This is a genomic window from Comamonas sp. Y33R10-2 (assembly GCF_019355935.1).
Classification (GTDB): domain Bacteria; phylum Pseudomonadota; class Gammaproteobacteria; order Burkholderiales; family Burkholderiaceae_C; genus Comamonas.
In genome coordinates this window covers 3,730,192-3,787,637 of sequence record NZ_CP079925.1, presented here as the reverse complement: position 1 = coordinate 3,787,637, position 57,446 = coordinate 3,730,192, and the positions used below count along the sequence as shown (strand labels likewise).

The window sequence follows — 57,446 nt, the reverse complement described above, 5'->3', positions numbered from 1 at the left end:
CCTGCCAGAAGTAGCGATGCCCGCCGCCGCCTACCTGCCCTATGTGCAAAGCGGCAGCATGGTCTTCCTCAGCGGTCACATCGCCAAGCAAAACGGCCAGCCTTGGGTGGGCAAGCTCGGTGAGAACATCACCACCGAAGAAGGCAAGCTGGCCGCCCGCGCCGTGGCGATTGATTTGATGGGCACGCTGCAACACGCTTGCGGCGGCGATCTCAGCCGCGTCAAGCGCATCGTCAAGGTGATGAGCTTGGTCAACTCCTCGCCCGCCTATACCGAGCAGCACCTGGTCACCAACGGCTGCAGCGAGCTGCTGGTGCAAGTCTTTGGCGACGCAGGCAAGCACGCCCGCAGCGCTTTCGGCGTGGCGCAAATCCCCATGGGCTGCTGCGTTGAAATTGAACTGATCGCCGAACTCGCCGATTAATCAACAAACCAGCTCGCACCCTTCGCAACTGACCCCTGACCGACATGACTACGCCCCCTCTGGTTCTGAGCATTCAATCCCACGTCGCCTACGGCCATGTGGGCAATGACGCGGCCATGCTGCCGCTGCAGCTGCTGGGCATAGAGCCCGTAGCGGTGCACACCGTGCAGTTCTCCAACCACACGGGTTATGGCGAGTTCAAAGGTCAGGTCTTCACCCCCGCCCATGTGCAAGATGTGCTCGACGGCCTGCGCGCACGCGGCGTGCTGGCGCGCTGCGCGGCCGTGCTATCGGGCTATCTCGGTGATGCGGGGGTGGGCGAAGCGATTTTGGCCGCTGTGCAGGAAGTGCGGGCCTCGCAGCCCAAAGCCCACTACCTGTGCGACCCGGTCATGGGCGATGTAGGGCGCGGCATATTTGTACGCCCCGGCATTCCGGACTTTCTGCGCAAACGTGCGCTGTCGCAAGCCAGCGTCATCACGCCCAATCATTACGAATTTGAATTACTCAGCGGCGGCCCGCTGACCACCGTACAGGCCGCCGTGCAAGCCGCGCGCACCATGCTCAGGCAAATGCATGACAGCCAGTCCGCGCTCATCGTCATCACCAGCCTGCGCACCGACGACCTGCCCACCAACCAACTGGCCACCCTGGCCGTGACCGCTGATAAAGCATGGCTGGTGCAAACGCCTTATGTCGACCTGCACCCTCTGCCCAACGGCATGGGCGATGTATTTACCGCTGTGCTGCTAGGCCACCTGATTCAGGAGCGAGCCATTCCCGATGCGGTATCGCGCGCCGTCAGCACCTTGTACGCCATGGTCTCGCGCACTCAAGCCGGGCAGCGGGACTTACCTCTGGTCGCCAGCCGCGACCAGATCACAGCGCCTGCGCACACTTTTGCGGCTGTGCCAGTGGCAGCACCGTAACCCTGAGCAACGAAACCACTGACACCTCATAGCCACGCGTCAAATGATGTTGCAGACTCAAGACCCAGAGCATCCACATCCGCCCACTTTCTTAAGGAACAAGCTATGAGGACTGTAGCGCTCTGCTCCAACGCGTTCAAAAGCGCTGCAACAACCCTGGCCTTCTGCACGCTGCTAGCACCAACCCATACCCTGGCGCTTGACCAAAGTGCCGTTCCCAATACCTCTCAGACCCAGACACCAGAACTTGAAAACCAGCTGCCTCTGAACCGAGAAACATTGAGCCACGCCATGCAAACCCTTCTGCAGGCGAGCATCACTCGCGACCTGGAAACCACCTTGAAATATGTAGCGCCAAAGAAGATTCAGGGTATCTCAGCATCCATGGGGAAGTCGCATCAGGACACCATTACAGAGTTGATTCGAATCGGCCAAGCCGCCGACCAGCGCAACAAGGTCAAGGTAATCACCGGCCATTACGGCCTCGACGCTGCACAATACGGCAGCACCTCAACCGGTCGCAGCTATGCACTGCAGCCCTATAGCCGAACCTTTGAAAAAGACAGCAGCACTTTCGAGCTCACCTATCTCACGCTGGCCAGCGTGGACCAGGGGCAAATTTTCATTACCCCACTCAGTGATGAAACGCTGCTCCCTGAGCTGATTTCGCTCTATCCAGACCTTGCAGAGATCCACGTTTCAGCAGGACGCCTCGGCCAGTAGCTACACACAGAAGCAGATGTTCTATGTGCTGAATGCATTCGTCTTTGTTTGCTACTTTTCAAAGCAGTGAACGAACGCATCGATCGGTTGAATCAACCGCCGAATGCTGCTGCTTCCTCCATCAAAAAGCCGCCCCAGCAAAACTGGCGCGGCTTTTTTATTTAGGTGCGCGAATCGCTTATTCCACGCGCGTCACCGCCTGCGGCTTAAAGCCCAGATCAGCTGCCTTGCCCTTGCGGCCCCGGTTGCCACGGGCGTTGTTGAGGCTGCGAATCTCCAGCGTCTCGCTCTTGACCTTGCCGCCACGGCCCACGCCATCCAGACGAATGCTGCGCGTGTAGGCGGCGGCTCCTGCCAGTGTGTCCTTGTCTTCCAAACTGATGAGCATGAGGCCGCGCCCGCCCTTGGGCATGGCTTTGAGTTCGCCGATCTCGAACGTCAAAATACGGCCACCCACCGATGCACAAATCACATGTGTAGCAGCCTTGAGCAGACCCGCGCCCTGCTCGCCGCCCTCCACCGTTTCAGCTCGCGCATTCACGGGAACGCCTTGTACGACGGATGGAGCGCACAAAGTCTCGCCTTCGCCTAGCGTGACAAAGGCTTTGCCGGCCTTCTGGCGCGAGAGCATGTCGCCCACTGCTGCCATAAAGCCGTAAGAGCCCGAGCCTGACAGCAGCAGTTGCGTGCTTTCTGCACCGGCAAAGTAGTACAGCAGCTGCGTACCTGCTTCTAGCTCGATCAGCGTGGTGACAGGCTGGCCATCACCGCGCCCGCCGGGCAAGGCCGACACGGGCACGGAGTAAATACGGCCATTGCTGCCAAAGGCCAGTAGCTGATCGACGGTGCGGCATTCAAACGTGCCGTACAGGCTATCGCCCGCCTTGAAGCTGAGGGTGGCCGCATCCACGCCATGGCCTTGGCGCGTGCGCACCCAGCCCTTGTCGGAGATGATGACGGTGGTGGGCTCGTCCACCACTTTGACCTCGGCCACAACCTTCTTTTCCTCGTGGATCAGCGTGCGGCGTGCGTCGCCAAAGGTTTTGGAATCAGCTTCGATTTCTTTGCAGATCAGGCGGCGCATGGTCGCTTCGCTGCCCAGAATATCGTCGAGCTTGCCCTGTTCGGTGCGCAGCTCTTTGAGTTCCTGCTCGATCTTGATGGCTTCAAGCCGCGCCAGTTGGCGCAGGCGAATTTCAAGAATGTCCTCGGCCTGACGCTCGGAGAGTTTGAACTCTTCAATCAGTGCCTGCTTGGGCTCATCGCTGGCGCGAATGATGGCAATGACCTGATCGATATTGAGCAAAACGGCCTGACGGCCTTCCAGAATATGGATGCGGTCCAGCACCTTGGCCAAGCGGTGTTGGCTGCGGCGCGTGACGGTCTGAAAGCGAAAGGCAATCCACTCTTCGAGCATCAGGCGCAGCGACTTCTGCACAGGGCGGCCATCCAGACCAATGCTGGTCAGGTTGATGGAGCTAGACGACTCCAGGCTGGTATGGGCTAACAGCGCTGTAATCAGCTCAGACTGCGGCGTTTTTCCGGTCTTGGGCTCAAGCACAATGCGCACCGGTGCATCTTTGCCAGACTCATCGCGCACGCAGTCGAGCACGGCCAAGATGCTGGCTTTGAGCTGAGTTTGCTCTTGCGTCAACGTCTTTTTGCCGGTCTTGACCTTGGGGTTGGTGATGTCCTCGATCTCTTCAAGCACCTTCTGGGTAGAAACGCCGGGGGGCAGCTCGGTCACCACCAACTGCCACTGGCCACGCGCCAGCTCTTCAATCTTCCAGCGCGCACGCACCTTGAGGCTGCCGCGACCAGTGCGGTAGGCATCGGCAATATCGCTACTGGAAGAGATGATCTGGCCGCCGCCCGGATAGTCTGGGCCGGGAATCATCGCCAGCAACTCTTCTTCGGTCAGGTTGGGCTTTTTGATCAAGCTCACGCAAGCCGTGGCCACTTCCACCAAGTTGTGGCTTGGGATTTCAGTGGCCAAACCCACGGCAATGCCGCTTGCGCCGTTGAGCAGCGAAAACGGCAGGCGAGCCGGCAACTGCCTTGGCTCTTGCGTGCTGCCGTCGTAGTTGGGCACAAAGTCCACCGTGCCCATGTCGATTTCATCGAGAAGCAAGCTGGTGATTTTGGACAAGCGCGCTTCGGTGTAACGCATGGCGGCTGCGCCGTCACCGTCGCGGCTGCCGAAGTTGCCTTGGCCATCAACCAGCGGGTAGCGCTGGTTAAAGTCTTGCGCCATGCGCACCAGTGCGTCGTAGGCAGACTGGTCACCGTGTGGGTGAAAACGGCCCAGCACATCACCCACCACGCGGGCGCTTTTGACGGGCTTGGCCGCCGTGTTGCCGTTGTTCCCGCTGTAGCTCAGGCCCATGCGGTCCATCGCATAGAGAATGCGACGCTGCACGGGCTTTAAGCCGTCGCAGACATCGGGCAGAGCGCGGCCTTTGACGACCGAAAGTGCATATTCGAGATAGGCGCGCTGCGCGTATTGACCCAAGTCCAGTACATCGCCAGCGGCTTGTAGAGACAAATCCGGTGTGGTTTGATCGCTCATGAATTCTTAGTAATTTTCCAAATATCGCCTCAGCGGCGAATCAAGGTAGCTGAACGTCGGGGCTAGCCAAGGTCATGCGAACGCGAGAGCCGCTCTTGCCTGCTGCAGTGGCTGCAGCACTGGAGCGGCCGCTCAGCGGCTTGGCCGCTTGCAGTTGCTCATAAATGCCTGTGACTGCTTTGACGTAATTCATCGTTTCTTTGTAGGGCGGAATGGCCTTGCCAAACTTTTGCACCGCGCCTTCGCCTGCGTTGTAAGCCGCCAGCACCAAGTCAAGCCGCCCGGGGAACAAGCCCATCAGGTAGCTGAGGTAGCGCGCACCGGCAGGAATATTCACCGCCGGGTCTGCCAGTTGCTCTTGCATGCTGCGCTTTTTGCTAGCCGCCACGCCAAAGCGCTCAGCGGTAGCGGGCATTAACTGCATCAAGCCGACGGCGCCCTTGGGCGAGACTGCAGCGGAATCAAAACCAGACTCCACCGCAATCACGGCTTTGAGCAAGTCGTACTCCACACCCGTGCGCTCAGCCGCTTTTTGCAGATGAGGCCTTACGCTTTTATAGCGCGGAGAAACTTCAAAAAAGTTTTGCGTGCGCGTGCGGGCCGTTAAACCTTGAGCGGCAGCATCAGGGCGCAGACCGGGTTGATTGCTGTCATAGCGCTCACCTTTAAAAAACAGCTTGTAGCGTTCATCGAGCGCCTCCGCCGCAAAGTGGGTGACGCCAAATTCATCCACATAAGCCCACAGATCAGCATGTGCGGCTGGTGCAAACGCCAGCCAACCAGCGCCAGCCAGCAGCAGCTGCGCCCCCGCCAGACGAACACGGGTACGCAAAGACATAGGCGCCACCCCGCCGCTTTGCAGCGAGGGCTGTTGCTGAGAGCTAAACAGTGCATTTGACATGGCGTACTCCTGTGAACACAGCGGCGGCTGCAAGCAGGCAGAGCGTGAAATTTGCCCTGCTTCAATCGCCCTAGGTATCGGTTCGATATAGGTTAAATATCGCTTAGATATCAACCTCCACGGCGTCGCCGTGTAACTCCATCAGCTCTCGGCGGGCTGCGGCTTCGCCCTTGCCCATGAGCTTGGTGACAACGGCAGCTGACTCGGCAAAGTCCAAGTTCATGAACTGCACTGCGGGCATGCGGCGTGTGTCGGGGTTGAGCGTGGTTTCCCACAGCTGCTCGGCATTCATCTCGCCCAAGCCCTTGAAGCGGCTGACCTGACATTTCTCACGCGGCACGCCATCTTTGGCGCACTTTTCGATGATGGCTTCCAGCTCGCCCTGATCCAGCGCATAGACCTTGATGGCCGGCTTTTTGCCACGCGCAGGCACATCCACACGGAACAGCGGGGGCAGCGCCACATGAATGTGACCGGCCTCGATGAGCTTGGGGAAATGCTTAAAGAACAGGGTAAGCAGCAGCACCTGAATATGGGAGCCGTCCACGTCCGCATCACTCAGAATACATATCTTGCCGTAGCGCAGGCCAGACAAATCCGGTTCGTCATTGGGGCCATGCGGGTCCACACCAATCGCCACCGAAATATCGTGAATTTCGTTGTTGGCAAACAGGCGATCGCGGTCCACTTCCCAAGTGTTGAGCACCTTGCCGCGCAGCGGCAAGATGGCCTGCGTTTCCTTGTCGCGGCCCATCTTGGCGCTGCCGCCCGCAGAGTCACCTTCTACCAAAAACACTTCGTTAACGCTGAGATCTTTGCTTTCGCAATCGGTCAGCTTGCCGGGCAATACGGCTACGCCGCTGCCCTTGCGTTTTTCAACCTTTTGGCCGGCCTTCTGGCGGGTCTGAGCTGCCTTGATGGCAATCTCAGCGAGTTTTTTGCCCCACTCCACATGCTCGTTGAGCCACAGCTCAAGCACCGGGCGCACAAAGCCCGAGACCAAACGCACGGCATCGCGAGAGTTCAGGCGCTCTTTGATCTGGCCTTGGAACTGCGGATCCAGCACCTTGGTGTTGAGCACATAGCTGGCGCGGGCGAATACATCGTCCGGCATGAGCTTGACGCCCTTGGGCAGCAGCGAGTGCATGTCAATAAAGGCTTTGACGGCCTGAAACAGGCCATCGCGCAGGCCGCTTTCATGCGTGCCGCCAGCGGTAGTGGGGATCAGGTTGACATAGCTTTCGCGCAGCGGCGAGCCGTCTTCGGTAAAGGCCACGCACCATGCAGCACCTTCGCCTTCGGCAAAGCTGTCGTTGTTTTTGTCGGCAAAGCCCTCGCCCTCAAACAAGGGGATGACAGGCTCACCGTGCAGGCTTTGCGCCAGATAGTCGCGCAGGCCGCCCTTGAATTGCCAAGTTTGCGTGTCGCGAGACTTTTCATTGATCAGCGAGACCGACACGCCGGGCATGAGCACGGCCTTGCTGCGCAGCAAATGCACCAGCTCGCCCATGGGCAGGGCTGAGGATTCAAAGTATTTGGCATCAGGCCAAGCGCGCACGGTGGTGCCTTGCTTGCGCTCGCCGGGCTGCAAATCACGAATGGTGAGCGGCTCAATCACATCGCCCGCAGAAAACACCAGTCTTGCGACCTTGCCGTCGCGGTGCACCTGCACTTCAAGGCGTGTGGCCAGAGCATTGGTGACCGAGACGCCCACGCCGTGCAGACCGCCGGAGAAGCTGTACGCGCCGCCATTGCCCTTGTCGAACTTGCCGCCTGCGTGCAGACGCGTGAAGACCAACTCCACCACGGGTGCATTTTCTTCAGGGTGCATACCAAAGGGGATGCCACGGCCATCGTCGTCCACGCTGTACGAGCCATCGCCGTGCATGGTGAACTTGATTTTTTTGCCATGACCGGCGAGTGCCTCATCGGCGGCGTTGTCGAGCACCTCCTGCAAGATATGCAGGGGGTTGTCGGTACGCGTGTACATGCCGGGACGCTGTTTAACAGGCTCCAGACCCTTGAGAACGCGGATCGAGCCTTCGGAATATTCGGTGGACGGTTTAGCTGCCATGGGGGCGAATTGTAGTGGCCTCTCCAGATTAATGCTGGATAAATTCACAGTTGTTTACTCCCAATACTCTTGCACAAAGCCAGAACTTCTGTCTTTGGCATGTGTTTTTGATCGCGTCAGAAGCACTATAAACGCCATAAAAACAATAGCTTGTAGTCTTTTATTTGATAGGTCTTCAGGGCTTTTCATGGTCGAAATCCATGTATTTCCACCATGGGTCGCTCACTTTTTATTTAAATCTCAACGACTTGTATGAGCGCCTGCCGCGCAGGTGACGCCCAAGGCATGTGCAAAGTACACACCAATGCACTTGTTTCGTTAAAGTCGAGTGCTGACAAGATTGACAACAATTTTCCGCACGCACGGCATGACAACTAAGACAACAACACCAGCGCCGCTGTCCATGGCACAGATTCTTCTGTGCGGTGGCGCCATCGTCACCATCTCCATGGGCATACGCCATGGCTTTGGTCTGTGGCTGCTACCCATCACCCAAGATATGGGCTGGACGCGCGAGAACTTCTCGATGGCAATTGCCGTGCAAAACCTGTCATGGGGCATTTTGGGCATTTTTGTCGGCATTCTGGCCGACCGCATTGGCGCTTTCAAGGTGCTGATTGGCGGCTCTATTTTGTATGCCTTGGGCTTGGCCGGCATGGCGCTATCGCCCACCAGTACGTGGTTTTTGCTCACCGCCGGGGTGCTGATTGGGGCTGCGCAGGCCGGCACCACCTACGCCGTGATCTTTGGCGTGCTGGGGCGTCAAATTTCTGCGGCCAAGCGCAGCTGGGCCATGGGCGTGACGGCCGCAGCAGGCTCGTTTGGCCAGTTTTTCATGGTGCCCGTCGAAGGCAACCTGATTGCGCAGTTCGGCTGGTCCAACGCTTTGCTGGTGCTGGCCGTACTCGCCTTGCTGATTGTGGCTCTGGCCTTTGGCCTGCGTGAGCCGGGCTTTGGCAACGGAGCGCCCATCAAGCGCGAACAAACCGTGGGGCAAGCCCTGAAAGAAGCTTGGACCTACCCCAGCTTTTTGCTGTTGACGGGCGGCTACTTCGTCTGCGGCTTTCAGGTCATGTTTATTGGCGTACACATGCCCAGCTACCTCAAAGACTTTGGTATGGCGCCGCATGTTGCGAGCTATTCGCTGGCGCTGATCGGTTTGTTCAATATCTTTGGCACATATCTGGCGGGCAATCTGGGCCAGAAGATGCCCAAACGCTACCTGCTGTCGGGCATCTATGGCCTGCGCTCAGTCGTGACTGTCGGCTTTTTGCTGGCTCCGCTGTCGCCTTGGTCGGTTTATGTCTTTTGCGCAGCCATGGGCTTTTTGTGGCTTTCTACCGTGCCGCTGACCAATGCCACCATTGCCCAGATTTTTGGCGTGCAGCACCTGTCCATGCTGGGCGGCTTTGTGTTTTGCAGCCACCAAATTGGCAGCTTTTTGGGTGTGTGGCTGGGCGGCTATCTGTACGACATGAACGGCAACTACGACATGGTCTGGTACATCTCCATTGCTCTGGGCATCTTAGCCGCACTCATTAACCTGCCCGTACGTGAAGCGGCCATTACCCGCCACAGCACAGCCAGTGCGGCCTAAGCTTTAATGAGCACCATGCAGATCAAACTCTGGCAACGTATCCTCATCTGGGCCGCCGTTGTGGCGGTTCTGCTGGCCGTGTTTGCCCTGTATATGCAACCGCAATTCATGCTCACACTGGCTGACCAAGTCTGGGCCTGCTTCTGAGCTTTGGGTGCCACCCGGCCCCGCAGTCAGGCCGGGAGAGAACATGCACCGTATCGTGATTACAGGGGCGTCTGACGGCATTGGCGCTGAAATGGCCCACCAACTGGCGCAAACCCATCAAAGCCAGCTGCAACTGACACTGGCCGCGCGCAATGCAGACAATCTGCAAGCCGTAGCCCGCCAATGCGAGGCGCATGGCGCGCAGGTGCTGATTCAGCCCACCGATGTCTCCGTCGAAGCCCAGTGCCGCACGCTGATTGCCCAAGCCGTGCACCGGTTTGGCGGCATTGATGTGCTCATCAACAACGCCGGAGTTTCTGCCCACGCGCTGCTGGAAGATGTCAGCGCCCAAGACCTGAGCTGGTACGAGCAGCTAATGCGCATCAACTTTTGGGGCAGTGTGTGGTGTACCCATGCTGCACTGCCGCATCTCAAGGCCAGCAAAGGCTCAATAGTCGCCGTGTCATCGCTGGCCGGACTCATCGGCGTGCCGGGCCGCACGGCCTACAGCGCCAGCAAATTTGCCATGACTGGCTTTTTTGAAGCGCTGCGCGCCGAACTCAAACCTGCAGGTGTGAGCGTCACAACAGCCTACCCCGGCGTAGTGGCCACGCAGATTCGCAACCGCGGCTACAACGCCAAAGGCGTGGCCGCGGGCGTCAGCGGCCTCAAAGAAGACAAAGCCATGACGGTGGAGGAATGCGCCCGCCTCATCATCGATGGCATGAACCGGCGCCAGCGCGAGGTGGTGATGGACAAGGGCAAGCTGGGCCGCTTCCTCAAGCTGATTGCGCCCGGCATGGTTGAAAACATGGCGCTGGCGGCGCTCAAAGATGATGTGAAGCCGCATTGAGATTCCAGCATTGAGCTGACAGAGCGGGGGCAAGGCAAGGGAGCAGGCACTGCTATAGTTTTTGGCAAGATGACCAGCTCCACCCCTCCTACCTCTCCCCGCCCTCACCCTCTTCCGGCCAGCCACGGTGCGCAAGCGCCGTCCGCATGGATTACCCGCTTCGCCCATCTGGTAGCGCCGCAAGGCACGGTGCTCGATCTGGCCTGCGGCATGGGCCGACATACACACTACTTTCATGCATCAAATCATGCAGTAGTCAGCGTGGATAAATCACCTGAAGCTACACAATCAATAGCAAACATCGCAGAGACGATGACTGCTGATATCGAAAATGGGCCATGGCCGCTGACGGGGCGTAGTTTTGATGGTGTGGTCATCACCAACTATCTCTGGCGCCCTCTGTGGCCGCAGATTCTGGCCAGCGTCAAACCCGGCGGCGTGTTGCTGAATGAAACCTTTGGCCAAGGCAATGAAGCCTACGGCAAGCCCTCGCGCCCAGACTTTTTGCTGGCGCCCGGCGAGCTGCTGCAGGTCTGCGCTGGTTGGACCATCGTCGCCTATGAACATGGTGTGCTGCGCCAGCCTGACCGTGTGGTGCAGCGCATTGCCGCCATCAAGCCTGCTGACTCTGCTGCCAACACTACCTTCCCTCTGCAAAGCTGACCACCATGCCTAACTACGCGCTGCTGCTTGCCCACGACGAACACCCCGGCTCTACTACCGAATGGCCGGCCCAGCCCGGTGGCCTCTGTGAAGGCTGGGCCGAGTGGTACAGCAGCACGCCGCTGCTGTTTAGCGTGCTGCTGGGCGATGCCAGCCACCTGCCAGAGCGCGTGCCCTGCAGCGCCTATCAAGACAAAGAAAGCCTGATTTCGCTAGCCGCGCCCATTAATGAGGTCAAGGCACGCTGGCAATGGCTCAAGTCCGTGATGGAGCCGCTGCCCGCCAATTGGCCCGACTCGCTCAAAAAACAGTGGCAGGAGATTGATTCACTCATCACCCATAGCCAGCGCAACTGGCTGCTGCTGGACTGCGCCACGCTGTGCGAATACGACACGGATACGCCAGACTACGAGACCTTCATCAACACCCTGCGCGACCAGTGCCTGCAGTGGGAATGCACGGGCAGCGACCTGCCCGAATCGCTACAGTCTTTGAAGCAAGATGCACAAGCTCAGTGGGGCTGGTGGAGCGATTGCGTCATCATGCGCACCGAAGTGGTTGAGCGCGACAACGACGATGACTGGCCTGCCTGGCTCAAAGACCATTACGTGGAGCGCTATCACAGCGCCTGGGATGAAGACACGGACGCTTATTACGTCATGCCCAGAAAGCACCCGCGCACGGGCGACAAGCTGCCCGGAGAAAACAAACGCGAGCACTGGCCAGTCGGGCTGGTCACTCCCTATGGCCGCTGGCTGGTCAAGCCCATTGAAGGCGCCTCGGGCGCCTATAGCTCGGGCGGCTATATCAATGTGCGCTACCCAGAAGTGCAGGAAGGCGAAGGCGAAAAGTCCGGCCTCAAGGACTTGAATGGCACCTGGGTAGTGCCGCCATCGGCCGGCTACCGCAACGCCTATGCCATCACACCGCAGGTCATGGCATGCAAGTCTGCCCACTACCCAAACTGTGAAGACCTGCGCAGCCTGCCGGGGCTGGAGCTGCTGCAAGAAGGCCTGTCCAGCATCTACTACAACGAAGAAGAAGACCGGTTCATTCGCGCCGACAAGGGCCCGTATGGCGACTCGCACAAGCTGCTGCTCAAGGCCGACGGCCAACCGCTGTTTGACGCCAGCCGCTATGAACACATCAACGACTTCAACGCCAAGACCGGCTTGGCCGTAGCTACCATCCGCGAGCCGTATGTGGATGAAAAAGGCGAAGAACGCAGCCATACCTGGGAAGGCGTGATTCACATCACAGGCCAGGAAATCATTCCCTGCGAATTCAAGACCATTGAGCGCGGTTTCAGCAGCTCACCCCCCAAGATCTTCCCCGGCGGCAAGCTGCTGGCCATTGACGACAAAGGCCACCCCCGCGTCTACAGCACCAAGGGCAAGCTGCTGTCTGCCCCCGATATTTGGTGCCCGCCACTGAACATGAGCCCGAAAAAAAATGAGCTGCTCACGTTCATGGGAGAAGGGCCAGAGGCCCAAATGGGCATGTATTCCATCAAAGACTTCAGCTTTAGCCCCAGCGGCGAAACCTGGGACGACTACCGCAGCGCCATGCGCGGCATGTTCAAGGGGCTTGGCGGCGAGACGCCTGAAGTCACCACCATTGACACCACGATTACCCGCGTGGAGCTGATCGAGGCCGAGGACCCCATCTGGATGGAGGGCATGGCCCGCATTCTGTGTCTGGGCGAAGAGAGCGAGACTGCAGAACTGATGGCCCAATGGCGAGCCTGCGTGGCCGATCCTGATCCGGACGATATGGGATGGGACGACGATGACGAAATCGACCCCGATGTGATGCAGATCACGGGCGACGAAAATGCGCTGACGCTGTACTGGGTACACCTGATCGCCATTGCCACCCAGTTCGCCCGCTTTGACTGGAAAGATGCCGATGGCATTGCCAACACCCACTGGCTACCCGGCACCGATGACTGGCACTGGGACAGCCCTGCAGACGGCGTGGAGTCAGGCCTTGAGCATTTGGCGGAACACCTCAAAAAACGCGACTACGCCCTCATCAAGCTGGCCACCGATGACGACAGCATTCGCATCACCGTGGTGCGCGCCGAGGACGCAGAAGATTTACTGGAGCGACTGGCACAGGCCGCAGTCAGCGCATCGAACTACAGCGCCTGAAGTTTTCAAGCAGTTACCCCACAAGGACCTAGATGCCCAGCGACGACCTGCCCGACTGGTTGGCCAAAGACTATGCCCCGCAGCATTTCAGCGCATGGGATGAAGAGCTGCAGGCCTATACCGTTCTGCCAAAGATCCATCCCCAGACTGGCCAGCCCCTGCCCGGCGAAGACGAGCGTGAGGACTGGCCTTTGGGCATCGTCACCGCCGATGGGCACTGGCTGCTGCTCCCGCAAAAAGGTGCAGTGCTAGCCTATGTCAGCGGCGGCCATATCTACGTACAGTTCCCCGAACTTGAAAGCGGCGCGGGTCGGCCGTCAGGATTGATGGACCTCAACGGCCTCTGGGTGATCGCGCCTTCAGCGGGCTACAAGGATTTGCTGGCCCTAACCCCCTTCGTGGTGCAGGTCAGATCACCCCATGCGGGCGAGCGCAATGAGTTGCGCAGCCTGCCCGCCATGGAGTTGCTGCAAGCCAACATCATTGACGCAAGCTGGCAGCCCAATGACAACACTTTGCGCGCTGACCGTGGCGCAGACATGCGCGAGCAAACTTTAGTCATGGACGAGCATGGCAAAGCGCTGTTTGTCAGCCCTTATGAGCAGGTCACCGAGTTCGACCCCAAGACTGGTTTCGCTGTTGCCGCCATTCGAGTGCCTTTTACTGAAAGCGATGGCAACCAAAGCTCTCGCGCATCAGAAGGCGTCATTCATATCAGCGGCACGCAGATCATCCCGTGTGAATATGAGCTGATTGACCGCAGCTTTCTCAGCTCGCCCCCCAAAGTCCACCCCGGCGGCAAGCTGCTAGCCTTTAGTTATGAGCGCCAGCCCCGCGTTTACAGCACCGCAGGGGAACTACTGTCTGCCCCTGATGTTTATTGCACCCCACATCACCGAAAAGTGAAAAAAGGTGAGCTGCTTGCCCTGATAGGGAAAGGGGCAGAGGCTGAAATAGTCATGTTTTCCATGAAAGATTTCAGCCTTACCCACACTGGCCAGACCTGGCGCGACTACCTTAACGCATGACGCAAACTGCGCATGCAGCCCAGCGACCTCAGCAATTCTGCATGCTGTCTAAAACTGCGCCACTTCAAACAACCAATATGACGCACTAAAATTAAATATTTCGTCATATCGTCATTTATCAACAACAATTCAACTAAAACAGGGTATTGCTCGACACTGTTTACCTAAAACCACTCCGGCTACCCTATACCTGTTTGTAGAATTCATTTTTCCCGTTTCTGATTGCGGATATGACATCACCCTCCGTCGCCCTCACTGGCAGCATTGTTGCCCTCATTACCCCCATGCTCGAAGACGGTAGCGTCGACTACCCGTCGCTGCGCAAACTCATCGACTGGCATGTGGCCGAAGGCACCAACTGCATCGGTGTGGTTGGCACGACGGGTGAATCGCCCACCGTCAATGTCGAAGAGCACCGCGAAATCATTCGCGTGTCTGTCGAACAAGCCGCTGGCCGCGTCTCCATCATGGCTGGCTGCGGCGCTAACAGCACGCATGAAGCCATTGAACTGGCCCAATACGCCAAGTCCGTTGGCGCAGATAGCCAGCTGCAAGTGGTGCCCTACTACAACAAGCCCACGCAAGAAGGCCAGTTCCAGCACTTCAAGGCCATTGCCGAAGCGACGGGTGACCTGCCAATCATTCTCTACAACGTGCCCGGCCGCTCGGTCGCAGACATGCAGCACGACACCGTGCTGCGTCTGACTCAGGTGCCCGGCATCATCGGTATCAAGGAAGCGACTGGCAACATCGAGCGCGCCCAGTGGCTGATCCGCGATGTGCCCGCAGGCTTTGGCGTGTACTCCGGTGACGACCCCACCGCTGTGGCTCTGATGCTGTGCGGCGGTCACGGCAATATCAGCGTGACGGCCAACGTGGCGCCGCGCCTGATGAGCGAGCTGTGCAAGGCCGCTATGGCTGGCGACGTGAAGCGCGCTATGGAAATACAGTTCCAGCTGATGCCTTTGCACAAGAATTTGTTTGTGGAAGCCAATCCCATTCCCGTGAAGTGGGCTGCAGCCCGCATGGGCTTGTGTGGCCCCACGATGCGCCTGCCCATGACCCCTTTGAGCACGCAATATGAAGCGCTTGTTGAGGATGCTCTGACTAAAGCTGGCATTCTCTGACTGAGTTGCGCTAAGCTAGCAGTTTTTCGCACATAGCTTGAACCGCTACCCGAGGACAATCCGCGTGAAACAACAAACAGCACGTTTGGGCTTGCTCAGCATCGCACTGGGTCTATCTGCCTGCTCGACAACGTTCCAAGAGACCAAGGTTGACTACAAGAGCGCGGGCAAAAGCCAAGCTCCTTCTCTTGAAGTTCCTCCTGATCTCACACAGCTGTCGCAAGACTCGCGCTACAACGTCCCTGGTGGCGTTGTGTCTGCAGCGGCCATTCAGGCCAACGCTAAGACTGCAAAGCCTGCCGACAACAACACTGCAGCCAACAAAATTGGCGACGTCCGCATTGAGCGCGACGGCGCCGAGCATTGGCTAGTCGTTGATCGCGCTGCCGACAAGCTCTGGGAACCTACCCGCGACTTCTGGCTGGAAAACGGCTTCATCTACTCGATGGAAGACCGCCAGCTGGGCATTCTGGAAACAGACTGGGCGGAAAACCGCGCCAAGCTGCCTCAGGACATCATTCGCAAGAGCCTGGGCAAGGTGTTTGACTCGCTCTACTCCACCAGCGAGCGCGACAAGTTCCGCACCCGCCTGGAGCGTGAACCCGATGGCAAGACCCGCATTTTCGTCACGCACCGCGGTATGCAAGAGGTTTACACCAACGAGCGCAAGGACAACACCATCTGGCAGCCCCGCGCTCGCGATCCTGAGCTGGAAACAGAATTCCTGCGCCGCATCATGATCAAGCTGGGCGTGAGCGAAGAGCAAGCCTCCGCTGTTGCCAAGGCCGACAAGACTGCTGCCGTGACCTCCTCTGGTGCGCGCATGGACTCCGTCAACGGCGTGCCTACTTTGCAACTGCAAGAAGGCTTTGATCGCGCATGGCGTCGTGTGGGCGTGGCGCTGGATCGCACTGGCTTCACCGTGGAAGACCGCGACCGCAGCCGCGGCATCTACTTCGTGCGCTATGTGGATCCGAATGCCAAGCCAGAAGCCAAGGGCTTCTTCAGCAAAATCTTCAGCCGAGGCAAGGAAGCTGCAGCCCCCGTCAAGTACCAGATTCTGGTCAAGGCCGATGGCAACAAGTCGCAGGTCAGCGTTCTGAACGAACAAGGCCAGCCTGACAGCAGTGCCAACGGCCAGCGCATTGTTCGTATCCTCACGGATGAGATGAAGTAAATTCAGCTCCCCCCAAAAAAGCCACCATGACCAACGTCTGGTGGCTTTTTTCATTGCTTGAGCAAGCACTGAAAAAGCCTTCGTGAAACAATCCGCTAAGGCAGCATGAGAAGTAGCAAAAGAAGCTGCAAGAGCAACGCTAAAGTTCAGACGTAAAAAAACCGCACCTAAGTGCGGTTGTTTTTGTTTAAGGCCTAAACCTCAAACTTGGCTGTAGCAGCTTACTTGGCTGTAGCAGCGCCAGTGGCGGCATCAGCTTCAGTCTTAGCGGCTTCAGCAGCAGGAGCGTCCACAGCAGGAGCGGCTTCAGCAGCAGGTGCAGCAGGAGCGACTTCAACGGCAGGAGCAGCAGGAGCGACTTCAACAGCAGGAGCAGCAGGAGCTTCAACAGCAGGAGCAGCAGGTGCAGCAACAGGAGCTTCAACCTTCTTGTCGCCACAAGCAGCCAGAGCAGCAGCAGCAATAACAGTAGCCAGGATCAAAGAATTCTTCATGACAGTTTCCTAATTGGAGGTTCAGCAGACAGTATGCGGATTGCCATTACGGGCAGCTTTTGCAGCTAATGATCGCTTTGGCAGATCGGGTCAAACGATAAATTCGACACAGTTCTTATTATAGGTAGCTTTGCTCATTGCTGACAAATACTGACAGCAACTAAACAATTCTGCACAAATCAGCTTTTGTCTTATTTACCGGACAAGCTTTCGCTTGCCATGACCCACACTGTGAACCACAAATTCTTTGCTGTCAATTCCCTGACAAAGCTTTCACAGGTATTTACACCCACCACACAAAACCTTGGCAGCCCAGCAAGCACGCGATCAAGGGCAACTCTGGCACCGAGCGTGACACCGGTGACAAGTCCGCCCTTACTTACTTAATTAATCAATTACTCAATTAATCGCCAGAACGAACCCAGCCCGCGTCAAACCAAGATGACAGCAGCTCCAGCGCATCATCACTGGCACCAGCCAAGTCTTTACGCGACAGCATCTTGGTGTCTGCCAGCTTGCGCATCAGCGTAGCATCGCGCCCGCCGGCCAGATAGCTTTCACCGTTGATGAAGATGTGCTTGGCGTCATACATCATGCGGGTGCGGCGGTCGAGCACCACGCTTTCGAACATGCCATTCTCATCGCCATGTTCGAACCAGACATTGGGCTTGGGGTCCGACAGGTACTCACCCAGAGCGCGCTCCAGCGCCAGCGGCTCGGCCAGCGCTTTTTGCAGAGCTTCACGGGCAAAGTCATACATGCCTGCCGGAATTTCCGCCGGGTTGCTGACCGCTTCTTGCTTGGGATCTTTATAGATAACGGGGTTTTCTGGCTCATCGGGCTCGTCCGACATGCGCAGCAGCAGCTCGCGGCCCATTTCGCTGCGATCTGGCGAGCGAAAGCCGATGGAGTACGTCATGCACTCGCCTTCGGCCACACCGTCATGCGCCCACTTAGGCGGCAGGTACAGCATGTCGCCGGGCTCCAGCACAAACTCTTCTTCAGGCTCAAAGTTCGCCAAAATCTTCAAAGGCTTATCTTCTTGCAGCGAAAAATCTTTTTGGCGGCCAATGCGCCAGCGGCGCTTGCCATGGGCTTGCAGCAAGAACACGTCATAGCTGTCGAAATGCGGCCCTACGCCGCCTTGATCCGTCGCAAAGCTGATCATCAGATCATCCAGACGCGCCTCGGGCACAAAGCGGAACTGCTGCAGCAGCTCATGCGCCTTGGCGTCATGCATGTCCACGCCTTGCACCAGCACGGACCAACCCGGCTTGGTGAGCGCAGGCAGGCTGCGGCGCGACAAGGGGCCGTGGCTGAGCTTCCAGTTGTCACCATCCAACTGCTGAATCAGGCGCGACTCAACGCCCTCTTCACCAGCCATGGCCAGCAGGCGCGCACGCGGGATAGGTGCTTTGAAGCCGGGAATGGCCTGACGCACCAGCAAGGGCTTTTTATGCCAGTGCTTGCGCATGAATTGAGAAGCGGTGAGGCCACCGAGCAAGGTGAGCGGCGTATTGATGTCCATGGAAATACAGTCCTGCTGTCTAAGCTGCTCTCTAAGAGCGATGGCCTGCATTGTCCTATAGCCCTTGATAACGCTGATCAACCCAGATCAATGCCCGTGCGCGCAGGGCCTGAGACTGTTTTTTATGAATTTAATAGCAGTAAGTCATTGATATACAAGGACTACAAGCCAATATCATCGTTAATTCAGAAAACGGCTGCTCGCAAGCTCGGCCCTGAACTGCACCGGTGTCAGCCCTGTTTGCTGCTTGAACAAACGACTCAGGTGCGCCCCGCTGGCAAAGCCGCAGCCCAGCGCCAGCTCGGTCAGTGTGCAATGCTGGTTGAGGGGTTTGCGCACATCTTGCTGAAACAAAGCCACGCGCTCAGCCCAGATGAACTGGCTGATGCTCAGCTCATCATCAGCAAACGCGTTGTAGAGGTGGCGCTTGCTACAGTTGAGCGCCGCCGCAATGCCTTCGGCAGACAAGCCCGGGTCACGCAGGTGCTGGCGCACATAAGAGCGGATGCGGCTATTGAGCAATGCGCTGGCGCTGAGCGTGGCGTCACGCCCACTGGCATCAAGCAGCGACAGCTGGACAAGCTGCACCAGCGCATCCGTCACATGCTGGGTCACGCCTGCGCCCATCACCGTGCATTCGGCAAACATGCCGTGCATCATGTCAAGCGCAATGCGCGAGACGCCTTCGGTTCCGCCCACATAGCTGCCCATCAACGCATCCACCGCGCGGCCATGCTCGGCAAAGCGGCTTTTGGGCAGGGTAATGATCAGGTGCTCGCACCACTCAGGGTTGAGCACTTCGTACTCTTGCGTGGTGTCGTAAATCAGCCATTGACCGCTGCGCGCATGGGCCTGCCGGCCTTTTTGGCAGACGCTGGCAACGCCCCGTGAAGGGGCCACGATTTTGAGAAAGTCTGTGCTGTGATTGGCCATGCTGGCCGAGGTGCGGCGCACGCGGTGGCGGCTGGCTTCAATCTTGGTCATGCCTAAAAAACCCAGCTCAAAGGTGTTCAGACGGGCTGAGAACTGTTGGTCGTCATACACATCGCTCTCCAGCCCATAAAGCGATGACATCCAGTGCTGCCACGCACCAATGGCCTGCTTGCCTTGCATCTCGGTCGTCTGATAAGCGGCGGGGGATTGGGGCATGCGGGCTCCTCGGTCTTAAACACACTCACTCTCCTGCGCGTAACAGGACGCAACAGGATGCTTCATTATCCATAGCAGCCTGTCTTGCCTCTTTCTCGCGCCCAGCGCCGCAAAGGGAAATTAGTGTTTACCCAGTGCTGCCTGCACATCCAGACAAGAGTTTGTGCACTTCCAGACAAACCCCTGATGCGCTCTTTTCCTACGATGGGTAAAACAGGTCAGAGAACCACAACCATCTACACAGGAGACATGCATGAATTTGAGCAACAAGCGTTTTATTCTCAAGACTCTGGTCGCCGCAACGGCGCTGGCAGGCTTTGGCGGCGCAGCCCTCGCCCAAGAGGCTCCCAAGTCCATCCGCATTGGCTGGGCCATCGCTAAGACGGGCATCAACGCGGGCGGCACCTCGGTGACCACTGCTCCTAATTACAAGCTGTGGGTCAAAGAGATCAATGATGCGGGCGGCATCATGCTCAAGGCCTATAACAAGCGCGTGCCGCTTGAAGTGATCGAGTACGACGACCGCTCCAGCACCGAAGAAGCCGTGCGTGCCACTGAGCGCCTGATTACGCAAGACAAGGTGGACTTTGTGCTGCCGCCGTGGAGCACAGGCTCGAACCTGGCCGTTGGCCCCACTTACGAAAAGCACAAATACCCACTGCTGGCCGCCACTTCGGTGACCGACAAGGCACCGGATCTGGTCAAGCGCTGGAAGCACGCTTTCTTCTTCTTGGGCACCGGCGGTGAATACGCTGAAGATCTGGTCGCCATGCTGGAAAAGGCTAAGAAGGAAGGCAAGATCAACAACAAGATCGCCATGATCAACATCGCCGACGGTTTTGGTGTGGAGCTGGCCAACGCCACCCGCAAGGCCGCCAAGCTGCACGGCTTTGAGCTGGTGTATGACAAGAGCTACCCCATTGGCACGCAGGACATGACCCCCGTCATCAATGAAGCCAAGGGCAAGGGTGCGGACACCTTTGTCGCCTATTCTTACCCGCCAGACACCATGCTCATCAACGAGCAAGCCAAGACGCTGGGCCTGACGCCCAAGGTGTTCTTCACCGGCGTGGGCACGCAGTTCCCCATGTTCAAGGGCAAGTTTGGCGCAGCAGCTGAAGGCGTGATGGCCCCCGGCGGTATTGATGCCAGCAACCCGCAAATGCAGGCCTACCTCAAGCGCTTCAAGGAAGTGACAGGTCAAGAGTCGGATCGCTTTGCCAGCCCCATCGTCTACACCTCGCTGCAGATGCTGCAGCAGTCGATTGAGCGCGTTGGCAAGATCGACCGCGCTGCGGTGACGCAAGAGCTCAAGACCGGCACTTTTGAAACCGTGCTGGGCACCATCAAGCTGGAAAACCAACAGCTGACCAAGCTGTGGCATGTGGGCCAGTGGCAAAACGGCGAGTTCAATGCGATTGCACCCACCACCCGTGCGGGTGCCAAGGCTGCAGTGATTCCTAGAGTCACCCCCTGAGGCGCTGCGCGCCTTCCCCCTCTCTCTACGCGCTTCGCACTATGGGAGGGGGACGATGCCTTCGCCACGAGGCGGCTCTTGCTCGGCATCTTTGATCTCCGCTAGTCACCCGCTCGCACAGCTTTAAGAAGCTATAAAAACAATAGCTGCTATTCCCAGCTATTGCTTTACTTGGCTAATATTTCATAACAAGAACAACGAATATCCAGCGGTACACGCTATGAACTTTATAGACATTCTTCTCGCAGGCGCCATGCTCGGCGGCCTCTATGGCTTGGTTGCCATGGGGCTGACGCTGCAATACGGCGTGGCGCGCATCATGAACCTCTCGTATGGGGAGTTTTTGATTGCACCGGCCTTTCTGGCCTTTTTCGCAGTCTCCGGCTGGGGCATCTCGCCGCTGCTGTTGATGCTGTTGGTTATCCCTCTGGGCTTTGCCGTGCAGTGGCTCATCTACCAGTTGCTGCTGACCCCATTGGTGCGCCGCGCCAAGGGCGGGCCGTCGCTGGAGGTGGACTCCATTTTGGCCACCTTTGGCATGCTGTTTGTGGTGCAGGGCATCATGCTGGTGAGCTTTGGTGGCGACTATCACAGCTACACCTATCTGTCGGACACGCTTGAAATTCTGGGCAGCAAGGTTGCCGCCAACCGCATGCTGGTGCTGGTCGTTGCACTGGTGCTGGGCGGTGGTCTATACCTGCTACTGACACGTACCCGCGCCGGTGCGGTGGTGCGCGCTGTGGCAGTGGCTCCCCAGTTTGCACATCTGGTGGGCATCAATGTGCGCAGCACGGCGGCGCTGGCCTATGGGCTAGGCGGCGCGCTGATTGCGGTGTGTGGCGTGATGGTCAGCATGTTTTTGCCGTTTTCGGCCAGCATGGGCACCATGTTTGCGATGAAAGCGCTGATCGTCGTCATCATGGGCGGCGTGGGCAACTTGATGGGCTGCTTGGTGGCCGGCATGCTGCTGGGCTTTTCCGAGACACTGGTCGCATCCTTCATCGACCCCGGCCTGACGCTGGCCGTGAACTACGCTGTTTTCTTGCTGGTGCTGCTGTTCAAGCCCACAGGTTTGTTCGGGAGGGCTGCACGATGAGCCGCAAAGAAGTTCTGATCTGGGCCCTCTGCGCCATCGCTACTGCGGGTCTGGCCCTGCTGCCGCGCTGGTTGACGGACGAGTACTACTTGTCCCTGCTCATCAGCATCCTTATGTACTGCGTGCTGGCCACGTCTTGGGCGCTGTTTTCTGGCCCTACGCGCTATATCTCGCTGGCGACGGTGGCCTTCTTCGGCCTTGGCGCTTATGTCACCGCCGTGTTTGGTGAGTCGCTGCCGTGGATTGCCGTGTTGGGTATTGCCGCCGGCGTGGGTCTGGTCACCGCACTACTGGTGGGCTTGTCCACCTTGCGTTTATCCGGCGTGTATTTTGTGATCTTTAGCTTTGGCTTGGCTGAACTGGTCAAGCAACTGGTGACGTGGTGGGAAGTGAACATCACCAAAGATCTGGGCCGCTACGTGTTTGTAGAGATCACCACGCTGGACATTTACTGGCAGCTGCTGGCCATGCTGGCCTTGGTGCTGGCGCTGCGTGCCCTTATCAACCGCTCGCGTCTGGGCTTGGCTCTGCGCGTGATTGGTGAAGATGAGACCGTGGCTACCCACGTGGGCATCAACACCACCCGCGCCAAGGTGCTGCTGTTTACCGTGAGCGCTGTGTTCATCACCATTACCGGCGCCATCATGGCCCCGCGCTGGACGTATATCGACCCCAGCATTGCCTTTGCACCCGCTATCTCGTTTCAGACGCTGATCATGGCGCTACTGGGTGGCGCAGGTGCGCTGTTTGGCCCCATTTTGGGTGCCGTGCCGCTGGTGCTGTTGTTTGAATATCTGGGTGCCAACTTCCCCAACCATTTCTCGATTTTGCTGGGTCTGGTGTTTATCGTGATCGTGTATTTCATCCCGCAAGGCCTGTCGGGCGTCATTGCAAAAATCTTTGCCAAGAAAGGGGGCAAGGCATGACTGCACTGCTATCCCTGCGCGGCGCCACCAAGCGCTTTGGCGGTCTGGTGGCCGTCAACGAACTGAGCTTTGATGTGCAAGCCGGTGAAGTGGTGGGCCTGCTTGGCCCCAACGGATCGGGCAAGACCACGGCCATGAACTTAATCTCAGGCGCCCTGCCCAGCAACGGCGGCGAGATTTTGTTCAAGGGCCAGAAGATTAACCATCTCAAAAGCCACCAGATCGCACGCCTTGGCATTGCGCGCACCTTTCAGCTGGTGAAGGTGCTTGGCTCCATGAGCTGCATCGACAACGTCATTGCAGGCATGGCCTTCAAGCCCCGCCCGCTGTTTGGCAAAAGTGCCACTGCCCGCGCACTGACGCTGCTCGCGCAAGTGGGCCTATCCGAGTTTGCGCACAGCCCTGCAGGAGACCTTACCTACATCAACCAAAAGCGTTTAGAGCTTGCCCGTGCGCTGGCCCTTGAGCCGCAAATTTTGCTGCTAGACGAATGGCTGGCAGGTCTGAACCCCACGGAGCTACAGCAAGGCATTGCGCTGATTCAACAGCTGCAAGCCACAGGTCTGACCATCCTCATGGTTGAGCATGTGATGGATGCTGTGCACGCCCTGTGCAACCGCTGCGTGGTGATGAATGCCGGAGCAAAAATTGCCGATGGCCCGACAGCCAAAGTACTCAAGGAGCCGGAAGTGGTGCGCGCCTATCTTGGTGAAGATGCGGGTGGCGATGATGAAGAAAAAGCCACGGAGGCCGCCAATGCTTGATGTACGCAATATCTCGGTGAGCTACGGCAAGCACGAAGCCCTGCACCAAGTCAGCCTGAATGTGCAGCCCGGCGAGCTGGTCGTCATGCTAGGTGCCAATGGCGCGGGCAAGTCCAGCCTGCTCAAAGCCTTGGGCGGCATGGTCACACCACTGGCGGGAGCGAGTGCGCAGTTGGGCGGCAAAGAACTGATGCAATTGCCCGCCCACGCCATCGTTCAGTCCGGCTTGGCACTGGTGCCCGAAGGGCGCGGCGTGTTTGGTGATTTGAGCGTGAAAGAGAACCTGCTGCTAGGTGCGCACCCCCAGCGCGCTCGCGCTAATGAGACCAAAAATCTCGAGCAGGTTTTCACCCTCTTCCCCAAGCTGCGCGACCGCTTGCCGCAAGCCGTTCGCACCATGAGCGGCGGCGAGCAGCAAATGGTGGCCGTGGGCCGCGCACTGATGAGCCAGCCCGATATTTTGCTGCTCGATGAGCCGTCACTTGGCCTGTCACCCTTGATGTGCAAAGAGCTGTTCTCCGCTCTGGCGCGCATCAAAACAATGGGCATGGGCGTGCTACTAGTGGAGCAAAACGCCCGCCAGAGCCTAGCGATTGCGGACCGCGGATATCTGCTGGAGACGGGCCGAATCGTGGGCGAAGGCAGCGCCAAAGAGCTGGCCAACAGCCCCGCTGTGCGCCGCGCCTACTTAGGCGGTGACCACTAAACAACGACAAGGAGATAAAGAAATGATCGAACAAAAAATGCTGATCGCCGGCCAAGAATGCGTCGCCAGCAATGGCGCGACTTTTGAGCGCAAAAACCCGCTGGATGGCTCCGTCGCCACCCGCGCCCCAGCCGCAACGACAGAAGATGCCATTCGCGCCTGCGAAGCTGCGGCGGCCGCGTTCCCTGCTTGGTCACAGCTCGGCCCCAATGCGCGCCGCGCCATGCTGATGAAGGCATCGCACGCCCTTGAAGCCAAAGGTGAAGCCATTGCCGCAGCTATGGCTGCTGAAACCGGCGCTTCGGGCATCTGGGCAGGCTTTAACGTGCATCTGGCCGCCAGCATGCTGCTGGAAGCCGCATCGCTGACCACGCAAATCAACGGGGAAATCATCCCATCGGACGTGCCCGGCAGCGTGGCCATGGCCGTACGCCAGCCTGCTGGCGTGGTGCTGGGCATTGCGCCGTGGAATGCGCCAGTGATTTTGGCCGTGCGTAGCATCTCCACCGCTTTGGCCTGCGGAAATACCGTCATTCTCAAGGGCTCAGAACTGTGCCCCGCCACGCACGGCCTCATCATCGAAGCCTTCCAAGACGCAGGTCTCCCCGCAGGCGTGGTGAACTTTGTGACCAATGCCCCCGCAGACGCTGGCAGCGTGGTTGAAGCCATCGTCGCCCACCCCGCCGTGCGCCGCGTGAGTTTTACCGGATCGACAAAGGTGGGCCGCATCATTGGTCAAACCTGCGCCAAGTACCTCAAGCCCGCGCTGCTCGAACTCGGTGGCAAGGCCCCGTTTCTGGTGCTTGACGATGCCGACATTGATGCCGCCGTGAACGCCGCCACCTTTGGCGCGTTTGCCAACTCAGGCCAAATTTGCATGTCTACCGAGCGCTTTGTGGTGGACAACAAAGTCGCTGATGAATTCATCGCCAAGTTCGCTGCCAAGGCCCAAAGCCTGCCGCTGGGCGACCCGCGCAAAGGCCCCGTCGTGCTGGGCTCGGTGGTCGATCTGGCCACGGTGGAGCGCTGCAATGCCATGATTGACGATGCTGTGGCCAAGGGCGCAAAAATCATCTGCGGCGGCAAGGCCGACAACACGCTGATGCCTGCCACGCTGATCGATCATGTGACGCCCGACATGCGCATCTTCCACGAAGAGACTTTTGGCCCCGTCAAGGGCATCGTGCGCGTCAACGGCGAAGAAGAAGCCATTGCTACGGCCAACGACAACGAGTTCGGTCTGTCATCTGCCGTATTCACCAAAGACACCGCCCGCGGCTGGCGCGTGGCGGCGCGCATTGAAGCGGGCATTTGCCACATCAACGGCCCCACCGTGCACGACGAAGCGCAGATGCCGTTTGGCGGCGTCAAAGCTTCGGGCTATGGCCACTTTGGCGGCCAGCAAGGCATTAACGCGTTTACCGAAACGCGCTGGGTGACCATGCAGACAGCAGAGCGCCACTACCCGTTTTAAACCGCCACTCAAGCACCCATGAAAAAGCCGCCCGCGCATTGCTGCCGGGCGGCTTTTCTTTTTTGATAGCAGCTAGCGCTTTATGAACCAAAGCTAGAGCGCCAAAACGCTCAAATTCCTGAATCAAGCAAAGTCATCGTCAAAAAAGCCACCGCCATCATCCCAGCTGCCGCTGGCTGCACTGTCGATGCTGCCAAGGCCGGCATCATCAGCCAGACTGGATGTGCCGCCGCCTTCATGCAGGCTCTGCGCACTGCTGCCCTCCGCCAACGGTTTGCTTTCGCTGCTGGCCAAGGGATTCGCAGAGCTGGCGTGCTGGCTGCCCATCAAATTGCCCAGCCCGTTGAACAAAAACATGCCGCCCGCCACACCAGCGGCTGCCGCTACGGCGCTGCCCAGAAAGCTACCACCTGCAGGGGCTGCGGGCTGAACAGCATTGGGGGATGCGCTGGATGCAGCACTGCCTGAAAACCGATCGCGCCAGCTAGATGCTTGCACGGCTGGCTGAAACTGATTGGGGCTTTGATAAGGCTGCTGCGCGCTAGCGGCATTCACAGAGGGCTCTGGCGCACGACCAAAGTGCGTACTCAACCCGCCCGACAAAAAGCTAGACCCAGCCTGACTGTGGTTTTGCTGGGCCTGCTGCACTTGCTGCTGCAGCTCGGTGATCTGCTTTTGCGCCTGCTGCAGGGACTGCTCCAGCAGCAAGGTGCGCTGAGCCAGCCAATAAACAGCATCGGGCGCTGCGGTCAGGCCGCTGCGCAGTTCAGCATCGGCCTGCGGGTCTTTGGGCTGGCCCTGCGTCAGCGTCAGCCTGGCGCACAGATCTTGCAGCAATTGTTGTTCTTGAGAGGTCATGATGCGTTCCTTATGGAACCAAAGATAGGGCCAGTATGCATGCCTGCAAGAGCGCCAATGTAAAGGCCATGCAAGCGCTTTTTGCAGGGTGTAACAAAACGCCCCTGATGCAGTGACAAGCTACGCATGGGACAATGAACGCCGTTGCGCCACAGCCGTGGTTGCGTTTTATTTTTTGCTGCGGGACTGGCCTGCAGCTCACCCAACTGCATACACACCATGGAAGTTACTCAACAATGCGTGGTCGCCCTGACCTGGATTCTTAAAGACACTCTGGGCGAAGAGCTGGACGTGCTGGACGAACCGGTGGACTTTCTCGTCGGCGGTGACGACCTGCTCAAGCGCATCGAAGAAGCGCTGCAAGGCCATGTAGCTGGCGACAAGCTGGATCTGCACCTTGAGCCCGAAGAAGCCTTTGGCGACTACGACGAAAATCTGATCTTCTTGGAAAAGCGCGAGCTGTTCCCCGCCGAGATCGAAGAAGGCATGACCTTCGAGAGCAGCGCCATGCCCCAAGGCACCAACCCCGTGCTGCCCGGTCTGCTCTACACCGTGACGGAAATCTACCCCGAACACGTGGTGCTGGATGGCAACCACCCGCTGGCCGGTATTGCGCTGCGCATTCATGTGCAAATCGCCGCCGTGCGCGATGCGACCGAAGAAGAAGTGGGCCGCGGCACCGCAGGCACCGGCTTCTTCCGCATTGAGCCCCAAGCTCCGGGCAATGAGACTTTGCATTAACACCCCTGAGCGGCTGCGCCGCTTCCCCCTCTCTGCTTGCGGAGGGGGGCGACGCCATTGTCGCGAGGCGGCTCTTGCTTGGCGTCTCTCTGGCGGAGTTGCTACGGTTTTGAACAGCTTCACGCCCTTAGCGTGACGAATTAAAAAAGGGACTCTTCGAGTCCCTTTTTGCTGAGCTGAATGGCTTAGCGACGGTAAATCTGGTTGCCTTCCACACGCACATATTCGCCAACGCTGAGCTGCGGCGCGTACTGGTAGTCAACAGCGCGCATGCTGCCGTCTTGCAGCTGCACAGTCAGACGGTAAATGTCGCGCACGCTGCCACCGCCCATGCTGTTTTGCACTGCGCTACCGGCCAGAGCGCCACCCACTACACCAGCAATCGTGGCCAGTGTGCGGCCAGAGCCTCCACCGACTTGATTACCCAGCACGCCACCGAGCACGCCGCCAGCGATGGCACCACCGGCACCCACACCGCTGCCGTCTTGCACGCGCACGGTTTCAATATTCATCACACGTCCCTGCTGAACGTATTGGGGCTGTTGCTGCTGTTGTTGTTGTGAATAGCAATTGGGATTGTTGTAGGCACAGTTATTGGCAGGGTAGGCTTGCGCTGGTGCACTGCCCACAGGGTAGGTCTGAATGGTGGCAGGAAAGCCCGAGCCAGAGTAGCCCCCTTGCTGATAGCCGCCCTGTGCGGGGTAGCCACTTTGATAGCTGTCCTGAGGATAGGCAACGCATGCCGACAGAACTGCGGCAATTGCGCCAACCATGGCCACGCGGCCCCAGCGTTGAATGACTTGCATTGAAATCTCCTGATTGGCACATGCACGGTGCATGCGTACCAATATCTGTTGTACATGTTTATGCAAACCCTATTAGGCCTGCTCTTTATCTACAACGCAGCACACCGCCCTGAGGAGGACCTGATTGACATTTGCTCACAATAGTTTGAGCTTTGGAATCAGCAGACTGTTCCTAAAGTCATAGCTTGCAGCACGTAACTTGCTTCATTTCTTGCAAGAAACCCTCAGAATTTAAGACAGGTAAAGCAATAAACGCTATCAAATCATTCAAAAAATCAGTGTCCGCGCAATGCGCGCAGCACTTGCACCAGCGTATCAGCCTGCGAAAACAAACTATCCGCCAGAGCGCCCAGTGCCACAGCAGTGACAAGGGCACCGAGCACGGGCTTCCAGCTCATGCGCAAAGCGGCCAGCAGCCAGCCTTCGCGCTCCACCACATAAAGAGTTCTGGCCATCAATAGCGCAAACGCAACCTCCACGGATACGGTCAAAAACAGGTCTGCGCCAAAGACCAGCCAAAGCAGCGAGCCCGTGCCTGTGAGCACAACCAGCAGTGCCGCAAAGATCAGCAGCACCGGCACAACGACGATAGCGCCCTCGTCCAAGCCATCCAAGCCCGGCAAATCAATGCCCGCCGATGCGGCCTCTGAAATAGCACCACCTTCATCCCAACTGCCCTGCGCCCCGCCACCGCCATAGCTGCCGCCCTGCCCGCTTTCCAGACCAACAGGCTCTATGGTTCTGGAGCCTCCGCCAGAACTGCCGGGGACATCAGCGGGCACATCAGCTCCATCCCAATCCCGGCGCAGCATGCAGCCCACCCACAAACGCACGAGCAGCAAATACAGCAGATAGCCGCACAGCAAAGAGACGCCATAGCGCAGCGCCATGCTGTGCATGCCCGCATGCAACAGACCCAGACTCAGCAAAGACATGCCTGCTAGGCTGAGCCCGCCCGTCAATGCCGCATGCAGGCGCAGCCAGTGACGCTTTTGCAAACGATGGCGCAGCCGGTCTTCCTCGGTGAACATCACCTTTGTCCATGACGTAAATCGGTGCGATCGATTGGAGGGCTTGCGATTCATGCTCTGGCAGGCAGGTGGTTCAGCAGGGTTAACTTGCGCTTATTGCTTGCCTGTAGAGCCGTAGCCACCTTCACCGCGCTCGCTGGCGTCGGCAAATTCATCGACCAAATTGAACTGGGCTTGCACCACGGGCACGATCATCAGCTGAGCCAGACGGTCCATAGGCTGCAGCGTGAAAGCGGTTTGCGAGCGATTCCAGGCGCTGACCATGAGTTGGCCTTGGTAATCGGAGTCGATCAGGCCCACGAGATTGCCCAGCACGATGCCGTGTTTGTGACCCATGCCCGAGCGCGGCAGGATGAGCGCTGCGTAGTTGGGGTCTTTGAGGTGCATGGCCATGCCGGTGGGAATCAGCTGCCACTGGCCGGGCTCCAGCGTCACAGGCGCATCAATGCAGGCGCGCAGGTCCAGTCCGGCGCTGCCGGGCGTGGCGTAAGCGGGCATGTTTTCGCGCAGGCGCGCATCGAGAATCTTGACATCTACGTTCATAAAAACCTTGGCAAAAAGCCCGGAAACCGGGCTTTTAAGTGATCCAGAGCGCAACGCTGCTGCGTCTGGTTATTGAATAAAGGGCGCCATTGTCGCCCGTTTGCAGCTGGTGAAAATGCCTGACGCTGTGCTTTGCCTACTTACCCTTTAGGCGGTTAAGCACGCCGCCCACCAGAGTCATCAAACCCATGATGGAGAGCATCATGCCAAAGCCCTGCACAAACTGCCCAATGATGGCGCCGCCCACGATCATCGCTAAAGAGACTGGCGAAATCCAGGGCTTCTTTTGAGTCGCGGCCTGCGACTTCTGGCTCTCAATCTCCCGCTCAATCGCCTTAAAGCGCTGCTGGGCTTCTTCCTTGCTCCCACGCACCGGCTGAGCCGCAGCGGTGCGGCTGGCAACGGTCTGCGTGATCATGGTCTTGCGCTCCACCTGCTGCTCGGCCATGTCTTTGGCTTTTTGCAGGGTTTCACGCAGCTGGGCCATGGGTGAGCTGGACTGCCCGCCGGGCGTAATCACCGCCGAATACATCGCTCCAGCAAGGCTGCGTTGTGTACGGCGGTACTCAGGGCTGGTGCGCAGCAGCTCGTCCACATAGGCCACATAGTCGCCATTGCTCGGGCCTTCATAGCTGGAAGGGATCATGTTCAGGCTCCTAAGGGCTCAGTGTTGGGGCAGGAATGTCGTGTCAGGGCTGTCGTATTACGGCTTCACAGCCGACAAGCGCAGCGCAATTTCATCCACCAGCTGACGCGCCAACTTGTCTTTGCTGGCGTGGGGCAGCTCTTTCGTGCCCTTGTCATCAATCAGCAGCAGGGCATTGTCGTCCTTGCCAAAAGTGGCCGGGCCAATATTACCCACCAGCAGTGGCACGCCTTTGCGCAGGCGCTTGGCAGTGGCGTGTTTGAGCAGGTCATGGCTTTCCGCCGCAAAACCCACGCAGTACAGCTTGCCAGACTTGGCCTGCTCGGACTGGGCGACACCCGCCAGAATATCGGGGTTCTCCACAAAGCTCATAGCGGGCACATCGCCAGAGCCGTCTTTCTTGATTTTTTGGTCGGAAAATTCGGCAGGGCGCCAATCAGCAACTGCAGCAGTAGCTATAAAAATAGAAGCACAACTCACCTGCGACTGAACGGCTTGCTGCATCTGACGGGCCGACTGCACGTTGATGCGCGTCACGCCGCGCGGCGTGGGTAGGTGCACAGGGCCAGCCACCAGCGTAACCTGAGCCCCTGCTTCGCGTGCGGCACGGGCAATGGCAAAGCCCATCTTTCCACTCGACAAATTGGTGATTCCGCGCACCGGGTCAATCGCCTCAAACGTGGGGCCGGCGGTGACCAGTAAATGCTGGCCTTGCAATCGCTTGGCCGTGAAGTGTGCGGCGAGCTCTTCCATGATTTCTTCGGGCTCCAGCATGCGGCCATCGCCCGTCTCACCACAGGCCTGACTGCCGTTGCCCACGCCCAGCACAGCAGCGCCATCGGCTTGCACCTGCGCCAAATTGCGCTGGGTGGCAGGGTGGGCCCACATTTCGCGGTTCATGGCCGGGGCCAGCAGCAGGGGCACTGTGCCTGTGGGTCGGGCCAAGCACATCAGGCTTAGCAGCTCATCCGCACGGCCTTGCACCAAGCGCGCAATAAAGTCTGCGCTGCACGGGGCGATGAGGATGGCATCAGCCTCGCGACTGAGGTTGATGTGGGGCATGTTGTTGGGCTCACGCGCATCCCACTGAGAGGTGTAGACTGCGCGCCCAGAAAGCGCCTGCATGGTGACGGCAGTCATAAACTGCTCAGCCGCCTCCGTCATGACCACTTGGACCGTAGCGCCGGCTTGAACCAGCAAGCGGCACAAAATGGCCGATTTGTAACAAGCTACGCCCCCAGAGAGGCCCAGCACCAGATGTTTGCCTGCGAACACGTCATTCATGACGCGCAATTTAGCAGACCTGAGCCACTTTTATACGGTTTGAGCATCCCTGTACGCCACGCCGAAATTCGTAGCGCACCTATAATCCTGTTTTACCACCACCAATAAAAGACATGACCAAGTTCGTCTTCGTCACCGGCGGTGTGGTGTCTTCCCTCGGTAAGGGAATCGCCTCAGCCTCCCTTGCAGCGATCCTCGAATCGCGCGGTCTCAAAGTCACCCTCATCAAGCTCGACCCCTACATCAACGTGGACCCGGGCACGATGTCGCCCTTCCAACACGGTGAAGTGTTTGTGACGGATGACGGAGCTGAGACCGATCTGGACTTGGGCCACTACGAGCGTTTCATTGAAACGCGCATGCGTCAGACCAACAATTTCACCACGGGCCGTATCTATCAGTCCGTGCTGGAAAAAGAACGCCGTGGTGACTATCTGGGCAAGACCGTGCAGGTCATCCCCCACGTCACCAACGAAATTCAGGAATACATCAAGCGCGGCGCAGGCCTCGGTACTGATCACGAAGTAGATGTCGCCATCTGCGAAGTGGGCGGCACCGTGGGCGATATTGAGTCCCTGCCCTTCTTGGAAGCTGCTCGCCAGCTGGCCCTGAAGCTGGGCCCCAACAACTCCGCCTTTGTGCACCTGACTTACCTGCCTTTCATTGAAACGGCCGGCGAGCTCAAGACCAAGCCCACACAGCACACCGTGCAAAAGCTGCGCGAAATCGGTATTCAGCCTGACGCTTTGCTGTGCCGCGCCAAGTACGAAGTGCCTGCTGAAGAGAAGGAAAAGATCTCCCTCTTCACCAACGTGCCTGAGTGGGGTGTGATCTCCATGTGGGACGTGGACACCATCTACAAGGTGCCCCGCATGCTGCACGAGCAAGGTCTGGACGGCCTGATCTGCGACAAGCTGCGCCTGAACACACCGCCTACCAACCTCAAGCGTTGGGATGAGCTGGTGCATGAGACGGAAAATCCCCAAGGCGAAGTCAAGATCGCCATGGTGGGCAAGTACGTGGAGCTGTCCGATGCCTACAAGTCGGTCAACGAAGCGCTCAAGCATGCAGGCCTGCGCAACCATGTGCGCGTGAAGATCACGCACGTGGACTCGGAAACCATCCACGATACAGATGCTTCCAAGCTGCTCAAGGAATACGACGGCATTCTGGTGCCCGGCGGCTTCGGCTCCCGCGGCGTGGAAGGCAAGATCTCGACGGCCAAGTTCGCTCGCGAATCCAAGGTTCCCTATCTGGGCATCTGCTTGGGCATGCAAGTGGCCACTATCGAGTACGCCCGCCATGTAGCTGGCCTTGAAGGTGCCAACTCCACCGAGTTTGACCCCGCCACTCCCAACCCCGTGATCGCTCTGATCACCGAGTGGAAGGATGCGGACGGCACGATCAAGACCCGTGACGAGAACTCTGACCTGGGCGGCACCATGCGTCTGGGCGCTCAGTCGTCCGACGTGCAAGCCGGCACACTGGCCCACAGCATCTACGGCGAAGTGGTGACCGAGCGTCATCGCCACCGCTATGAAGCCAATACCCAGTATCTGGACCAGTTGCGCGAAGCCGGTCTCGTCATCTCTGCGCTGACTCAGCGCGAGCAGCTGACCGAAATCGTGGAACTGCCTGCCAAGACTCACCCTTGGTATATCGGCGTGCAATTCCACCCGGAGTTCAAGTCCACCCCTTGGGCAGGTCACCCCCTGTTCAATGCCTTTATCAAGGCAGCGATGGACAACAAGGCTCGCTCGGGCAAGAAGGCCTGATTCCCGTTCACCGGAAATCAATCCCGAAATAGGAGCTGCTAGCGCTTGAAAATAGAGGACTTGGGCATCAAATGATGCTCAAGTCATTTAATTGAGAGCACTAGCAGCTTTAGTTTTTGAAGCATGCAATGTGTGCACAAAGGAACCCACCATGAAACTCTGTGGCTTTGATATTGGTCTGGACAAGCGCTTCTTTCTGATTGCAGGCCCCTGTGTGGTCGAGTCCGAACAGCTGCAGATGGACGTGGCCGGACACCTCAAGGAAATCACCTCCGAGCTGGGCATCAACTTCATCTTCAAGAGCAGCTTTGACAAGGCCAACCGCTCCTCGGGCACCAGCTTTCGCGGCCCCGGCATGGAAAAGGGTCTGGAAATCATGGCCAAGGTGAGGAAGGAATTGAACGTTCCCATCCTCACCGACGTGCACACCGTCGAAGAGATTCCCTATGTGGCCTCTATCGTGGACATGCTGCAAACGCCCGCCTTCCTGTGCCGCCAGACGGATTTCATCCGCGCTGTAGCGCAGTGCGGCAAGCCTGTGAACATCAAAAAGGGCCAATTCCTGGCCCCACATGACATGAAGAATGTCATCGACAAGGCCCGCGCCGCCGCTATTGAAGTGGGCCAAGACCCTGATATGTTCACCGCCTGCGAGCGCGGTGCCAGCTTTGGCTACAACAATCTGGTGAGCGATATGCGCTCACTAGCCATCATGCGTGAGACTAACGCTCCCGTGGTGTTTGACGCCACGCACAGCGTGCAGTTGCCCGGCGGCAACGGCACCAGCAGCGGCGGTATGCGCGAGATGGTGCCTGTTTTGTCCCGCGCCGCCGTGGCTGTGGGTGTGGCGGGTCTCTTTATGGAAACCCATCCAGACCCCTGCAACGCCCTGTCCGACGGCCCCAACGCTGTGCCTTTGAAGCACATGAAGTCTTTGCTGCAAACGCTGGTGGCGCTCGATGACATCACCAAGCGCAACGGCTTCTTAGAAGACAACTTCCAGCCCTGATGCTTGCAGCAACATTAATGCGGATGCTTGCATAAATGCACCTAGGCATGACTGACACGTTCACCCGTGTCGTCATGCCTTTTTTGTATCTGCATCGCGGCCTATCCAGCCGCAATCTGGCCGCTCTTGCCTTGCACTGCACAAGAAATTCAACATCAGCAGTAGGTCAAGACAAAAGTAGCCCGCCAAATTTGGGCACAATAGCCGCCGCAGCCTCTTGCTCTCGCATCGCTCGCCCTTGGCGCGCACGGCAGCAAGAAGATCACAGGCTTAAAGAATTTGATAGCAGCTTGTCTTTGATATACAAGCACAAGGACTTGATTTCACTCATGAAATCAGCCTGCACGTACCGATTTCAAAAACCTCAAAGGAAATGCAATGAGTGCCATTGTTGACATCGTAGGCCGCGAAGTGCTGGACAGCCGCGGCAACCCCACCGTTGAATGTGATGTGCTGCTGGAATCCGGCGTCATGGGCCGTGCGGCTGTGCCATCGGGCGCATCCACCGGTTCGCGCGAAGCGATTGAGCTGCGTGACGGCGACAAGAGCCGCTACTTGGGCAAGGGCGTACTGAAGGCTGTTGAGAACATCAACACCGACATTTCCGAAGCCGTGCTGGGCCTGGATGCTTCCGAGCAAGCTTTCCTGGACAAGACTCTGATCGACTTGGACGGCACTGAGAACAAGAGCCGCCTGGGCGCCAACGCCATGCTGGCCGTGTCTATGGCTGTGGCCCGCGCTGCGGCTGAAGAAGCCGGCCTGCCCCTGTACCGCTACTTCGGCGGCATGGGCGGCGTGCAACTGCCCGTGCCCATGATGAACGTGATCAACGGCGGCGCCCACGCGAACAACTCGCTGGACCTGCAAGAGTTCATGATCATCCCCGTGGGTGCTCCTACTTTCCGTGAAGCCGTGCGCTGGGGCGCCGAAGTCTTCCACGCTCTGAAGGCCATCATCCACCACAAGGGCATGTCCACCGCTGTGGGCGACGAAGGCGGTTTCGCTCCTTCCGTGGAAAACCACGAAGCTGCCATTCAGCTGATCATCGAAGCCATTGAAAATGCTGGCTACAAGCCCGGCGAGCAAATCGCTTTGGGTCTGGACTGCGCTGCTTCCGAGTTCTACAAGGATGGCATGTACGTTCTGGAAGGCGAAGGCAATATGACGCTGACCGCCGTGCAGTGGACTGACATGCTGGCTGGCTGGTGCGATAAGTACCCCATCATCTCCATTGAAGACGGCATGCACGAAGGCGACTGGGATGGCTGGAAGATCCTGACCGAGCGTCTGGGCAAGAAGGTTCAGCTGGTGGGCGACGATCTGTTCGTTACCAATACCAAGATCCTCAAGGAAGGTATCGACAAAGATATCGCCAACTCCATCCTGATCAAGATCAACCAGATCGGCACCCTGACCGAAACGTTTGCCGCCATCGAAATGGCCAAGCGCGCTGGTTACACCGCCGTGATCAGCCACCGCTCAGGCGAAACCGAAGACAGCACCATCGCTGACATCGCCGTGGGCCTGAATGCGGGTCAAATTAAGACTGGCTCTATGAGCCGCTCCGACCGTATCGCCAAGTACAACCAGCTGCTGCGCATCGAAGAAGATCTGGGCGACGTGGCTGTGTACCCAGGCATGAGCGCTTTCTACAACCTGCGTAAGTAAGAGCCCCCTGAGCCGCTTCGCGCCTTCCCCTTAAAGGGGGCGACACCCTCGCTGCGGGGCGGCCCTTGCTCGGTGCCTCTTGCTAACAAGCTACTTTTAAGCCACCTTTTCTATGGTCAACCGCGTCGTCTGCATCACACTACTAGTGCTTCTTGCTGGAATTCATGCTCAGCTCTGGCTGGGCAATGGCAGCGTGGCCTATGTGCAAGATTTGCATCAGCAAATTCAAGAGCAGTACGCCGCCAATACCTTGGAAAAATCCGAAAACGACAGACTGCAGTCTGAAGTCAACGACTTGAAAGATGGTCTGGCCACCGTGGAAGAAAAAGCCCGCTACGAGCTGGGTATGGTCAAACCCAATGAAATCTATATTCAGGTTTACAAGCATTGACCACCCGCTTGCACAGCAACCAAAGCCAGCCTTGCGCTGGCTTTTTCATTGACAGCCATGACTACTCTTCCCTACCCCACTGTCGTGCTGCTGGGCCAGCCCCACGCGCTATCTCGCAGCATGGCGCATGCCCTGCTACAAGCTTGGGAGAATGGTGCGAGCAAGTGCAGTGAGCACTCTTGGCAATGCTTAGCCCCCAAAGCCAATGAAACTTGGCCACAAGAAGCGCTGGTGTATGTGCTGGGCCAAGACTGGTTAGACAGCGACTGCGACCCGGCGATTGCACTGCAAATTAGCGCTTGGCGCGAACGACTGAGCGAGCAGCAGCGCCCTTATGTGATGCTGTACGGTAAACCTTCGTCGCAGTGGCTGCAACTGGCTGAGTCTTTAAAATCAATAGCACCCAGTTCAGACTGGAACTGGATTGCAACGCAAAATCCTTGGAAACCCAGCGCACGCATGCGCCTCAAGGGCTGCGAGCAGTGTGACGACCCAGAGTGCGAACAAGCCCTGTTCGCCCAATTAAAAAGAGCCAGCTGAAGTCAGCATGGCTCTTTCTTGCATCAAGCAGTTTTAGGCAGTTCTAGGCAGCTTTAAGCCATTAGATTTTGCGCGTATCCGAGCAGCTATCACCGCCGCAGGAGCTGCAACTACCGCAACCACCCTTGGCCTTAGGAGCCAGTGACGGGTGAACACGACCCAGCTTGCTACGCAAGCTGGCCGGCACATAGCGCCAGGTGAGCGACACCGCGGCCACCAGCACAATCGCACCCACCATTAACTCTTGCCACATAGCCAATCCTTTCTCAACCCCAGCCCAAAGCCAGAGCGATGCGATAGGTCACAAAACTGGCGAAGTAAGCCAGCGCAAACAGGTAAGCCGTCATCAGCAGCGGGTAGCGCCAGCCATTGGTCTCACGTTTGACCATGGCCAAGGTAGATATGCACTGCGGCGCAAACACAAACCAGACCAAGAGCGACAAGGCCGTCGCCAGCGACCAGCTGCTAGCGAGCAGCGGGCTCAATTGCTGGGCAATGGCGTCATCACCCACAGCCGACAAGGCGTAGACCGTGCCCAACGCGCCTACCGCCACTTCACGGGCGGCCATACCGGGCACCAGCGCAATGGAGATTTGCCAGTTAAAGCCAATAGGGGCCAGCACCACTTCAAGCGCCTGACCAATCTGACCGGCAAAGCTGTAGCGAATAGCGCCTTCGGTCACGCCTTCAGGTGCACCGGGGTAGCTGGAGAGGAACCACAGCACAATGCTCACCGCCAAGATGATGCCGCCAACGCGGCGCAAGAAGATCATGGCGCGTTCATACAAGCCCAAAATCAGGCTGCGCACGCTGGGCACGCGGTAAGAGGGCAGCTCCATCAGCAGCGGCGTGCGGATCTTGACCTTGCTGATCAGTTTGCCCACCCAAGCCACGCCCATGGCGCTGGCAATGCCGCCCACATACAAGGCAAACAGCACCAAGCCCTGCAGGTTGAAAATGCCGCCCACCGTTTGCTCAGGAATAAACGCGCCAATCAGCAGCGTGTAAACCGGCAGACGTGCCGAGCAGGTCATCAGCGGCGCAATCATGATGGTCAGCAGGCGATCACGCCAGCTGGAAATCGATCGCGTCGCCATGATGCCCGGAACAGCGCAAGCAAAACTAGACAGCAGCGGAATGAAGGAGCGCCCCGATAAACCCACGCTGCCCATGATGCGGTCCAGCAAAAAGGCAGCGCGCGGCAGGTAGCCAGAGTCTTCCAGCACCAAGATGAAGAAGAACAAAATCAGAATCTGCGGCAGGAACACCACCACCGAACCTGTGCCGGCGATGACGCCATCCACCAGCAAGCTGCGCAGCACACCATCCGGCAGCACGTCGTGCACCAATTGACCAGCGCTTGCCACCAGCCCTTCAATACCGCCCATCAAGGGCTCAGCCCAGCTGAAGACGGCTTGAAACATCAAGAACAGCGTAGCAATCAGCAGCAGCGTGCCCCACAGCGGGTGCAGCACCACAGAGTCAATACGATCATCACGCTGGGTGGCGACGGCAGGCTCTTGCACGGCAGCGCGCATGATCTCGGCCACTTGCTGATGCAGGGCCAGCAACTGGGCGCGGGAGTTCGTTCCCGTCACCGGCTTGAACTGACCGTCGATAACGGGCGGCTTGAGTTGATGCGCCTGATCGCTATCGAGCCAAGCGAGCAAGTCTTTGGCGCCAGACGCCTTCACGCCCACGCTTTCAACCACAGGCACGCCCAGCAATTCGCTGAGTTTGGCCTTATCCACCAGCAAGCCACGGCGCGCCGCCATGTCGCTCATATTAAGCACAACCACCATGGGCAAGCCCAGCGCACGTGCTTCCAGCACCAAGCGCAGGTTCAGGCGCAGATGGGTGGCATCGGTCACACATACCAGCAACTCGGGAGGCGCCTCTCGCGGGTGGTCGCCCTTGACGATGTCACGCGTGATGCGTTCATCTTCGCTGTGCGCATCCAAGCTATAGGTGCCGGGCAAATCCAGCACGCGAATGCGGCGCTTTGCTGGCGTAGTCAACCAGCCCTCTTTGCGCTCAACCGTCACGCCGGCGTAGTTGGCCACCTTCTGGCGCGCACCCGTCATCAAATTAAAGAGCGCAGTCTTGCCGCAGTTGGGATTGCCCAGTAAAGCAGCACGCAGCGGCGCTTGCTCTGCCGAAGCCTTAGAAATTGGCATGCTGATTTGAGATTCACGCATATTCATACCAGCGCCTCCAGTTGCACCAGCACCTTGGCCGCTTCATGGCGGCGCAGCGCAAACGTAGCTTGGCCGATACGCACGGCCAGTGGATCAGGGCCTGGAAAGCCCGTCGCCACAATACGCACTGACTCACCTGGCAAAAAGCCAATTTCCATCAATCTGAGCAACAGGCTTTCATCCTCACCATCGGCTTGCGAGAGGTCCACCACTCGGGCGGCTTGATGGGGCGCCAGTTGATCTAGCCCCATAACAGGTAAAGCGCTTGCAGAACTGAGCCCTGCGCCGCAGGGTTGCGCGCCGGATTCAGACGCTTGAACAGAAAAAGAATTCATGGACGAAGTAACTGACACTGCCGCAGACGGGGCTACAGCGGACTGTAAAAGGCTCAAAGCCGCGTTTTTTAATTGAGTTCGATTCTCATTTTGCGTTGACTGTAGGCGATTAGCCGACAGTAGTGGCGAATAAGCTGCAGCAGCATGGAGTTTTGCCGGGTATTGAAAGCCAAGTTTGACAAAACTGCAGCTCGGCGCAGTCAAGGGGTCGGCCTGCTGAGAAAATCAAGACATCTTCCGACAAGCCTGTGCCCTCAATGACTCACCCCTGCCTTAGCTGCGGCGCATGCTGCGCGTCTTTTCGCGTTGACTTCTCGGTTCATGAATCTCAAGAGAACGGGGGGCGCGTGCCCGCAGGCCTGATCGAGGAAGTTACGGACTACACCTGCCGCATGCGCGGCACGGACTGGGCCAAACCGCGTTGCGCAGCCTTGATGGGGAAAGTGGGAGAAAAGGCCAGTTGCGGCATTTATGAATGGCGACCCTCGCCCTGCCGTGAGTTTGCAGCGGGCTCAGATGCCTGCAACCGTGTGCGCCGCCGCCATGGCATGACGGAGCTAGAAAGCGGGTTGCTCTAATTAACAGGGCAAGGCAAAGACTGCGCGTCTAGGCCTCTTCCTCCATCAGCACCACGCCAATATTATCTTTGCCGCCAGCAGCATTAGCCGCTGCTATCAGCGACTGCAGCAACTGCGGCAGTGGCTGGTTTTCCTCAAACAGGGATTGCAGACAAGCGTCAGGCAACATATCCGTCAGGCCGTCTGAGCACAGCATGATACGGTCGCCATGCTCAAGCGGCCAATACGTCAGCTCTGGCTCAACCTGATTTGTCACACCCAAAGCCCGGGTCACCAGATGGCCGTAGCGGGAGTTCAAGGCTTCTTCAGGTGTGATCAAACCCGCATCTAGCTCATGCTGCACCAATGAGTGGTCACGCGTTAGGCGCAGCAACTGCCCGGCACGCCAAGCGTAGGCGCGAGAATCGCCTAGATGTGCGATCAACACATCTTCGTCCAGCACTAGCGCCGCAACCACTGTCGTGCCCATACCACTGCATTCAGCCGTTGATCGCGCGGCAGCAAAGATGGCTTGATTGGCCATATTCATGGCATCAATCAACTCAAACTGCGCAACTTTGGGAGAGCTGCTCGCCCAAGCATCATTGCGCACAGCCGCCGTGATCAAGTCAACGGCCATGGCGCTGGCCACTTCGCCTGCGTTGTAGCCCCCCATTCCATCAGCCAGCACTGCCAAAGGCCATGGCACCGACTGAGGATGGATGCCCACCGCATCCTCATTGTTTTGACGTGTCATGCCCACGTCCGTACACGCAACCATACGCACAGCAGGCCAGATGCAAGATTGGCGGAAAGGTTGAGCAAGAAACATGAGGGGGAAGTGGAGATGAAATGCCAAAAAGCGTCTAAGCGTAACGCAAGTTACTAATTCCTAGCGTCAGACATTTCAGCGTTTTACTGCTAATGATTCAAAATTTTTAGCGACATCAAGCTCAGTCATCTGCAGAGCGCAATTTTGTTCAATACCCAGCGCAGCAGAAAGCCCAGACTCAAAAACCTCGCACAACAGGTTTTCTCATGATTTCTTCACTCTTGGCCATGACTGGATTTGCGCTGGTCGGTGCCATTACGCCCGGCCCCGTGAACGTGCTGGCCTTACGCCTTGGCAGCGCACACTGCCGAATCACCGCTTTTGTGTATGTACTTGGCGCCAGCCTCAGTTATGCGGTCATTACTTGGCTCATGGGGCAAAGCGGGCATGGCTTGCTAAAGCACCCAGAGCTGATGCGCTGGACGCCGCGCATTTGCGCCGCTTACTTGCTATGGCTGGCTTGGCGGCTCGCTCATGCCCCCACAGATGATGCAGCCCAGCTCAAGGCCATCACATCGCCGCAAGAATCATTACAAAAATCGCTGGCAAAAGTATTTGGACAAGGTGTGGTGATTCAGTGCCTCAACCCAAAGGCATGGTTGGTGGCGCTCTCAGGTGTTGGTATGTTTGTCGCACCACTTGCGGCTCAAGACATGCCTGTGCAGACTGCACTTTTGCTATTTTGCGCCGTCTCTTTGCTGGCCTGCCTGATTGGCATAGGCTGCTGGGCCGCTCTGGGGCGCACCCTCACGCAGTGGCTGAACACCCCCATGCGCCAAAGACGACTCAACCAAAGTCTAGCCATGTTGCTGCTGGTGAGCGTGGTCAGCATGCTGGCATGATGAGCACGCATGTCTGATCCAAGCCATCAATTTCACCGCCACCCCAGCCTGCCCTTTGCAGAGCTGCGCATCAGCCGGCAATCCTGCTACAGCTACCGGCTGCACGCCCATGCGCAGTACTCCATCGGCATCGTGGATGAAGGCGAAACCCTATTTGTCCATAATCAAGGCACCGCAGTCCTAAAAGTAGGCCGCGTAGTGCTGCTTGAACCCGAGCACTGGCATGCTTGCAACCCCGAGACATCACAGCCTTGGTCTTACCGCATGTTGTTTGTGCAAGCCGACTGGGTGCATCAGCAACTCGGCGTCCCGTCGCTGCGCTTTGCTAAGCACGCACCAAGCGATCCAGAGGCTTCACGCTGGGTAGATCAGCTTTGCCGACCGCTTGCAAGCAACGCCGACCCATCTAAGACCCAAGCCTACATACAGTCTTTGACCGATTTTTTGCGCCTGCTGGGCAGCAGCGCCCCTGCTTGCGGCGATCCGCCTCATGCCGTTTTGCCAGCCTTACAACAGCTGCACAGCAACCCAGAGGCTGACACCAGCCTACAAGCTCTGGCCCTGCAATGCGGTATGAGTCCGAGCAGATTCAGCCACCGCTTTAAGGCCGCCACCGGCGTCACGCCGGGGTCGTACCGTCTCAATCTGCGGCTTAATGCCGCAAGGCACCTATTAGCCCAAGGTCAGTCACTGGCCGCTGTGGCTCAACAAATGGGGTTTGCAGATCAAGCCCATATGCAGCGCGCCTTCAAGGCTCACCATGCGCTCACGCCCGGCAATTACGCGCAGGCAAATCACTAAGAGCCGCTAGCGATCGCGTATCAGCCAGAACTCGCTTCGGGGCTTTCTGGAATGCAAAGATTGGTTACAAGTATTCGCGGGATACTTGCCATTCTAATTTTCAGCATCCACATGTAAGCAATGGCTAACTTTGAGAGTATTCAGCAACGCGAGACAGGACTGCAACCGCACCTGAACTCGGCCCAGATGACCATGATTGCCATTGGCGGCGCCATTGGCACTGGCCTCTTCATGGGCAGTGCCTTTGCCATTGGCTTTGCCGGCCCCAGTGTGCTGATCAGCTACGCCATTGGCGCTTTCATCGGCTTGCTGCTCATGGGTTGCTTGGCCGAGATGACGGTGGCCCACCCCACCTCAGGCTCTTTTGGCGCCTATGCCGAACACTACATCAGCCCGCTGGCCGGATTTGTGGTGCGCTACGCCTACTGGGGTGCTGTAGTGCTGGCCGTGGGCATGGAAGTCACGGCCGTGGGCAAATACATGGCTTACTGGTTCCCGGCTGTCGATCAATGGATCTGGGTCGCCCTGTTCTCCGTACTGCTCGCCGCCATCAATGCCACCAGCGTCAAAGCCTTTGGTCAGGTGGAGTACTGGTTCTCTATGGTCAAGGTGGTTGCCATCGTGGCCTTTATCCTGATCGCCGCCTATGTGGTGTTTGGCACGCGCCCCGAAGGCGTGGGTTTTGAGAATTACTTTGTTGATGGGGGATTTTTTCCCAACGGCTGGTGGGGCACCTGGGTGGGCGTGATCGTCGCCATCTTCAGCTACCTCAGTCTGGAGTCCATCGCGATTGCTGCCGGTGAAGCCCAGAACCCCAAGCAGGCCGTAACCCGCGCTTTTCGCTCCACGGTTGTGCGCTTGGTGCTGTTTTATCTGCTGTCGCTGGCTTTGATGCTGGCCATCGTTCCGTGGAGCCACGCCAGCACAGACAAGAGTCCGTTTGTGAAGGTGATGGAGATTCTGCAGATCCCCGGCGCGGCGGCTGCTCTCAATTTTGTGGTGCTGCTGGCATCGCTGTCGGCCATGAACAGCCAGCTCTACGTCACCTCTCGCATGATGTTCAGTCTCTCGCGCGGTGGATACGCACCCAAGCGCCTGAGCCGGCTCAGCAAAAGCGGCGTGCCACTGGGCGCGATTGCGGTGTCTTGCTTGGGTATGGCCGTGGCCATGGTGCTCAACGTCTTCAAGCCCAAGGAGTCGCTGGAGCTGATGATGTCGATTGCCATGTTCGGCGCCATGTTTGCGTGGTTCATGGTGTTTGTGACCCACCTGTTCTTTCGCCCCCGCTGGCAGCGCGAGAACCCCGGCAAAAAACTGGAGTTCCGCATGTGGGGCTTTCCGGTACTGTCCTTCATCGGTGCGCTGCTGATGCTGGGCGTGATCGTCACCACCTTGTTCACCAAAGAGTTCTATACGACAACGCTGGTAGGTGTGCCCTTTTTGATCTTGCTGGTTGCTGCCTACACACTCTGGTATCGCCCACGCGCTAACAAAGCCTAAAGCCATGACACGCCAAATCTGGGATATCTCCCCCGCTATTCACCCTGCCGCGCCGGTGTTTCCGGGTGATACACCTTACAGCCAGGAATGGGTTGCCAGCATTGGCCCGGGCTGCCCAGTCAATGTCAGCGCCATCCACCTCTCGCCCCATGTGGGCGCGCATGCCGATGCGCCGCTGCATTACGACCCGCAGGGCGCCGCCATTGGAGCTGTAGATCTGAATGCTTTCCTCGGCCCCTGCCGCGTCATTCACGCCATCGGCTGCGGGCCACTGATTGAGTGGCAGCATATTGAACATGCCATCAACGCCAGCTTGCCCCAGCGCGTGCTGGTGCGCACCTACCAAAAAGCCCCGACAGGCTGGGACCCCGACCTTGCCGCTTATGCGCCAGAGACCGTGAGCAAACTTGCCGACCTCGGCGTCCAACTCATCGGCATCGACACCGGCAGCATTGACCCGGCCAGCAGCAAGACTCTAGACAGCCACATGGTCATCCGCCAGCGCAATCTGCGCGTTCTCGAAAATCTGGTGCTCGACACTGTGGACGAAGGCGACTACGAGCTGATCGCCCTGCCTCTCAAACTCACCGAGGCCGATGCATCGCCGGTGAGAGCCATTTTGCGGGCCTTGCCCTAAATTTGCATATAAAACGCCCGCAAGCCCAATCAAAATATGGACTTGCAGCTATCAAAAACATAGAGGATGACGATGACGACCTTGCAAGACTGCCAAGCGCTGGACGCACAAGACCTCCTGCGCCCCCTGCGCGAGCGCTTTGCCCTGCCCGAGGGTGTGATTTATCTGGACGGCAACTCTCTGGGCGCACAGCCCAAGGCAGCCGCCGCCCGCGCTGCTGAAGTGGTGACGCAGCAATGGGGCCAAGACCTCATCACATCCTGGAACAAGGCCGGCTGGATCACCCTGCCCGAGCGTCTGGGCAACCAGTTTGCACCGTGGCTGGGCGTGGGCGAAGGCGAGCTGGTGTTCACCGACACCACCTCCATCAACCTCTATAAAGTGCTCAGCGCCGCCGCACGCATCGCCCGGGAAGATGCTCCAGAGCGCAAAAAAATCATCAGCGAGCGCAGCAACTTCCCGACCGACCTCTACATCTCCCAGTCCGTCTGCCAAGAGTACGGCCTGGAGCTAGTGCTGCTGGAGCCCGAAGACATCGCCGCAGCGCTGCAGGATGATGTGGCGATCTCCATGCTCACCCATGTCAACTACCGCACCGGGGCCATGCACGACATGGCGGCGGTCACGAAGGCAGCCCATGCCAAAGGTATTCTCTGCATCTGGGACCTGTGCCACAGCGCAGGCGCCGTGCCCGTAGACCTGAAGGCGGCCAATGCCGACTTTGCCGTGGGTTGCAGCTACAAATACCTCAACGGCGGCCCCGGCTCGCCCGCCTTTGTCTGGGCCCATCCGCGCCTGATCAACCGCTTCTGGCAACCACTGTCAGGCTGGTTCGGCCATGCCGAGCCTTTCAAGTTCGTGCCCGACTACCACCCCGCCCAAGGCATTCAGCGCTATCTGTGCGGCACCCAGCCCGTGATCAGCATGAGCGTGCTGCAGTGCGGCATCGACATCTATACCGAAGCCGAGTCCTTTGGCGGCATGCCCGCATTGCGCGCCAAGTCGCTGGCGCTGACCGATCTATTCATCAAACTAGTTGAGGAACGTTGCCAAGGGTACGGCCTGGGCCTTGCCACCCCACGTGACCATGCATCGCGCGGCTCCCAGGTCTGCCTCACGCGTGAAGAAGGCCTGGGCGTGGATGGCCAGGACAGCGGGGCTTACGCCATCATTCAGGCCCTGATTGCCCGCGGCGTGATTGGTGACTTCCGCAAGGGTGACGGCGGCACCGGAAAGCACAAAGACATTCTGCGTTTCGGCTTTACGCCGCTGTACGTAGGCTTTGAAGATGTATGGCACGCCGTGGAACACTTACACCAAGTGTTGATATCTGGCGAATGGCAGCAAGCACAATTCAACCAAACCTACGCGGTGACTTGAGCTAAAAGCTCAGGGACAAACACAGGAATTGCGTATTTATTTAATTACATAAATAAACATTTAATTCTAAAAATTACAACTTTTCCTGACATACGAAACGATTTAATTTGCGGACCATCACCTCATAGTTTTTGATTTGGGGGGATGGCTTGTGAATTTAGTCTTCAAAAGCATATGGAACACCGCACTCCAATCATGGGTGGCCACCCCTGAAACAGGGCGTGCACGCGGTAAAACCAAAAATGTAGTCACCGCTGCTGCCGTGGGCCTTCTACTGAGTTCTGCACAGGCCGTGGTGCTCAGCCCCAGAGCCTCAAGCAACTTCGTTGAGATCAACACTCCCGGCAACACCAATACGCCCTTGGTGTCATCAGAGGTTTTATTAAATGCATATCAACTAGGCCGTTCTTACCATATTGACGTTGCTCGCTACCTGTTGCCCTCTAATGGTTACGGCTGGCTAACCTCGACTTGGGATGCCACTACGTCCAACTGGCGCATGGTTAAAACAGGCTTGTCGTTTGAACATTCAGCACTCAATCAAGATGGCCTTTATCGCTATCAATTCAGCGACAACTCCCCATACTCCGCCCTCTTCGGCTCTACCCGCCTCGTCAACCTCGACCTCAAGACTCAAGCTGGCGACACTACTGGAATACTGCTCAGCGGCATCAATAGCCTCTCTATTGGAGGTACCTCAACAGACGGTATCAAAACATCATGGGTTGCACCAACCAAGATGAGTTTGGCTGGCCAAAGTAACGCACCAATTTTGGTTGTAGGTGGACAATACACCACCGTATATAGCTCCTTTTCCTCTCTAATCTGCGACCACCCTTCTTTTTGTAATGGCCCCAGTCAAGGCGATGCCCTGACCACCTTGTTCTACGCCAACGCCACCGACTACCGCAACCTTGGCGTAAGCGGCGACCCTTACGTCCAAAGAGGAGGAGCCAATAAAGCGGTAACCTCGGGCACCCTTCACAACAACGGTGGCAGCACTGGCATCACTGCATACGATGGAGCTGCAGGCTCTGCCACCAATATGCTGCAGCTGAATGCCAACGAATATGTCACGTTCAAAGGCGGCGTCAAAGTCAATACATTAGGCAGCCGCCCTATCGTGGCCGTCGCCAACAAGCTGCTGCACGCTACGGTAGACAGCACTCTGGTTCTGCAAGAAAGCAATCGCGCCCCAGCATTCACCGCCAATGTGCGTGGCCAATACCGCAACGGCAGCAATCAGGTTACTACGGCACAACAAACCTCTGGCACGCTGGGAACGCCTACCGAGTACAACTACGTCGATTTCAGCGGGCAAATCACCACTATAGACACCAAACCGGTTGATCCGGTCACAGGTTTTTCATTGACTACTAGCCCGGTTGCGCCAGCCATCATCAATGCTATTGGCATTGAAATGCTGAACCCGGGCAAGAGCGATAACACATCCATCGTCATGCTTGAGATGGGGCGCCGCAACGCTAGCCTGAACACACCCAGCCAGATCAGCCTAGGCATTAACGTGACCCATGGCACAGGCGTTTTCGCCATCGGTGGTGCCGATGTAAATATTGATGTGACAGCGCAATCCAAAATTGACCTGAGCAATGCCAAGGGCGTCACGACCGGCATTTTGGCTGCAGCCGTAGGCACAACCAACGGCAGCAGCCGCCTGATGAATACCACGACAGGTCTAAGCAAACAGCTTGTCAGCACCACCACGGCAGCCAATACCTTGGCGGTTTCAGATCTAACAAACTACAACTCATCGCAGGTGCAAGAGAACTATCAATTCCAGCCCCCTAAAAACGTTCCTTACGATTACCGTCTAACCGCTACTACCTACCCTTGGTTTTCCATCAGCAATCAGGGGGAGCAGGAAGCTCGCCCCGGTGGAGCACTGGATGCTGCTTCCAGCAACCCTGCGGACATGAGTTTTCAGTCACGCATCAAGCCCGGCCTTGTGATTTCCAACGCCGGCACGATTCAAGTCGCCGGCGATATGACTCAGGCGCTGAGCACTACCGCTGGCTATTACCAGAATATTTTTGTCCCAATGGGTGAGGCAAATACGCAAAATTCCGCGGCGAATGCAGGTATTGCGGCCTACACCATCAACGACCCAGCCACTGTCAACAACAGCGGCAGCATTTTGACCGGCGGCGGATCGACCATTTATGTGGCCCAGCAAGGCGAAGTAGCAAAGATCAACGATGCAACGATTCGTGCCTCCAATATCACCAAAACCCAGTCTATGGATACCAATGATCTGGGCGGCATTGTGGCCCCGGTCTTTGACTTGCCGTCTGCTCAAAATGTGAAGCTTACCGCCAGTAACTCCGGCAGCATTGGCAGCACCAACCCCAACGGCTTCCAAGGCCCCGCCATCGCCGTAGTCGCCTCGGCCATTCAGCAAGATGCCTCTGGCGCAGATGTCACAAGCAGCCGCCAGATCAACATTCAAGCGCAAAACACGGGCAACATCGACATGGGCAACTCAGGTCATGCCGCATCGGTGTTTTATCTGCGCGCTGCCAAAAACGGAACATTGGATATGACGGGGCAAACAGGAAGCATTGCCTCCAGCGCCAGCGATTTCAATGAAGCGGCGCTCTTTCAACTGATTGACGCTGATGAATACAAATCTCTGAACTTTGCCCAAACCGGTGGCACGCTGATGGGCAATATTGAAACCCGATCGCGCACCACCACCCCCGGCGATGGAACGGATACTTTGACGTTCACCGATGTGACGTACAAAGGCAATTTTCGTCTCGGCCAAGGCAATGACACGCTGAGTTTTCTGGGCAACAGCGATTTAAGCAATGTCTTCGTGATGGACGGCGGCATTAATGCCGATAGCAGCCAAGGCACTGACGTACTGAAGGTGGGCGGCACCATAATGCTCAACGGCCAAACCCCAGCAACAGGTTCCGCCAACAATGCGCAAATCATCAACTGGTCTGACATCAAAGTTCTGGATCAGGCCCGCCTGAACCTGACGGGTGATTTAGGCCAAACGGCTACCGCCGCCCTGAGCAGCTTGCAAATCGGCCCGGCCGCGACGCTCTCCAAAACAGGCGTCAATCAAGTTAATGTCTATGCCGACCAGTTGAGCAATGCAGGCACGATCGATCTGCGCGATACCGCCGGTAAACCGCTGGATGTCTTAACGCTTCACGGTAACTATGTGGGTTTGCCGGGCTCCAAACTCGTGACCGTGGCCACGTGGACTAACCCCAACGACTTACAGACCGATCTGCTGAAAATTAACGGCAACGCCTCGGGCGCCACCACTGTCGCAGTAGCCGGCGGCATATTTGGAGATGTCACGCGCGATCAGCAGCAAAAAATATCCAGCAATCCGGTGGTGCAAGTCGATCGCGCGCATGCAGACAACGTCTTCACCGGCGCTGCCCCCACCACCAACGCAGGTGAAGCGCAACTGATCAAGCAAGGCAACAACTACTACTGGACGCTGGAGGCCACTCCCCCGCCGCCGCCATCGCCCTCCCCTACACCGACGCCAACGCCGGTTCCGCCTGCTCCACCTGCACCACCTACACCTCCCGCGCCCACAGCGCCGCCTTCGGCCATCATCAGCCAACCAGTGCCCGGTTATTTGCAGACACAGCAGGCCAATATGGAGATGGGCTTTAGCCAGTTGGGCAAGCTCCATGAGCGTGTCAGCGAGCAGCAAACATGGGCCTGGGACGATTGTGGCACCCGCTGCGATCAGTACGATGCAGCCAAGAAAGCCCACAAAAAGATTTACCCCATGTGGGGCCGCCTGAATGCGGACTACCTCAAGCTGCAAGGCAATAACCGCTACGGCCTTAAAAGCACCACCGGCTTTGTTCAGTTTGGCGGGGATCTGAATGTCGCCAAAAACCAAGACGATCAATCGCGCCGCCACAATGGCGTGATCGTGACCTACGGCTGGGGTAACCACGACTTCTACGACAGCAAGCGGGCAACGAACGGCTTAATTTCCAGCGACCAATACACCGGCAAATCCAATACCGACATGCTGTCGCTGGGCGGCTACTCCACTTGGTATGCCAACAACGGCACCTATGTCGATTTGGTAGGGCAGCTGTCGTGGATTCATAACAAATATGCCTCGCGTGATGGCTACAAAGTCAATCAAAGTGGCTGGGGCTTGGGTTTGTCTGCAGAAGTCGGCCGGCCTTGGCAAATTGGTAGCAGCCAATGGCTGATTGAACCCCAAGCGCAGCTCAGCTACCAAACGGTTCGCTTAGGCGACATTCATGACGGTGTGCGCCAAGTCAGCAGCATGAACGCCGATGCCTTACGTGCACGCATTGGCGCACGTTTGGCCTGGAACGACCGCTACAAAGACCAGCTGCGCACAAAAACCTTCTACCTCACCGCCAATGTGCTGCGCGATTTATGGGGCAACGAGCCTTCAGTGAACGTGGGCAGAGAGACTGTGCAGGAGCAGTACGGCAAAACATGGGCAGAGCTGGGTGTGGGCACGCAATGGGCCCTGAGCAAAGCCTCGTACCTGTATATGGACCTTCGCTACCAACGCTCCCTTGGAAGCAACAACGGCGCCTTAGGTAGCGACTTCAGCAGTGCCTCGCGTGAAGGCTACAACGGCCGCATTGGCGTGCGCCACTCTTGGTAAGCAATGGGTATCAACATGACACCATCCTCTACTTCATCGACGTCATCCACGACCAAGCAGTCATTGACTGCTGCGAGCCATCTCGTCGTCTGGCTGGGCCTGAGCGCCGTTCTTTCGGGCTGCGCAAATTTGCATGATGTGCCCAACCGCTGGTGCGACCCGGAGACCGTTGACGTTCCCGTTGGGCTGCAGCCCATCGCAGAGCCCGCTGCGGTGCCTGAGCCGGTCATCCCACCCACGGCCGCGCGCTACAAAATTCGGCTTGAAGCAGATGCACTGTTCCAATTTTCAGGCGCTCGCTTGAGCGATATGAAGCCCTCAGGCAAAGAGGCGCTCAATGCGCTGGCGGCCCAGTTGCACAAGGACTACATCCGCGTCGATCAGTTGCTGGTGGTGGGGCATACCGACCGCTTGGGTGCAGCGCAGTACAACCAGCGCCTGTCTGAGCAGCGTGCCCAAACCGTTAAGCATTACCTGCAAAGCCAAGGCATTACCGCCCCCATCGAAGCACGGGGTGTGGGCAAAAATGAGCCTCTCAGCACCCAATGCAAGGGCTTTAAATCAAGCCCTGCCTTGATTCAATGCCTGCAACCCGACCGGCGTGTGGAAGTGGAAGTCTTGGGCGTAAACAAGACGACCGCCAAGCCTTAACACATAAAGGTTAGGGGATAAGGGATCGCCGTTTGGTGCAACTCTTGCACTGCATCCCCTAATTACTCTATTTTGTCTTTCGCCAGATGCGCGCTCATGCCGCATCTGGCTTTTTTACAGGGCGATGCTAAAGCGTTTCGCTGCGCTGTACGTTGTTTTACGCAGGCGTTGGCAACCCTTTACCGACGCCCGTAGGACACCGCAACTCTCGCTAGTCATCAGAGCACTTACACCAGCATCTGAATTTCAAAAACGCAAGTAGCGAGAGTGCAACACCCTGCATTTCGCAGTCTTCAAGCCGATTTATGCCACTTATTGACAAGGCCGCTCCTCTGGGGAGCGGCCTTTTTTATGGGTACCACCGGCCCTGCTAGTCGCACTGATCTCAGACGGGTAATGCAAACAACTGCAAACACACCTAATCAAAAAAACTATCGATATATACAAATCAATCTAAATTATTAAGATCAACAAAAGCTATCAAAGGAGGCTTGTTGATGAAAATAAACGAAATACGCGTCATCGTCCCAAAGTTCGATGCCAGTGAAAGCTGGAGCGAAGCGGAAGTGCTTGGCGCCATGGTGTTTCTGTGGAGTCAACAGGACTATTACCGCCAAGGCTCGGTGGAGTCTGCGCTGGCTAACCTCCTGCCCATCATTCGGCATCGCAACTTTTGCCTGTTCATCAAGAATGGGGCCCCCATCGGGTATGTGAACTGGGCTTACTTCTCCGAGCAAGAAGCGGCCGATTACGCACAGCGTCAGCACGAATACGCCCACTACCTGGAAACCTGCGCTCAAGAGCAGGCCGGAAAGCAGCTGTGGCTGCTGAGCTCCTTCTTCCCCACAGGGGAAGTGCACCTATCTCGAAGAATCCTCAGAGACCACGTCTTTAAAAACCAAAGCGTGCGCTTTCTTCACCACAAGCCTGCTGACGCACCACTTTCCAAGGCGTTTTCCGGCTCGCATTTTGAGCATCACCACACCCCATACACGGCAGCGGCAGCAGGAGCAGTGCAATGAACAGAATCTATAAAAGTCTCTGGAATGCAGCCAGCGGCAGCTGGGTAGCCGTTGCGGAAACCAGTCGCTCCTGCGGCAAGAAGACGAGAAACCAGCGCTCTGCAGCGGGCATTGCCATCGCCTTTCTGTGCGCTTCGCCTTCCTTCGCGGCTGTGCTGTGTCAAAACGCGGCAGATGGGTCTTATCTGCCCACCAGAAGCGCGTCACCACAATGCGACACCATCGACCCCAGCACCAACACCAAATTGCAAAGTGGTGTGATTCAGCTCGCCCCCGCGGCAGGCTTTTTCATCATCAGCCGTAACAATATCCCGTTGACCATCACGCAGGACTTCAATGTCAATGCCACGGTCTCCGGCGGCTTCGCAGGTATTGCCAACCAGTACACCTCAGGTTTGCAGATCAACCTACAAAACGGCACGCTGAAATATGTCTCTAACGGCAACAGCAGCGGGATCGGAGCAGACACCAAGACCACCATCAATGCGGGCAATATCTCCATCGATGGGACCATGAACGCAAATCGCAATGCTTCCGAAATCTACGGTCTGCTGGCAGGCTCCACCGTCAATTCTGGTGAAAATATTCCTAACAACAATGGCACTTTCTCGACCATCAATGTCAACAATCTGACGCTGAAACAATCGTCCCCGCTGAAATCTATTCCCGCTCTGAACTCGGGTCTGCGTGCCATTCAAGGTGCCGCCGGTAATGCTGGCAATGGCAGCTCAGGCAAGATTGTGGTCAACGGCACCTTGGACATGAATCTGAGCGGCCCCCGTATCGAGGGTATTTATGTCTCGGGCGCCGCTGTGGACCTCGACACCAAAACCATCGAGGCTGCTTCTCAAGTCATTCTGAAAGGCGACAGCAAAATTGTTCTGGACAATGCCGGCAAGACCGTAACAGGGTTTGACAGCAGCGCCATCAAACTCGGCAAGAGCCGCGCCGTGGGTACTGGCAAAGGCTATATGGAGTCCCATGGCTTCATGCAAATCGATGCCTCCAAAGCGGTGGGGGATGCCATCAAGCTGGCCGTCAGCGACTCGGCCCTGAACGCCAACTATGCCGGCAGCTCTGCCGATGTACTGGCCAACAGCAGCGCCATCGCCATTGGCAAGTTGGACTACACGACCAGTACCGACTCGCAAAACATTTCCGTTGCACTGGGCCAGGCCAAACTGCGCACCGTTTCCGCCACGGCGCCGCTGCTGGTCCTTGATGGAGGGCAGCAAAACGTCAAGCTTCTTTTTGACCGCAAGTCCGACCTGGCCGCACCTGCCAATGGCTATTTGCTGGATATCGTCAACGCCCTCAACGTCAGCACACCGTCATCCGTACAGTTGACGCTGGACAACACCAGCACCATGGCCGGTCTGACCAACAAGACCTATGCCAATTCCACCATCAATGTGGACCTCAACAATCAGTCCGTCTGGAATCTGGTGGCCATGCAGTCTGGCGCAGCTCCTCAAACCTCCACGCTGGACAATCTGAATATCAATTCGGGCTCATTCCTGAATGCCTTTAACGGCTTAGGCACTGCCAACTTCATCGTCAACGCCACGAACCTCAACTCTTCAACTGGCACCATCAATCTTGCTGATGGAAAAGCCGGCGACGTCCTCACGCTCAATGGCAACTACCACGGTCTCACTGGCTCCAAGTTGCTGGTGGATGGCACTTGGAACAATCCCAACAACCTGACCACCGATGTTTTGAAGATCAACGGTGACGCTTCAGGAGCTACCGCGGTCTCGGTCCCCGGCGGCCTGCTCGGCGACGTGACGCGCGATCAGCAAAAGAAAATCTCTAACGTCGCAGTGATTGAAGTGGATCGCACCCATACGGACACCGTCTTTACCGGCACTGCGCCCACCATTAACGCGGGTGAAGCCCAGTTGATCAAGCAAGGCAACAATTACTACTGGACCTTGGAAGCGGCGCCACCGCCACCCCCTCCTCCTCCACCGCCTCCTCCTGCTCCGACTCCGGCACCTTCTCCAGCACCTTCTCCAGTACCTTCTCCAGCACCTTCTCCAGCACCTTCTCCTGCACCTTCTCCTGCACCTGTGCCCCCCCCTGCTCCGGCACCCGCACCGGCACCTACGCCAGCGCCGCCTCCCGTGCAAATCATCAGCCAGCCAGTCCCCGGCTATCTGCAGACGCAGCAGGCGAATCTGGAGATGGGATTCAGCCAGATGGGCAAATTGCATGAACGCGTCAGCGAACAGCAGACATGGGCTTGGGATGACTGCGGCACCCGCTGCGACCAGTACGACGCCGCCAAGAAGGCCAACAAAAAGATTTACCCCATGTGGGGCCGCATGAATGCCGACTATCTGAAACTGCAGGGTGACGCACGCTATGGTTTGAAGAGCACAACAGGCTTTGTGCAATTCGGCGGTGACGTCAATGTCTCTAAAAATGAACAAGACCAGTCTCGCCGCCACAATGGTGTGATGGTCACCTATGGCTGGGGTAACCACGACTTCTACGACAACGGGCGTGCGGTCAACGGGCTGATCTCTGCCGACAAGTACACCGGCAAGTCCAGCACAGACATGCTTTCACTCGGCGGCTACTCCACCTGGTATGCCGATAACGGCACCTATGTGGATCTGGTCGGCCAGCTTTCGTGGATTCACAACAAGTACTCATCACGCGATGGCTATAAAGTCGGCCAGAACGGCTGGGGACTGGGTCTCTCGGCGGAAGTGGGTCGCCCCTGGCAAATTGGTGACACCCGCTGGTTAATTGAGCCGCAGGCACAACTGAGCTATCAAACCGTACGTTTGAACGACATTCAGGATGGTGTGCGCCAGGTCAGTGGCATGGATACCGATGGTCTGCGCGCCCGTATCGGCGGGCGTCTGGCCTGGAATGACCGCTATGCCGATAAGCTGCGCACCAAGACTTTCTACCTGACGGCCAATCTGCTGCACGATCTGGCAGGCAACAACCCGTCTGTGCAGGTGGGACGCGACACCGTGCGAGAAAACTACGGCAAAACCTGGGGCGAAGTGGGCGTAGGTGCCCAGTGGGCCTTTAGCAAAGCCACCTATATGTATGCGGACCTGCGCTACCAACGTTCTTTGGGCAGCGACCAAGGAGCCTTTGGCGGCATGCAGCGTGAAGGCTACAACGCCCGCATTGGCGTGCGCCACGGCTGGTAATTTAAGGAGTTCCACATGCATTCAACACACACGCCCATTCGCACCGGCAAGTCACTGCGACTTGCCAGTTTTAGCGCGGTAGCATTCATTACGTTGCTAACCGGTTGCAGCAACTTGCATGACGTGCGCCACCGCTGGTGCGACCCTGAGCCCGTTCTCATCGAAAGCAAACCGCTGGTCGCCACAACCCCAGTTGCGCCGCAACCCGAGCGCCTGACGATCAGGCTGGCCGCCGATGCACTTTTTCAGTTTGATGGCTCACGACTGAACCAGATGACGCATGACGGCAAACGCGCTTTGGATACGCTGATTCGCCAGATTCAAGGCGACTTCTCCAAAGTCGATAGCATCGTCGTCATAGGCCATACCGACCGTTTGGGCAGCCATGCCTACAACCAACGACTGTCAGAGCAACGTGCTCAGACCGTGAAGCGCTATCTGCAAGAAAACTCTATCGCTGCACCGATTGAAGCCATTGGCAAAGGCGAGACCGAGCCCGTCACCACTGACTGCAAGGACGGCAAGGGACGCAAAGTGAGCCCCGCACTCATCCAGTGCCTGCAACCTGACCGCCGCCTTGAGGTGCAAGTTACGGGACTGCGTGCACAATCTCAGCCCCCAACAAACAGCGCCACCACCAAACCTTAAGGCGAGAAGTTACAGCAGCTGACTCTTCAGTTGGAGCCTTACAAAGCCAGATGCGCAACCGTGCATCTGGCTTTTTTATGGAAGAGCAAAGTCGAGAGTAATGCGAAAGCTGCTTTCTTTTTAATAGCAGCTTGTCCTTTTAATTCATAGATATTCGATCAATAACGACTCAAAACCAATGAACTACGAAGGCTAGCTGCTATCATTTTTAGCTGCCAATGCCATTACTCTGTTGAGCCTCGCGTAGCAATAAAGCACGCTTGCGCTCCACACCCCAGCGGTATCCGCTAATGCTGCCGTCACTGCGCACCACGCGGTGGCAGGGCACGGCTACGGCAATCGGATTTGCTGCCACCGCACTGGCCACGGCGCGCGCCGCTTGCGGCAAACCCAGCTGCTGCGCCAACTGTGAATAGCTAATCGTTTGCCCGGCAGGAATGCTTTGCAGCGCCAACCACACGCGCTGCTGGAATGCCGTACCTTGAATATCCAGCGGTAAGGTCAAGCCCAGTCGTGGCTGCTCCATCAGCGCCACGACCTGAGCCACGGTTTGCTCATACTGCGCATCAGCGCCTATCAGTTGCGCGGCGGCAAAGCGCTGCTGTAAATCTTCAACCAGCGCTTGCGGATCGTCCCCCAGCAAAACGCAGCAAACGCCCCGCTCGGTGCTAGCTACCAGCAAGCTGCCCAGCGAACATTCGGCCAGCGCAAAGCGAATGCGCTGGTTTTGCCCACGCTGGCGATAAGACTGCGGCGCCATGCCCAACATGGCGGGTGCATCTTTGTAAAAGCTGCTGCTAGCTTCATAGCCGCTGAGGTAAGCAGCATCTGTCACTGACTGGCTGGACTCAGTCGTCATCGCCGCGCGCAGCTGCTTGCCGCGATGCGCCTTCGCATAGGCCTTGGGCGTCAGCCCCGTCACCCGCTTAAAGCTGCGATGCA

51 protein-coding genes (2 of these 51 only partly in view) are annotated in these 57,446 nt (G+C 57.7%); 34 read left to right on the top strand and 17 right to left on the bottom strand.

What is annotated here, in order from left to right; all coding sequences use genetic code 11:
- From KUF54_RS17105 to KUF54_RS17095, 3 genes are all read left to right on the top strand, one after another.
- A protein-coding gene (locus KUF54_RS17105) for a RidA family protein (protein ID WP_219344052.1) crosses the window boundary here: on the top strand, positions 1 to 424 show its 3' portion. Its footprint begins 38 nt before the window's first position; 424 of the gene's 462 nt are visible here — the last part of the coding sequence; its start codon lies beyond the left edge, outside the window; it ends in the stop codon at positions 422 to 424.
- A 44-nt stretch (positions 425 to 468) separates the two neighbouring features.
- On the top strand, positions 469 to 1,353 hold the full coding sequence (pdxY, locus tag KUF54_RS17100) for a pyridoxal kinase PdxY (protein ID WP_219344051.1): 885 nt from the start codon (positions 469 to 471) through the stop codon (positions 1,351 to 1,353).
- Positions 1,354 to 1,458: 105 nt separating this feature from the next.
- Entirely contained in the window at positions 1,459 to 2,076 is a 618-nt protein-coding gene (locus KUF54_RS17095) for a hypothetical protein (protein ID WP_219344049.1), read from the top strand.
- Between the two features lie 178 nt (positions 2,077 to 2,254).
- Here KUF54_RS17095 and parC read toward each other — a convergent pair whose 3' ends face one another.
- From parC to KUF54_RS17080, 3 genes are all read right to left on the bottom strand, one after another.
- On the bottom strand, positions 2,255 to 4,645 hold the full coding sequence (parC, locus tag KUF54_RS17090; RefSeq protein ID WP_219344047.1) for a DNA topoisomerase IV subunit A: 2,391 nt from the start codon (positions 4,643 to 4,645) through the stop codon (positions 2,255 to 2,257).
- A gap of 40 nt (positions 4,646 to 4,685) precedes the next feature.
- Positions 4,686 to 5,546 (bottom strand): lytic transglycosylase domain-containing protein, encoded by an 861-nt coding sequence (locus KUF54_RS17085; protein WP_370627563.1) that lies wholly within the window; start codon positions 5,544 to 5,546, stop codon positions 4,686 to 4,688.
- Between the two features lie 103 nt (positions 5,547 to 5,649).
- Positions 5,650 to 7,620: a DNA topoisomerase IV subunit B gene (locus tag KUF54_RS17080; RefSeq protein ID WP_219344045.1), complete on the bottom strand. Its 1,971-nt coding sequence runs from the start codon at positions 7,618 to 7,620 to the stop codon at positions 5,650 to 5,652.
- Positions 7,621 to 7,987: 367 nt separating this feature from the next.
- Between KUF54_RS17080 and KUF54_RS17075 the strand changes: the two genes are divergently transcribed.
- The 8 genes from KUF54_RS17075 (at position 7,988) to bamC (ending at position 16,365) form a co-directional block, all read left to right on the top strand.
- A complete protein-coding gene (locus tag KUF54_RS17075; RefSeq protein ID WP_255576190.1) occupies positions 7,988 to 9,217 on the top strand; it encodes an MFS transporter in 1,230 nt (409 codons plus the stop codon).
- Between the two features lie 15 nt (positions 9,218 to 9,232).
- On the top strand, positions 9,233 to 9,364 hold the full coding sequence (locus tag KUF54_RS17495) for a hypothetical protein (RefSeq protein ID WP_255576189.1): 132 nt from the start codon (positions 9,233 to 9,235) through the stop codon (positions 9,362 to 9,364).
- Between the two features lie 43 nt (positions 9,365 to 9,407).
- The gene (locus tag KUF54_RS17070) at positions 9,408 to 10,217 is read left to right on the top strand and encodes an SDR family oxidoreductase (protein ID WP_219344043.1); all 810 of its coding nucleotides are present in this window, start codon (positions 9,408 to 9,410) and stop codon (positions 10,215 to 10,217) included.
- A 69-nt stretch (positions 10,218 to 10,286) separates the two neighbouring features.
- Entirely contained in the window at positions 10,287 to 10,880 is a 594-nt protein-coding gene (locus KUF54_RS17065; protein WP_219344041.1) for a bifunctional 2-polyprenyl-6-hydroxyphenol methylase/3-demethylubiquinol 3-O-methyltransferase UbiG, read from the top strand.
- 5 nt (positions 10,881 to 10,885) lie between these two features.
- A complete protein-coding gene (locus KUF54_RS17060) occupies positions 10,886 to 13,033 on the top strand; it encodes a hypothetical protein (protein ID WP_219344039.1) in 2,148 nt (715 codons plus the stop codon).
- Positions 13,034 to 13,065: 32 nt separating this feature from the next.
- Complete coding sequence (locus KUF54_RS17055; RefSeq protein ID WP_219344037.1) at positions 13,066 to 14,061, top strand: hypothetical protein; 996 nt, start codon at positions 13,066 to 13,068, stop codon at positions 14,059 to 14,061.
- Positions 14,062 to 14,291: 230 nt separating this feature from the next.
- Positions 14,292 to 15,188: a 4-hydroxy-tetrahydrodipicolinate synthase gene (gene dapA, locus KUF54_RS17050; protein ID WP_219344035.1), complete on the top strand. Its 897-nt coding sequence runs from the start codon at positions 14,292 to 14,294 to the stop codon at positions 15,186 to 15,188.
- Between the two features lie 64 nt (positions 15,189 to 15,252).
- Positions 15,253 to 16,365 (top strand): outer membrane protein assembly factor BamC, encoded by a 1,113-nt coding sequence (bamC, locus tag KUF54_RS17045; protein ID WP_219344033.1) that lies wholly within the window; start codon positions 15,253 to 15,255, stop codon positions 16,363 to 16,365.
- Between the two features lie 221 nt (positions 16,366 to 16,586).
- Here the strand turns inward: bamC and KUF54_RS17040 are convergent, their stop codons facing one another.
- From KUF54_RS17040 to KUF54_RS17030, 3 genes are all read right to left on the bottom strand, one after another.
- Positions 16,587 to 16,859 carry a hypothetical protein gene (locus KUF54_RS17040; RefSeq protein ID WP_219344031.1) on the bottom strand — a complete coding sequence of 91 codons (273 nt, stop codon included), beginning with the start codon at positions 16,857 to 16,859 and terminating at the stop codon, positions 16,587 to 16,589.
- A gap of 403 nt (positions 16,860 to 17,262) precedes the next feature.
- Positions 17,263 to 18,387 (bottom strand): cupin domain-containing protein, encoded by a 1,125-nt coding sequence (locus tag KUF54_RS17035; RefSeq protein WP_219344029.1) that lies wholly within the window; start codon positions 18,385 to 18,387, stop codon positions 17,263 to 17,265.
- A gap of 180 nt (positions 18,388 to 18,567) precedes the next feature.
- Entirely contained in the window at positions 18,568 to 19,536 is a 969-nt protein-coding gene (locus KUF54_RS17030) for a helix-turn-helix domain-containing protein (RefSeq protein ID WP_219344027.1), read from the bottom strand.
- 253 nt (positions 19,537 to 19,789) lie between these two features.
- On the opposite strand from KUF54_RS17030, the gene KUF54_RS17025 reads away from it, so the two are divergent.
- From KUF54_RS17025 to KUF54_RS17000, 6 genes are all read left to right on the top strand, one after another.
- Positions 19,790 to 21,013 (top strand): amino acid ABC transporter substrate-binding protein, encoded by a 1,224-nt coding sequence (locus tag KUF54_RS17025; RefSeq protein WP_219344025.1) that lies wholly within the window; start codon positions 19,790 to 19,792, stop codon positions 21,011 to 21,013.
- Between the two features lie 220 nt (positions 21,014 to 21,233).
- Positions 21,234 to 22,109 (top strand): branched-chain amino acid ABC transporter permease, encoded by an 876-nt coding sequence (locus KUF54_RS17020; protein ID WP_219344023.1) that lies wholly within the window; start codon positions 21,234 to 21,236, stop codon positions 22,107 to 22,109.
- Positions 22,106 to 23,035 (top strand): branched-chain amino acid ABC transporter permease, encoded by a 930-nt coding sequence (locus KUF54_RS17015; protein ID WP_219344021.1) that lies wholly within the window; start codon positions 22,106 to 22,108, stop codon positions 23,033 to 23,035. Before KUF54_RS17020 ends, KUF54_RS17015 begins: the two co-directional genes overlap by 4 nt.
- Complete coding sequence (locus KUF54_RS17010) at positions 23,032 to 23,799, top strand: ABC transporter ATP-binding protein (RefSeq protein ID WP_219344019.1); 768 nt, start codon at positions 23,032 to 23,034, stop codon at positions 23,797 to 23,799. Before KUF54_RS17015 ends, KUF54_RS17010 begins: the two co-directional genes overlap by 4 nt.
- Positions 23,792 to 24,505: an ABC transporter ATP-binding protein gene (locus KUF54_RS17005; protein WP_219344017.1), complete on the top strand. Its 714-nt coding sequence runs from the start codon at positions 23,792 to 23,794 to the stop codon at positions 24,503 to 24,505. The genes KUF54_RS17010 and KUF54_RS17005 overlap by 8 nt, the downstream gene beginning before the upstream one ends.
- 22 nt (positions 24,506 to 24,527) lie before the next feature.
- Positions 24,528 to 25,979, top strand: a complete 1,452-nt coding sequence (locus tag KUF54_RS17000; RefSeq protein ID WP_219344016.1) for an aldehyde dehydrogenase — start codon at positions 24,528 to 24,530, stop codon at positions 25,977 to 25,979.
- 123 nt (positions 25,980 to 26,102) lie between these two features.
- Here KUF54_RS17000 and KUF54_RS16995 read toward each other — a convergent pair whose 3' ends face one another.
- Entirely contained in the window at positions 26,103 to 26,837 is a 735-nt protein-coding gene (locus tag KUF54_RS16995; RefSeq protein ID WP_219344014.1) for a DUF2076 domain-containing protein, read from the bottom strand.
- 219 nt (positions 26,838 to 27,056) lie between these two features.
- Here KUF54_RS16995 and KUF54_RS16990 point away from each other — a divergent pair, with 219 nt between their 5' ends.
- Positions 27,057 to 27,578 (top strand): peptidylprolyl isomerase, encoded by a 522-nt coding sequence (locus tag KUF54_RS16990; protein WP_219344012.1) that lies wholly within the window; start codon positions 27,057 to 27,059, stop codon positions 27,576 to 27,578.
- Between the two features lie 185 nt (positions 27,579 to 27,763).
- On the opposite strand, the gene KUF54_RS16985 is transcribed toward KUF54_RS16990, so the two are convergent.
- From KUF54_RS16985 to coaBC, 5 genes are all read right to left on the bottom strand, one after another.
- The gene (locus KUF54_RS16985; protein WP_219344010.1) at positions 27,764 to 28,384 is read right to left on the bottom strand and encodes a glycine zipper 2TM domain-containing protein; all 621 of its coding nucleotides are present in this window, start codon (positions 28,382 to 28,384) and stop codon (positions 27,764 to 27,766) included.
- Positions 28,385 to 28,659: 275 nt separating this feature from the next.
- On the bottom strand, positions 28,660 to 29,469 hold the full coding sequence (locus KUF54_RS16980) for a hypothetical protein (protein WP_219344009.1): 810 nt from the start codon (positions 29,467 to 29,469) through the stop codon (positions 28,660 to 28,662).
- A gap of 39 nt (positions 29,470 to 29,508) precedes the next feature.
- On the bottom strand, positions 29,509 to 29,958 hold the full coding sequence (dut, locus tag KUF54_RS16975; protein ID WP_158384421.1) for a dUTP diphosphatase: 450 nt from the start codon (positions 29,956 to 29,958) through the stop codon (positions 29,509 to 29,511).
- 136 nt (positions 29,959 to 30,094) lie between these two features.
- The gene (locus KUF54_RS16970; protein ID WP_219344007.1) at positions 30,095 to 30,604 is read right to left on the bottom strand and encodes a hypothetical protein; all 510 of its coding nucleotides are present in this window, start codon (positions 30,602 to 30,604) and stop codon (positions 30,095 to 30,097) included.
- A gap of 57 nt (positions 30,605 to 30,661) precedes the next feature.
- Entirely contained in the window at positions 30,662 to 31,888 is a 1,227-nt protein-coding gene (coaBC, locus tag KUF54_RS16965) for a bifunctional phosphopantothenoylcysteine decarboxylase/phosphopantothenate--cysteine ligase CoaBC (protein WP_219344005.1), read from the bottom strand.
- A gap of 113 nt (positions 31,889 to 32,001) precedes the next feature.
- On the opposite strand from coaBC, the gene KUF54_RS16960 reads away from it, so the two are divergent.
- The 5 genes from KUF54_RS16960 (at position 32,002) to KUF54_RS16940 (ending at position 37,271) form a co-directional block, all read left to right on the top strand.
- A complete protein-coding gene (locus KUF54_RS16960) occupies positions 32,002 to 33,663 on the top strand; it encodes a CTP synthase (RefSeq protein ID WP_219344003.1) in 1,662 nt (553 codons plus the stop codon).
- Positions 33,664 to 33,814: 151 nt separating this feature from the next.
- Positions 33,815 to 34,672, top strand: a complete 858-nt coding sequence (gene kdsA / locus KUF54_RS16955; protein ID WP_219344001.1) for a 3-deoxy-8-phosphooctulonate synthase — start codon at positions 33,815 to 33,817, stop codon at positions 34,670 to 34,672.
- A gap of 378 nt (positions 34,673 to 35,050) precedes the next feature.
- Positions 35,051 to 36,340 carry a phosphopyruvate hydratase gene (gene eno / locus KUF54_RS16950; RefSeq protein ID WP_219343999.1) on the top strand — a complete coding sequence of 430 codons (1,290 nt, stop codon included), beginning with the start codon at positions 35,051 to 35,053 and terminating at the stop codon, positions 36,338 to 36,340.
- Positions 36,341 to 36,452: 112 nt separating this feature from the next.
- Entirely contained in the window at positions 36,453 to 36,731 is a 279-nt protein-coding gene (locus KUF54_RS16945; protein ID WP_219343997.1) for a septum formation initiator family protein, read from the top strand.
- A gap of 57 nt (positions 36,732 to 36,788) precedes the next feature.
- Complete coding sequence (locus KUF54_RS16940; protein ID WP_219343995.1) at positions 36,789 to 37,271, top strand: hypothetical protein; 483 nt, start codon at positions 36,789 to 36,791, stop codon at positions 37,269 to 37,271.
- Positions 37,272 to 37,332: 61 nt separating this feature from the next.
- Here KUF54_RS16940 and KUF54_RS16935 read toward each other — a convergent pair whose 3' ends face one another.
- The 3 genes from KUF54_RS16935 to KUF54_RS16925 are packed head-to-tail and all read right to left on the bottom strand — an operon-like array spanning position 37,333 to position 39,804.
- On the bottom strand, positions 37,333 to 37,524 hold the full coding sequence (locus KUF54_RS16935; protein WP_219343993.1) for a hypothetical protein: 192 nt from the start codon (positions 37,522 to 37,524) through the stop codon (positions 37,333 to 37,335).
- A gap of 13 nt (positions 37,525 to 37,537) precedes the next feature.
- A complete protein-coding gene (locus KUF54_RS16930; protein WP_219343991.1) occupies positions 37,538 to 39,475 on the bottom strand; it encodes a ferrous iron transporter B in 1,938 nt (645 codons plus the stop codon).
- Positions 39,472 to 39,804, bottom strand: coding sequence for a FeoA family protein (locus KUF54_RS16925; RefSeq protein WP_219343989.1), 333 nt, complete (start codon positions 39,802 to 39,804; stop codon positions 39,472 to 39,474). The genes KUF54_RS16930 and KUF54_RS16925 overlap by 4 nt, the downstream gene beginning before the upstream one ends.
- A 257-nt stretch (positions 39,805 to 40,061) precedes the next feature.
- Here KUF54_RS16925 and KUF54_RS16920 point away from each other — a divergent pair, with 257 nt between their 5' ends.
- On the top strand, positions 40,062 to 40,382 hold the full coding sequence (locus KUF54_RS16920) for a YkgJ family cysteine cluster protein (RefSeq protein WP_219343988.1): 321 nt from the start codon (positions 40,062 to 40,064) through the stop codon (positions 40,380 to 40,382).
- A gap of 28 nt (positions 40,383 to 40,410) precedes the next feature.
- On the opposite strand, the gene KUF54_RS16915 is transcribed toward KUF54_RS16920, so the two are convergent.
- Positions 40,411 to 41,142 (bottom strand): Stp1/IreP family PP2C-type Ser/Thr phosphatase, encoded by a 732-nt coding sequence (locus KUF54_RS16915; protein ID WP_219346451.1) that lies wholly within the window; start codon positions 41,140 to 41,142, stop codon positions 40,411 to 40,413.
- A gap of 257 nt (positions 41,143 to 41,399) precedes the next feature.
- Between KUF54_RS16915 and KUF54_RS16910 the strand changes: the two genes are divergently transcribed.
- From KUF54_RS16910 to KUF54_RS16865, 10 genes are all read left to right on the top strand, one after another.
- Positions 41,400 to 42,035, top strand: coding sequence for a LysE family translocator (locus KUF54_RS16910; RefSeq protein ID WP_219343987.1), 636 nt, complete (start codon positions 41,400 to 41,402; stop codon positions 42,033 to 42,035).
- Between the two features lie 9 nt (positions 42,036 to 42,044).
- Positions 42,045 to 42,836 carry an AraC family transcriptional regulator gene (locus KUF54_RS16905; RefSeq protein ID WP_219343985.1) on the top strand — a complete coding sequence of 264 codons (792 nt, stop codon included), beginning with the start codon at positions 42,045 to 42,047 and terminating at the stop codon, positions 42,834 to 42,836.
- A gap of 120 nt (positions 42,837 to 42,956) precedes the next feature.
- Positions 42,957 to 44,336 (top strand): amino acid permease, encoded by a 1,380-nt coding sequence (locus KUF54_RS16900; RefSeq protein ID WP_219343983.1) that lies wholly within the window; start codon positions 42,957 to 42,959, stop codon positions 44,334 to 44,336.
- Positions 44,337 to 44,340: 4 nt separating this feature from the next.
- Positions 44,341 to 44,973 carry an arylformamidase gene (kynB, locus tag KUF54_RS16895; protein ID WP_219343981.1) on the top strand — a complete coding sequence of 211 codons (633 nt, stop codon included), beginning with the start codon at positions 44,341 to 44,343 and terminating at the stop codon, positions 44,971 to 44,973.
- Between the two features lie 72 nt (positions 44,974 to 45,045).
- Entirely contained in the window at positions 45,046 to 46,353 is a 1,308-nt protein-coding gene (gene kynU, locus KUF54_RS16890) for a kynureninase (RefSeq protein WP_219343980.1), read from the top strand.
- A 151-nt stretch (positions 46,354 to 46,504) separates the two neighbouring features.
- Positions 46,505 to 51,007: an autotransporter outer membrane beta-barrel domain-containing protein gene (locus KUF54_RS16885; RefSeq protein ID WP_255576185.1), complete on the top strand. Its 4,503-nt coding sequence runs from the start codon at positions 46,505 to 46,507 to the stop codon at positions 51,005 to 51,007.
- A 15-nt stretch (positions 51,008 to 51,022) separates the two neighbouring features.
- The gene (locus tag KUF54_RS16880) at positions 51,023 to 51,658 is read left to right on the top strand and encodes an OmpA family protein (RefSeq protein ID WP_219343978.1); all 636 of its coding nucleotides are present in this window, start codon (positions 51,023 to 51,025) and stop codon (positions 51,656 to 51,658) included.
- A gap of 497 nt (positions 51,659 to 52,155) precedes the next feature.
- Positions 52,156 to 52,680, top strand: coding sequence for a toxin-activating lysine-acyltransferase (locus KUF54_RS16875; RefSeq protein ID WP_219343976.1), 525 nt, complete (start codon positions 52,156 to 52,158; stop codon positions 52,678 to 52,680).
- Positions 52,677 to 55,856: an autotransporter outer membrane beta-barrel domain-containing protein gene (locus KUF54_RS16870; RefSeq protein ID WP_219343974.1), complete on the top strand. Its 3,180-nt coding sequence runs from the start codon at positions 52,677 to 52,679 to the stop codon at positions 55,854 to 55,856. Before KUF54_RS16875 ends, KUF54_RS16870 begins: the two co-directional genes overlap by 4 nt.
- Before the next feature lie 15 nt (positions 55,857 to 55,871).
- Positions 55,872 to 56,504 carry an OmpA family protein gene (locus KUF54_RS16865; RefSeq protein WP_219343972.1) on the top strand — a complete coding sequence of 211 codons (633 nt, stop codon included), beginning with the start codon at positions 55,872 to 55,874 and terminating at the stop codon, positions 56,502 to 56,504.
- 208 nt (positions 56,505 to 56,712) lie between these two features.
- On the opposite strand, the gene ada is transcribed toward KUF54_RS16865, so the two are convergent.
- Positions 56,713 to 57,446: the 3' portion of a bifunctional DNA-binding transcriptional regulator/O6-methylguanine-DNA methyltransferase Ada gene (gene ada, locus KUF54_RS16860; protein ID WP_219343970.1), read on the bottom strand. 145 nt of this gene lie beyond the right edge of the window; the window shows 734 of its 879 coding nt (coding positions 146-879); its start codon lies beyond the right edge, outside the window — the gene reads right to left on this strand; the stop codon is at positions 56,713 to 56,715.

Excerpts from the sequence above, each read along its gene's own strand:
- pdxY (WP_219344051.1), top strand. The coding sequence starts at position 469 with ATGACTACGCCCCCTCTGGTTCTGAGCATTCAATCCCACGTCGCCTAC.
- KUF54_RS17095 (WP_219344049.1), top strand. The coding sequence starts at position 1,459 with ATGAGGACTGTAGCGCTCTGCTCCAACGCGTTCAAAAGCGCTGCAACA.
- parC (WP_219344047.1), bottom strand. The coding sequence starts at position 4,645 with ATGAGCGATCAAACCACACCGGATTTGTCTCTACAAGCCGCTGGCGAT.
- KUF54_RS17085 (WP_370627563.1), bottom strand. The coding sequence starts at position 5,546 with ATGTCAAATGCACTGTTTAGCTCTCAGCAACAGCCCTCGCTGCAAAGC.
- KUF54_RS17080 (WP_219344045.1), bottom strand. The coding sequence starts at position 7,620 with ATGGCAGCTAAACCGTCCACCGAATATTCCGAAGGCTCGATCCGCGTT.
- KUF54_RS17075 (WP_255576190.1), top strand. The coding sequence starts at position 7,988 with ATGACAACTAAGACAACAACACCAGCGCCGCTGTCCATGGCACAGATT.
- KUF54_RS17495 (WP_255576189.1), top strand. The coding sequence starts at position 9,233 with ATGCAGATCAAACTCTGGCAACGTATCCTCATCTGGGCCGCCGTTGTG.
- KUF54_RS17070 (WP_219344043.1), top strand. The coding sequence starts at position 9,408 with ATGCACCGTATCGTGATTACAGGGGCGTCTGACGGCATTGGCGCTGAA.
- KUF54_RS17065 (WP_219344041.1), top strand. The coding sequence starts at position 10,287 with ATGACCAGCTCCACCCCTCCTACCTCTCCCCGCCCTCACCCTCTTCCG.
- KUF54_RS17060 (WP_219344039.1), top strand. The coding sequence starts at position 10,886 with ATGCCTAACTACGCGCTGCTGCTTGCCCACGACGAACACCCCGGCTCT.
- KUF54_RS17055 (WP_219344037.1), top strand. The coding sequence starts at position 13,066 with ATGCCCAGCGACGACCTGCCCGACTGGTTGGCCAAAGACTATGCCCCG.
- dapA (WP_219344035.1), top strand. The coding sequence starts at position 14,292 with ATGACATCACCCTCCGTCGCCCTCACTGGCAGCATTGTTGCCCTCATT.
- KUF54_RS17040 (WP_219344031.1), bottom strand. The coding sequence starts at position 16,859 with ATGAAGAATTCTTTGATCCTGGCTACTGTTATTGCTGCTGCTGCTCTG.
- KUF54_RS17035 (WP_219344029.1), bottom strand. The coding sequence starts at position 18,387 with ATGGACATCAATACGCCGCTCACCTTGCTCGGTGGCCTCACCGCTTCT.
- KUF54_RS17030 (WP_219344027.1), bottom strand. The coding sequence starts at position 19,536 with ATGCCCCAATCCCCCGCCGCTTATCAGACGACCGAGATGCAAGGCAAG.
- KUF54_RS17025 (WP_219344025.1), top strand. The coding sequence starts at position 19,790 with ATGAATTTGAGCAACAAGCGTTTTATTCTCAAGACTCTGGTCGCCGCA.
- KUF54_RS17020 (WP_219344023.1), top strand. The coding sequence starts at position 21,234 with ATGAACTTTATAGACATTCTTCTCGCAGGCGCCATGCTCGGCGGCCTC.
- KUF54_RS17015 (WP_219344021.1), top strand. The coding sequence starts at position 22,106 with ATGAGCCGCAAAGAAGTTCTGATCTGGGCCCTCTGCGCCATCGCTACT.
- KUF54_RS17010 (WP_219344019.1), top strand. The coding sequence starts at position 23,032 with ATGACTGCACTGCTATCCCTGCGCGGCGCCACCAAGCGCTTTGGCGGT.
- KUF54_RS17005 (WP_219344017.1), top strand. The coding sequence starts at position 23,792 with ATGCTTGATGTACGCAATATCTCGGTGAGCTACGGCAAGCACGAAGCC.
- KUF54_RS17000 (WP_219344016.1), top strand. The coding sequence starts at position 24,528 with ATGATCGAACAAAAAATGCTGATCGCCGGCCAAGAATGCGTCGCCAGC.
- KUF54_RS16995 (WP_219344014.1), bottom strand. The coding sequence starts at position 26,837 with ATGACCTCTCAAGAACAACAATTGCTGCAAGATCTGTGCGCCAGGCTG.
- KUF54_RS16990 (WP_219344012.1), top strand. The coding sequence starts at position 27,057 with ATGGAAGTTACTCAACAATGCGTGGTCGCCCTGACCTGGATTCTTAAA.
- KUF54_RS16985 (WP_219344010.1), bottom strand. The coding sequence starts at position 28,384 with ATGCAAGTCATTCAACGCTGGGGCCGCGTGGCCATGGTTGGCGCAATT.
- KUF54_RS16980 (WP_219344009.1), bottom strand. The coding sequence starts at position 29,469 with ATGAATCGCAAGCCCTCCAATCGATCGCACCGATTTACGTCATGGACA.
- dut (WP_158384421.1), bottom strand. The coding sequence starts at position 29,958 with ATGAACGTAGATGTCAAGATTCTCGATGCGCGCCTGCGCGAAAACATG.
- KUF54_RS16970 (WP_219344007.1), bottom strand. The coding sequence starts at position 30,604 with ATGATCCCTTCCAGCTATGAAGGCCCGAGCAATGGCGACTATGTGGCC.
- coaBC (WP_219344005.1), bottom strand. The coding sequence starts at position 31,888 with ATGAATGACGTGTTCGCAGGCAAACATCTGGTGCTGGGCCTCTCTGGG.
- KUF54_RS16960 (WP_219344003.1), top strand. The coding sequence starts at position 32,002 with ATGACCAAGTTCGTCTTCGTCACCGGCGGTGTGGTGTCTTCCCTCGGT.
- kdsA (WP_219344001.1), top strand. The coding sequence starts at position 33,815 with ATGAAACTCTGTGGCTTTGATATTGGTCTGGACAAGCGCTTCTTTCTG.
- eno (WP_219343999.1), top strand. The coding sequence starts at position 35,051 with ATGAGTGCCATTGTTGACATCGTAGGCCGCGAAGTGCTGGACAGCCGC.
- KUF54_RS16945 (WP_219343997.1), top strand. The coding sequence starts at position 36,453 with ATGGTCAACCGCGTCGTCTGCATCACACTACTAGTGCTTCTTGCTGGA.
- KUF54_RS16940 (WP_219343995.1), top strand. The coding sequence starts at position 36,789 with ATGACTACTCTTCCCTACCCCACTGTCGTGCTGCTGGGCCAGCCCCAC.
- KUF54_RS16935 (WP_219343993.1), bottom strand. The coding sequence starts at position 37,524 with ATGTGGCAAGAGTTAATGGTGGGTGCGATTGTGCTGGTGGCCGCGGTG.
- KUF54_RS16930 (WP_219343991.1), bottom strand. The coding sequence starts at position 39,475 with ATGAATATGCGTGAATCTCAAATCAGCATGCCAATTTCTAAGGCTTCG.
- KUF54_RS16925 (WP_219343989.1), bottom strand. The coding sequence starts at position 39,804 with ATGAATTCTTTTTCTGTTCAAGCGTCTGAATCCGGCGCGCAACCCTGC.
- KUF54_RS16920 (WP_219343988.1), top strand. The coding sequence starts at position 40,062 with ATGACTCACCCCTGCCTTAGCTGCGGCGCATGCTGCGCGTCTTTTCGC.
- KUF54_RS16915 (WP_219346451.1), bottom strand. The coding sequence starts at position 41,142 with ATGGTTGCGTGTACGGACGTGGGCATGACACGTCAAAACAATGAGGAT.
- KUF54_RS16910 (WP_219343987.1), top strand. The coding sequence starts at position 41,400 with ATGATTTCTTCACTCTTGGCCATGACTGGATTTGCGCTGGTCGGTGCC.
- KUF54_RS16905 (WP_219343985.1), top strand. The coding sequence starts at position 42,045 with ATGTCTGATCCAAGCCATCAATTTCACCGCCACCCCAGCCTGCCCTTT.
- KUF54_RS16900 (WP_219343983.1), top strand. The coding sequence starts at position 42,957 with ATGGCTAACTTTGAGAGTATTCAGCAACGCGAGACAGGACTGCAACCG.
- kynB (WP_219343981.1), top strand. The coding sequence starts at position 44,341 with ATGACACGCCAAATCTGGGATATCTCCCCCGCTATTCACCCTGCCGCG.
- kynU (WP_219343980.1), top strand. The coding sequence starts at position 45,046 with ATGACGACCTTGCAAGACTGCCAAGCGCTGGACGCACAAGACCTCCTG.
- KUF54_RS16880 (WP_219343978.1), top strand. The coding sequence starts at position 51,023 with ATGACACCATCCTCTACTTCATCGACGTCATCCACGACCAAGCAGTCA.
- KUF54_RS16875 (WP_219343976.1), top strand. The coding sequence starts at position 52,156 with ATGAAAATAAACGAAATACGCGTCATCGTCCCAAAGTTCGATGCCAGT.
- KUF54_RS16870 (WP_219343974.1), top strand. The coding sequence starts at position 52,677 with ATGAACAGAATCTATAAAAGTCTCTGGAATGCAGCCAGCGGCAGCTGG.
- KUF54_RS16865 (WP_219343972.1), top strand. The coding sequence starts at position 55,872 with ATGCATTCAACACACACGCCCATTCGCACCGGCAAGTCACTGCGACTT.